Origin of the sequence: Thalassobacillus sp. B23F22_16 (assembly GCF_043496955.1) — a bacterium.
Taxonomy (GTDB): Bacteria; Bacillota; Bacilli; order Bacillales; family Halobacillaceae; genus Thalassobacillus; species Thalassobacillus devorans_A.
Genome location: NZ_JBIEKD010000008.1, coordinates 57672 through 115342, shown reverse-complemented (window position 1 = coordinate 115342; position 57671 = coordinate 57672). Strand labels below are relative to the sequence as shown.

The 57671-nt window shown below is 39.6% G+C and carries 51 protein-coding genes and 1 pseudogene (2 of these 52 cut by a window edge); 13 read left to right on the top strand and 39 right to left on the bottom strand.

Annotated elements, in window-relative coordinates; all coding sequences use genetic code 11:
* From ACGTNI_RS08630 to xylA, 5 genes are all read right to left on the bottom strand, one after another.
* Positions 1–760 carry the 5' portion of an aldose epimerase family protein gene (locus tag ACGTNI_RS08630; RefSeq protein WP_394461606.1) on the bottom strand. The gene continues 296 nt to the left of window position 1, outside the view, so the window shows 760 of its 1056 coding nt (coding positions 1–760); its start codon is at positions 758–760; its stop codon lies beyond the left edge, outside the window.
* 25 nt (positions 761–785) lie between these two features.
* Entirely contained in the window at positions 786–2204 is a 1419-nt protein-coding gene (gene xylE, locus ACGTNI_RS08625) for a D-xylose transporter XylE (protein ID WP_394461604.1), read from the bottom strand.
* A gap of 260 nt (positions 2205–2464) precedes the next feature.
* Positions 2465–3442 (bottom strand): aldo/keto reductase, encoded by a 978-nt coding sequence (locus tag ACGTNI_RS08620; protein WP_394461602.1) that lies wholly within the window; start codon positions 3440–3442, stop codon positions 2465–2467.
* Positions 3443–3457: 15 nt separating this feature from the next.
* Complete coding sequence (xylB, locus tag ACGTNI_RS08615; protein ID WP_394461600.1) at positions 3458–4948, bottom strand: xylulokinase; 1491 nt, start codon at positions 4946–4948, stop codon at positions 3458–3460.
* Positions 4949–4952: 4 nt separating this feature from the next.
* Positions 4953–6278, bottom strand: coding sequence for a xylose isomerase (gene xylA / locus ACGTNI_RS08610; RefSeq protein WP_394461598.1), 1326 nt, complete (start codon positions 6276–6278; stop codon positions 4953–4955).
* A gap of 104 nt (positions 6279–6382) precedes the next feature.
* Between xylA and ACGTNI_RS08605 the strand changes: the two genes are divergently transcribed.
* Positions 6383–6976: a YesL family protein gene (locus ACGTNI_RS08605; RefSeq protein WP_394461596.1), complete on the top strand. Its 594-nt coding sequence runs from the start codon at positions 6383–6385 to the stop codon at positions 6974–6976.
* 2 nt (positions 6977–6978) lie between these two features.
* Here ACGTNI_RS08605 and ACGTNI_RS08600 read toward each other — a convergent pair whose 3' ends face one another.
* Genes ACGTNI_RS08600 through ACGTNI_RS08590 form a run of 3 tightly spaced genes read right to left on the bottom strand, consistent with a single transcriptional unit; the run spans position 6979 to position 10047 of the window.
* A complete protein-coding gene (locus ACGTNI_RS08600) occupies positions 6979–7800 on the bottom strand; it encodes a carbohydrate ABC transporter permease (RefSeq protein ID WP_394461594.1) in 822 nt (273 codons plus the stop codon).
* Positions 7801–7815: 15 nt separating this feature from the next.
* The gene (locus ACGTNI_RS08595) at positions 7816–8694 is read right to left on the bottom strand and encodes a carbohydrate ABC transporter permease (protein ID WP_394461592.1); all 879 of its coding nucleotides are present in this window, start codon (positions 8692–8694) and stop codon (positions 7816–7818) included.
* Between the two features lie 57 nt (positions 8695–8751).
* Positions 8752–10047 (bottom strand): extracellular solute-binding protein, encoded by a 1296-nt coding sequence (locus ACGTNI_RS08590; protein WP_394461590.1) that lies wholly within the window; start codon positions 10045–10047, stop codon positions 8752–8754.
* A gap of 139 nt (positions 10048–10186) precedes the next feature.
* On the opposite strand from ACGTNI_RS08590, the gene ACGTNI_RS08585 reads away from it, so the two are divergent.
* Together ACGTNI_RS08585 and ACGTNI_RS08580 are read left to right on the top strand one after the other, a co-directional pair.
* Positions 10187–11371, top strand: coding sequence for an ROK family transcriptional regulator (locus tag ACGTNI_RS08585; RefSeq protein ID WP_394461588.1), 1185 nt, complete (start codon positions 10187–10189; stop codon positions 11369–11371).
* A gap of 18 nt (positions 11372–11389) precedes the next feature.
* A complete protein-coding gene (locus tag ACGTNI_RS08580; RefSeq protein WP_394461586.1) occupies positions 11390–12988 on the top strand; it encodes a glycoside hydrolase family 43 protein in 1599 nt (532 codons plus the stop codon).
* 453 nt (positions 12989–13441) lie between these two features.
* On the opposite strand, the gene ACGTNI_RS08575 is transcribed toward ACGTNI_RS08580, so the two are convergent.
* The 5 genes from ACGTNI_RS08575 to ACGTNI_RS08555 form a co-directional block, all read right to left on the bottom strand.
* A complete protein-coding gene (locus ACGTNI_RS08575) occupies positions 13442–14977 on the bottom strand; it encodes a YifB family Mg chelatase-like AAA ATPase (protein ID WP_394461584.1) in 1536 nt (511 codons plus the stop codon).
* A complete protein-coding gene (locus ACGTNI_RS08570) occupies positions 14937–15521 on the bottom strand; it encodes a transposase (protein WP_394461582.1) in 585 nt (194 codons plus the stop codon). The genes ACGTNI_RS08575 and ACGTNI_RS08570 overlap by 41 nt, the downstream gene beginning before the upstream one ends.
* Before the next feature lie 94 nt (positions 15522–15615).
* Entirely contained in the window at positions 15616–15765 is a 150-nt protein-coding gene (locus ACGTNI_RS08565; RefSeq protein ID WP_394461580.1) for a hypothetical protein, read from the bottom strand.
* Between the two features lie 133 nt (positions 15766–15898).
* Positions 15899–16180 (bottom strand): hypothetical protein, encoded by a 282-nt coding sequence (locus ACGTNI_RS08560; RefSeq protein ID WP_394461578.1) that lies wholly within the window; start codon positions 16178–16180, stop codon positions 15899–15901.
* Positions 16180–16446 carry a hypothetical protein gene (locus ACGTNI_RS08555; protein ID WP_394461577.1) on the bottom strand — a complete coding sequence of 89 codons (267 nt, stop codon included), beginning with the start codon at positions 16444–16446 and terminating at the stop codon, positions 16180–16182. The genes ACGTNI_RS08560 and ACGTNI_RS08555 overlap by 1 nt, the downstream gene beginning before the upstream one ends.
* 347 nt (positions 16447–16793) lie before the next feature.
* Here ACGTNI_RS08555 and ACGTNI_RS08550 point away from each other — a divergent pair, with 347 nt between their 5' ends.
* Positions 16794–17057 (top strand): AbrB/MazE/SpoVT family DNA-binding domain-containing protein, encoded by a 264-nt coding sequence (locus ACGTNI_RS08550; protein ID WP_394461575.1) that lies wholly within the window; start codon positions 16794–16796, stop codon positions 17055–17057.
* Between the two features lie 139 nt (positions 17058–17196).
* On the opposite strand, the gene istB is transcribed toward ACGTNI_RS08550, so the two are convergent.
* Complete coding sequence (gene istB / locus ACGTNI_RS08545; RefSeq protein ID WP_394461573.1) at positions 17197–17910, bottom strand: IS21-like element helper ATPase IstB; 714 nt, start codon at positions 17908–17910, stop codon at positions 17197–17199.
* Positions 17907–19409 (bottom strand): IS21 family transposase, encoded by a 1503-nt coding sequence (gene istA / locus ACGTNI_RS08540; protein WP_085506163.1) that lies wholly within the window; start codon positions 19407–19409, stop codon positions 17907–17909. The genes istB and istA overlap by 4 nt, the downstream gene beginning before the upstream one ends.
* A gap of 162 nt (positions 19410–19571) precedes the next feature.
* Between istA and ACGTNI_RS08535 the strand changes: the two genes are divergently transcribed.
* The 5 genes from ACGTNI_RS08535 (at position 19572) to ACGTNI_RS08515 (ending at position 21302) form a co-directional block, all read left to right on the top strand.
* Positions 19572–19889, top strand: a complete 318-nt coding sequence (locus ACGTNI_RS08535) for a type II toxin-antitoxin system death-on-curing family toxin (RefSeq protein ID WP_394461651.1) — start codon at positions 19572–19574, stop codon at positions 19887–19889.
* Between the two features lie 376 nt (positions 19890–20265).
* The gene (locus tag ACGTNI_RS08530; RefSeq protein ID WP_394461570.1) at positions 20266–20391 is read left to right on the top strand and encodes a hypothetical protein; all 126 of its coding nucleotides are present in this window, start codon (positions 20266–20268) and stop codon (positions 20389–20391) included.
* Positions 20392–20423: 32 nt separating this feature from the next.
* A complete protein-coding gene (locus ACGTNI_RS08525) occupies positions 20424–20657 on the top strand; it encodes a hypothetical protein (protein WP_394461568.1) in 234 nt (77 codons plus the stop codon).
* A 10-nt stretch (positions 20658–20667) separates the two neighbouring features.
* A complete protein-coding gene (locus ACGTNI_RS08520; RefSeq protein WP_394461566.1) occupies positions 20668–20829 on the top strand; it encodes a hypothetical protein in 162 nt (53 codons plus the stop codon).
* 26 nt (positions 20830–20855) lie between these two features.
* Positions 20856–21302: a hypothetical protein gene (locus ACGTNI_RS08515; RefSeq protein ID WP_394461564.1), complete on the top strand. Its 447-nt coding sequence runs from the start codon at positions 20856–20858 to the stop codon at positions 21300–21302.
* Positions 21303–21817: 515 nt separating this feature from the next.
* On the opposite strand, the gene ACGTNI_RS08510 is transcribed toward ACGTNI_RS08515, so the two are convergent.
* Complete coding sequence (locus tag ACGTNI_RS08510) at positions 21818–23068, bottom strand: GTPase family protein (protein WP_394461562.1); 1251 nt, start codon at positions 23066–23068, stop codon at positions 21818–21820.
* Between the two features lie 601 nt (positions 23069–23669).
* On the opposite strand from ACGTNI_RS08510, the pseudogene ACGTNI_RS08505 reads away from it, so the two are divergent.
* Positions 23670–24227: pseudogene (locus ACGTNI_RS08505) on the top strand (ATP-binding protein); the annotation flags it as partial.
* 40 nt (positions 24228–24267) lie between these two features.
* On the opposite strand, the gene ACGTNI_RS08500 reads toward ACGTNI_RS08505, so the two are convergent.
* From ACGTNI_RS08500 to ACGTNI_RS08415, 18 genes are all read right to left on the bottom strand, one after another.
* Positions 24268–25266 (bottom strand): hypothetical protein, encoded by a 999-nt coding sequence (locus tag ACGTNI_RS08500; protein WP_394461561.1) that lies wholly within the window; start codon positions 25264–25266, stop codon positions 24268–24270.
* 155 nt (positions 25267–25421) lie between these two features.
* A complete protein-coding gene (locus tag ACGTNI_RS08495) occupies positions 25422–26462 on the bottom strand; it encodes a GDP-mannose 4,6-dehydratase (RefSeq protein WP_394461559.1) in 1041 nt (346 codons plus the stop codon).
* Positions 26446–27819 (bottom strand): UDP-glucose dehydrogenase family protein, encoded by a 1374-nt coding sequence (locus ACGTNI_RS08490; protein WP_394461557.1) that lies wholly within the window; start codon positions 27817–27819, stop codon positions 26446–26448. The genes ACGTNI_RS08495 and ACGTNI_RS08490 overlap by 17 nt, the downstream gene beginning before the upstream one ends.
* A 128-nt stretch (positions 27820–27947) precedes the next feature.
* The gene (locus tag ACGTNI_RS08485) at positions 27948–29177 is read right to left on the bottom strand and encodes an O-antigen ligase family protein (protein WP_394461555.1); all 1230 of its coding nucleotides are present in this window, start codon (positions 29175–29177) and stop codon (positions 27948–27950) included.
* 132 nt (positions 29178–29309) lie between these two features.
* Positions 29310–30596, bottom strand: a complete 1287-nt coding sequence (locus ACGTNI_RS08480; RefSeq protein ID WP_394461553.1) for an oligosaccharide flippase family protein — start codon at positions 30594–30596, stop codon at positions 29310–29312.
* 204 nt (positions 30597–30800) lie between these two features.
* Positions 30801–31895, bottom strand: a complete 1095-nt coding sequence (locus tag ACGTNI_RS08475) for a glycosyltransferase (RefSeq protein ID WP_394461551.1) — start codon at positions 31893–31895, stop codon at positions 30801–30803.
* Between the two features lie 89 nt (positions 31896–31984).
* Positions 31985–33112 carry a glycosyltransferase gene (locus ACGTNI_RS08470; protein ID WP_394461549.1) on the bottom strand — a complete coding sequence of 376 codons (1128 nt, stop codon included), beginning with the start codon at positions 33110–33112 and terminating at the stop codon, positions 31985–31987.
* A gap of 104 nt (positions 33113–33216) precedes the next feature.
* A complete protein-coding gene (locus ACGTNI_RS08465; protein ID WP_394461547.1) occupies positions 33217–34536 on the bottom strand; it encodes a nucleotide sugar dehydrogenase in 1320 nt (439 codons plus the stop codon).
* A complete protein-coding gene (locus ACGTNI_RS08460; RefSeq protein ID WP_394461545.1) occupies positions 34511–35803 on the bottom strand; it encodes a glycosyltransferase family 4 protein in 1293 nt (430 codons plus the stop codon). Before ACGTNI_RS08460 ends, ACGTNI_RS08465 begins: the two co-directional genes overlap by 26 nt.
* Before the next feature lie 3 nt (positions 35804–35806).
* A complete protein-coding gene (locus tag ACGTNI_RS08455) occupies positions 35807–36424 on the bottom strand; it encodes an acetyltransferase (RefSeq protein WP_394461543.1) in 618 nt (205 codons plus the stop codon).
* Complete coding sequence (locus tag ACGTNI_RS08450) at positions 36421–37065, bottom strand: sugar transferase (RefSeq protein ID WP_394461541.1); 645 nt, start codon at positions 37063–37065, stop codon at positions 36421–36423. Before ACGTNI_RS08450 ends, ACGTNI_RS08455 begins: the two co-directional genes overlap by 4 nt.
* Entirely contained in the window at positions 37065–38195 is a 1131-nt protein-coding gene (locus tag ACGTNI_RS08445) for a DegT/DnrJ/EryC1/StrS family aminotransferase (protein WP_394461539.1), read from the bottom strand. Before ACGTNI_RS08445 ends, ACGTNI_RS08450 begins: the two co-directional genes overlap by 1 nt.
* A 125-nt stretch (positions 38196–38320) precedes the next feature.
* On the bottom strand, positions 38321–39199 hold the full coding sequence (galU, locus tag ACGTNI_RS08440; protein ID WP_394461537.1) for a UTP--glucose-1-phosphate uridylyltransferase GalU: 879 nt from the start codon (positions 39197–39199) through the stop codon (positions 38321–38323).
* A gap of 18 nt (positions 39200–39217) precedes the next feature.
* Positions 39218–41068, bottom strand: coding sequence for a polysaccharide biosynthesis protein (locus tag ACGTNI_RS08435; RefSeq protein ID WP_394461535.1), 1851 nt, complete (start codon positions 41066–41068; stop codon positions 39218–39220).
* 39 nt (positions 41069–41107) lie between these two features.
* Entirely contained in the window at positions 41108–41881 is a 774-nt protein-coding gene (locus tag ACGTNI_RS08430) for a tyrosine-protein phosphatase (RefSeq protein ID WP_394461533.1), read from the bottom strand.
* Between the two features lie 258 nt (positions 41882–42139).
* On the bottom strand, positions 42140–42946 hold the full coding sequence (locus ACGTNI_RS08425) for a tyrosine-protein phosphatase (protein WP_394461531.1): 807 nt from the start codon (positions 42944–42946) through the stop codon (positions 42140–42142).
* Positions 42947–43091: 145 nt separating this feature from the next.
* Positions 43092–43787 (bottom strand): CpsD/CapB family tyrosine-protein kinase, encoded by a 696-nt coding sequence (locus ACGTNI_RS08420; RefSeq protein ID WP_085506184.1) that lies wholly within the window; start codon positions 43785–43787, stop codon positions 43092–43094.
* Entirely contained in the window at positions 43759–44535 is a 777-nt protein-coding gene (locus ACGTNI_RS08415) for a YveK family protein (protein WP_394461529.1), read from the bottom strand. Before ACGTNI_RS08415 ends, ACGTNI_RS08420 begins: the two co-directional genes overlap by 29 nt.
* A gap of 405 nt (positions 44536–44940) precedes the next feature.
* Here ACGTNI_RS08415 and ACGTNI_RS08410 point away from each other — a divergent pair, with 405 nt between their 5' ends.
* A complete protein-coding gene (locus ACGTNI_RS08410) occupies positions 44941–46500 on the top strand; it encodes a phosphodiester glycosidase family protein (RefSeq protein ID WP_394461527.1) in 1560 nt (519 codons plus the stop codon).
* A 106-nt stretch (positions 46501–46606) separates the two neighbouring features.
* Here the strand turns inward: ACGTNI_RS08410 and ACGTNI_RS08405 are convergent, their stop codons facing one another.
* A complete protein-coding gene (locus ACGTNI_RS08405; RefSeq protein WP_394461525.1) occupies positions 46607–47611 on the bottom strand; it encodes a M14 family metallopeptidase in 1005 nt (334 codons plus the stop codon).
* A gap of 383 nt (positions 47612–47994) precedes the next feature.
* On the opposite strand from ACGTNI_RS08405, the gene ACGTNI_RS08400 reads away from it, so the two are divergent.
* Both ACGTNI_RS08400 and ACGTNI_RS08395 read left to right on the top strand, forming a co-directional pair.
* The gene (locus ACGTNI_RS08400) at positions 47995–49020 is read left to right on the top strand and encodes an LCP family glycopolymer transferase (RefSeq protein WP_394461523.1); all 1026 of its coding nucleotides are present in this window, start codon (positions 47995–47997) and stop codon (positions 49018–49020) included.
* A 247-nt stretch (positions 49021–49267) separates the two neighbouring features.
* A complete protein-coding gene (locus ACGTNI_RS08395) occupies positions 49268–50329 on the top strand; it encodes an LCP family protein (protein ID WP_394461521.1) in 1062 nt (353 codons plus the stop codon).
* A gap of 47 nt (positions 50330–50376) precedes the next feature.
* On the opposite strand, the gene ACGTNI_RS08390 is transcribed toward ACGTNI_RS08395, so the two are convergent.
* From ACGTNI_RS08390 to ACGTNI_RS08375, 4 genes are all read right to left on the bottom strand, one after another.
* On the bottom strand, positions 50377–51660 hold the full coding sequence (locus tag ACGTNI_RS08390; protein WP_394461519.1) for a peptidoglycan-binding protein: 1284 nt from the start codon (positions 51658–51660) through the stop codon (positions 50377–50379).
* Between the two features lie 213 nt (positions 51661–51873).
* Positions 51874–53067 (bottom strand): YheC/YheD family protein, encoded by a 1194-nt coding sequence (locus tag ACGTNI_RS08385; RefSeq protein ID WP_394461517.1) that lies wholly within the window; start codon positions 53065–53067, stop codon positions 51874–51876.
* A 159-nt stretch (positions 53068–53226) separates the two neighbouring features.
* Positions 53227–56835 (bottom strand): peptidoglycan-binding protein, encoded by a 3609-nt coding sequence (locus tag ACGTNI_RS08380; protein WP_394461514.1) that lies wholly within the window; start codon positions 56833–56835, stop codon positions 53227–53229.
* A 340-nt stretch (positions 56836–57175) separates the two neighbouring features.
* Positions 57176–57671 carry the end of a peptidoglycan-binding protein gene (locus ACGTNI_RS08375; RefSeq protein ID WP_394461512.1) on the bottom strand. The gene runs 2471 nt beyond the window's last position, so 496 of the gene's 2967 nt are visible here — the last part of the coding sequence; the start codon falls outside the window, past its right edge; its stop codon occupies positions 57176–57178.

Genomic DNA, 57671 nt, shown 5'->3' with positions numbered 1-57671 from the left:
AATGATCAATTCCGCCATTTACAACAATTTGTTGAGGTGTTTCATAAGAAAGGCTGGAACTGAGCTTTCTCTGATTTTGAAAACCGAATGGCGTCTCTTTTAAGTTGAGCCATTCTCCCGTTGGGATGAGCTCCTCATCCAACTCCGCAAAACGTGCACTGTTTAAACGTAAAGTATGATGATGAACTGTAGTATCCGGATGGCCGCTTAAATTAAAGTAAGAATGATTGGTCAATGTCAGCACCGTGGTCTGAGAGGTTTCTGCGGCATAATCAATAACCAGTTGATTTTTGTTAGTCAACCTGTAGGTTACCTCCACTTTTAATGTCCCTGGATATCCTCCCTCCATCCCTGGACTTAGGCATGATAGCGTGACACCTATCTCTCCATCATTTTCAAAAGAAGAAGCTTGCCAAAGCCGCTGGTGAAATCCCTGGCTCCCGCCGTGAAGATGATGTTCTCCTTCATTCGCTTCGACCTTATACTCTTTTCCATCTATTTGAAAAGAAGCTTGCTTGATACGGCCGGCAACCCGACCGATTAAAGCCCCGAGATACCCTGAATTTTCTAGGTACTCCTCGAAGTTTTTATAGCTAAGCACGACATTTTTATAATCTCCGTTCCGATCGGGTACAGAAATATTGGTGATTATACCGCCAAAGTTTAGAAAATGAACGCTCATCCCCTGGTCATTTTCCAATTGAAACAAAGTCCAGGTTTCATGACCAGGAAGTTGAATCTTTTCTGTCTTGATATTCATAAACCGCTTCCTCCCATTTTTCCAATTAATTTGATTGAGCGTGCGACTTTTGACTCGTATTGGAGGAACGTTCTCTTCTTAATCTCATTTCAAGCTGCTCCAGCGATTTTCCTTTTGTTTCCGGAACAAACTTCCACACAAAAAGGCCGGACAATATACTCATTAACCCATAAAAGCTATATGTCAACCCTCCGCTGAATTCCATCATCATAGGATATGTGGAAGAAATGAAGTAGTTTGCTGCCCATTGAGCTGCAACAGCGATAGCGACTGCTTTTCCTCTGATTTTGTTCGGAAAGATTTCAGATATCAACACCCACACGATCGGCCCCCATGACATCATAAAAGAAGCCGTGTAAATGATGATAAAGACAAGTGTCGCTATGCCGATAGCATTAGCGAAGGCCAATCCGGCAACCCCGAACATCCCGATCGTCATGCCGATCGATCCAATAATCAACAGTGGCTTTCTTCCAAACTTGTCGACAGTCAAGATGGCTATAATTGTAAATATTACATTTACAAGTCCCATGATAATCGTTTGGAACATGGACGCATCCCTGGCCGCCCCCATACTTTCAAAAATACGCGGAGCATAATATAAAGCTACATTTATGCCAACAAATTGCTGAAACACAGATAGAAGAATACCAACAACTACTATTGAAACACCAAAAGAAAACAATTTACCTTTTTTCGTATCAAACGATTGGTTAATTTCATATAACGTTGCCTTTGCCATATTCTGTTCATAAATTCTCTTCAATACTTTCAACGCTTCATCCTGTTTTTTCTGTGAAGCTAAATAACGAGGGGTCTCTGGAACAGTAAATAAAAGCAGTAAGAACAATAAAGCTGGGATTGCTTCAGATGCGAACATGAGTCGCCACCCTATCTCATTGACCCAGGCTTCCGTTTGGCCCCTGGCAATGCCCCAGTTTACAAAATAAACGACAAGCATCCCAAAAATGATAGCGAATTGGTTCAGTGATACCAGCCTTCCTCTGATCTCAGATGGAGCCACCTCGCCGATATACATCGGGGCGACAGCGGACGCAAGGCCTACTCCTATTCCTCCAATGATCCGGTAAAGGTTAAATACTATTAGGAGCCCGTATGTAGGTTCTCCCATAGTAAAAAATAAAAATTCTGGATAAGCAGAACCAAATGCAGAAACCAGGAACAGCGCAGCAGCCAAAATTAATGTTCGTTTTCTTCCTAACATAGATGCAAATAATCCAGACAACAATCCGCCGATGATACATCCTATCAAGGCACTGGAAACCGTTAATCCATGGACAAGAGAACTTAAATTCAATCCATCAGCAAAATAGGTTTGTAGTGGTCCTTCCGCACCTGAAATGACAGCTGTATCATACCCAAATAGCAACCCTCCAAGAGTGGCCACAAGCGTAATTAATACTATATACACGTTCTTATTCATGTATGGCGGAGTAGCAGATTTAACTACTCCTTCCTCCTTTCATGGAAGTAATCGCTTTCATAATAACTTCTGGGAAGTCAACTATGTAGGCAGAATTGTTCTTAACTGTCTAAGTCACACTAATGTTAACTCCCCAGGACAAACGTATTCATTAACATCTATAACCCTATCTGGGCAGCCTTTCTTTCTTCGGGCAAAATGCTGTTCATTTTTCACAACCTCATACCGTTTATCTACATTCTTATATATCCAATAAATCATCAGTATGTCCCTTGAATTTGTGGAACGACCTTCTTCTCATGAAAATTCTGGAGTTTCTCAAGCTCTTCCTTCGTAAAATCAGGAACATCCAGAGCCGCAAGGTTATCTTCCACTTGCCGCACATTACGGAAACCGGGAATAACTGCTGTAATGCCGGGCTGCTGAAGAATCCATTTCAATGCAGCACGTGTTCTGTTTCCACGCCCGTTCTCGATCCATGCGATTTCATTACTAAGTTCGACCCCTTTATTGAATTCAAGGCCAGCAAACGTTTCTCCAATGTTGAACGCCTTTCCTCCTCTATTGAAATGGCGATGATCATCTTCCTGGAAGGAATGATTTTTCTCATATTTTCCGGTCAAAAGGCCACTGGCGAGGGGCACCCGGGCGAGAATACCGACTCCCTTTTCCTCCGCCATCGGAAGCAATTGCTCAAGAGGTTTCTGGCGGAAGATATTGAAAATTATTTGCAGTACGTCAGCCTTCGTATGTTCCATCACGTACAAACCTTCTTCAACTGACTCCACACTTACACCGTAGGAACGAATCAACCCTTCCGCTTTCAGTTTTTCAAGTGTCTCGAATACGTCTCCCTGTTTAATGATAGACAAAGGAGGGCAGTGGATTTGATACAAATCGACGTACTCCCTGCCCAAGCGGTGCAGACTGTCTTCAAGATAGGCTCGTACCTGTTTTTCAGAATAAGTCGCCGGGTCATCGATCTTTCCTTGGCGACAGAACTTGGTAGCGATATAAACATCTCTTCCTTTCGTCACTTTCCCGAGTAACTTCTCACTGTGTCCCATACCGTACACATCGGCCGTGTCGAAAAAATTCACGCCACCTGCCAGCGCTCTTTCAAGACCCGCCAGTGCTTTTTCATCATCCGTGTTTCCCCAGCTGCCGCCAATTGCCCAAGTTCCGAAGCTAAGTTCACTAATTTCTATACCTGTCTTTCCTAATTGACGATACTTCATATCTCTCCTCCTGTTCTACTTCCTGAAATCTTTGAGCTCTTCACTCAGCTCTTCCGTCTGGTGATAAACCTTTTGATAAATGGAGAAAAGTCGTTTGTACGTCTCGACGCGCTCTCTATTCGGTTCAAAGTACTCTGCTTCTTCTAAAAAGGAGTCCGCACAATCTGCTAGCGTATCGTACCAACCACACCCGTAAGCGGCGATCATTGCGGCACCCATTCCTGGTCCCTGCTCACTCTTCAACTTCACGATCGTTGCATTGAAAATATCTGCTTGCATCTGAAGCCATTCTTCATTTTTTGCACCACCACCGATTGAAATAATGGTGTCGATTTTCTTTCCATTCTTACGAAACATTTCAATTGATTCGTTCAGAGAAAAAGTGATGCCTTCCATCACAGCTCGTACGAAATCTTCCCGACGATGAGAGGAGTCCATACCAGTGAACGTCGCTCGTATGGTTGCGTCGGCGTGCGGTGTTCTCTCTCCAGCAATATATGGTGTGAATAAAAGACCACGAGCTCCTGGAGGCACTTCTTCAACATCCTCCAAGAAATCTTCGAATTCCTCTCCAGGAGCGAACACGTCCTTGAACCAGCTCAGACTGTAGCCAGCTGCGAGCGTCACACCCATTGTGTAAAGAGCATCAGGTGCGGCATGGTAAAAGTAGTGCGCTTCTCCTCCAAAATCTTTACCCGCATCCGCTTCATAAGAAAGAACAACTCCAGAGGTTCCGATACTGCATAATGTCTTTCCTTCTCTTAAAATTCCAGTACCAACTGCACCACATGCGTTATCGGCTCCTCCGGCAAACACTTTTGTATTTCGGGACAACCCTGTTTCCGTCAATGTCACAGTCCCAGTCTGATTGGTCGAAGCGACCAGCGGAGGACAAAAGGAGATAGGAAGACCAACAGCCTTACAGACCTCCGTACTCCAGTCTTTATTCTCGATATCAAGCAGCAGAGTGCCAGCAGCATCAGAATACTCCATGCAAAGTTCTCCCGTGAGCCGGTAACGTACATAATCCTTTGGTAGTACAAACGTCATTGCTCGCCTGAAGTTCTCCGGTTCGTATTCTTTCACCCATAAAATCTTTGGCAGAGTAAAACCTTCAAGCGCCGGATTCTTCGTAATGGAAAGAAGTTTCTTTTCTCCTACTTTTTCATAAATCTCCTGACACTGTTCTGTTGTTCTGGTATCGTTCCACAAAATCGCAGGACGTACGACATTGTATTTTTGATCGAGCAGGACGAGACCGTGCATTTGTCCGGAAAAACTCAACCCCTCTATCTCACTTACGTCTTTCTCCAATCTATCTGTTAAAATTTTTAACGCTTCCACAGTCTCTTTAACCCATTCCTCCGGGTCCTGTTCGCTCCAGCCACTCTTCGGTTGTGAAAGCGATAGTGGTCTGGATACTTCATCAATAATCTGTCCTTCCCGGTCGACAACGAGCGCCTTTACCGCGCTCGTCCCGAGATCCACTCCTACTGTGTATGCCACTTTATCACTCTCCTGCATATGCTCTTAACAAGTATTGGTTTATTGTCGATTTAATCAGTTCAAGTCGCCCGGACTGGTGATTGATTTCCTTAAGACCAAGAGCGTGTTTTTCAAGGGAATGGAAATCTGCTTTTCCGTTGACAATATCTTTTCCAATTCCGCTTTGATAGCTGCTGTAGCGCTCGCTGATGATATCTTCAAGTACACGGTCATCATACATTTGCTGTGCAATTTTCAAACCAACAGCAAAGCTGTCCATACCGGCAATATGGGCATATACAAGATCATCCTGTTCGAATGAACCGCGGCGCACTTTGGCATCAAAGTTCAGGCCACCTCTCCCCAGCCCACCGTTTTTGATAATTTCATACATTGCTAATGTCGTGGCATACAGATCTGTCGGAAATTCATCTGTATCCCAGCCGAGCAAAGGATGTCCCTGGTTAGCATCGACCGACCCGAGCACACCGTTAACGCGTGCATAGTGAAGTTCGTGTTCGAATGTGTGGCCGGCCAGGGTCGCATGGTTGGCTTCAATATTAAATTTAAAATGATCCTTTAAATCATACTTCTCCAGGAACGCTAGGCCAGAGGCTACATCGAAATCATACTGGTGAGTTGTCGGCTCTTTCGGTTTTGGTTCAATAAGGAACTGGGCGTCGAAGTCAATTTCTTTGGCATAATCGACTGCCATATGGAAAAACCGGCCTAAGTTATCGAGTTCGATTTTCATATCCGTGTTAAGGAGGGTCTCATACCCTTCACGTCCGCCCCAAAAGACGTAATTCTCTCCTCCAAGCTCCTTGCCGATTTCGAGCTGCTTTTTCACTTTCGCCGCCGCGTAAGCAAACACGTCTGCATTGTTCGAGGAAGCAGCGCCGTGGATAAAACGAGGATGTGTGAAATTATTTGCTGTGTTCCACAAAAGTTTCGTTTTGCTGTCTTTCATATAGTCTTTAATCATCGAAACAATCGTATCAAGATTATTGTTCGTCTCAGCGAGTGTATCTCCTTCTGGAGCGATATCGACGTCATGGAAACAGAAGTATGGCACACCGAGCTTTTCGAAAAATTCAAAAGCCGCCTCTACCCGGGCTTTCGCCAGGTCCATACCATCGTAATGATTCCAATTACGTACTGCAGTACCGACACCAAACGGATCGGACAAATCTTCCGTAAACGTATGCCAGTAGGCGATACCGAATCGGAGATACTCTTCCATCGTATGTCCACCAATTTTTTCTTCGGGATTGTAGAATTTGAATGCATATGGATTTTTCGAAACGGCACCTTCATAGTTAATATTTGGAATGTTTTCAAAGTAAGTCATTTTATTTCCTCCTGTCTTTATAATTATGGATGAACCCCTGGACGATTCAAAAATTTGCGGTACAATAAGTACCACGAAATAAACCGTTTTGGGAGGTCATTATGATGAAAACCTTTTCAAGTAAGCTTTATCAGGCAATGGAATGGATAACAAAATTTGCTTTCCTACAGCTATTATGGGTGCTCGGCACGCTGGCCGGACTCATTGTTCTTGGAATCTATCCTGCCACAGGGGCGGCTTTCAGTGTCACAAGGAAATGGCTGAACGGCAAAACTGATCAAAAAGTCCTATCCATGTTCTATCACTATTACCGTAAGGACTTCGTGAAATTAAATGTCCTTGGTCTTTGGATTAATTTTTTACTGTTGTTAGTTTATCTTGATATATTTTATTTACAGAACAACCAAAGCCTTCTATCCATCCCGTTTTTCGCCTTCATCTTCATCCTGGCACATTATTTATTGTACATTTTCCCGGTTTACGCCCACTTCGAGTACACGGTGGGAGAAGTAATCAAAAATACATTTTTCCTACTTATTGTGAACCCGACAGCGTCGTTTTTCCTTGGTCTTACAACAATTCTTCTGACTATTCTCTATGTGCTGTTTCCAGCTGTCAGCGCCATTTTTGGAATCAGTTTATTTGCATTTTTGATTACATGGAACGCTCGGTTCACATTCCAGAAACTGAAAAATTGACTTTAACCTTTAACCGCGCTTGAAGATATTCCTTCTACAACCTTATTACTAAAGAAAATGAACGCGATAAGAATAGGGAGCAGACTAATGATTAGTGTTGCCCCGATAGCTCCCCAGTCGGTCATATATTGACCAATGAAATTTTGAATACCAACGGTAAGTGTTTTGTATTTATCGGAGCTTATAAATGTGTTGACGAAAACGAACTCATTCCAATTGTAGATCATGTTGATAATGACAATCGTTGATAACACAGGGGTCGTCATCGGCAGAATGATGCGGAAAAACAACCTGTGAATCGAACAGCCATCCATAATTGCTGCTTCTTCGATTTCTTTCGGAAGTGTGTAGTAAAAACCAAGCAGAATCATCATCGTAATAGGCAGGTTATATGCCGTATACGTAAGCACAATTGAAATCGGATTATCAATTAGGTTCACATTCAAAAACATACTGAACAAGGGAATAATTGCAGAATGAATCGGAATCATTAATCCGACCATAAATAACCCAAGTACAAACTTATCGAACTTCCATTGCATCCGAGTAATGGCGAAAGTCGCCATACTGGCAAAAAGGGCAGTGAAAATAATGGCAACGACGGTGATCCATACACTGTTGAAAAAGTAGAGACCAATTCCGCCTTCCCATACTTTCGCGTAATTTTCCCACAGCCACTTTTTCGGAAGAGCAAACGGATTCCCCCCGAATATCTCACTATTGCTTTTCAGGGAAAACAAAAACAGCCATATGATCGGGAGCAGTTGAAAGACAGCGACAATACCGAGACAAATGTATAGCACTACGTACCACAATTTCTTCATAGTCCCTCTCCCCCTTTAATACTGAATGTTTTCTTTATCTTCGGTCAGTTTACGGACAATAACTGTTACAATCAACGTAATCACCAGCAAGAGAAAACCGATAGCGCTGCCGTAACCGAACTCATTGGTGCTGAACGCTAGCTTGTACATATACGATGCCATTACCTCACTGGCTCCGTTCGGTCCTCCATTAGTCATGACATAAATCAGATCAAAATACTTTAAAGATCCAACAATGGCGAGAACGACTGTCACTTTTACGATTCCTTTGATTAAAGGCAGCTTGATATGATATGCAATTTGAATTGGAGTAGCACCATCGATTTTCGCGGCTTCAATTAAGGATTCGGGAATATTTTTAAGTGCAGCGTAATAAATAAGAATGTAAAATCCAGCATACTGCCAAAGAATAGGTACAAAAATGGCAAACAGGACAATGTCTTGGTTTGCCAACCACGCAGGCGGGCTGTCCCATCCAAACCACATAAGCGCACGGTTTAGCATCCCGTTCGCCGGGTTGTATACCTTGATCCACAATTGTGCTATCGCAACAGAAGACAGGAGCATTGGAATCAAGTAAATTTTCCGCAGAAAGTCAGCTCCTTTAATTTTCGATGCCAAGATCATCGAAATCGCAAGATAGATTAATAGACTCAGGCTAGAAAATAAGGCGAGCAGAAAAGAGTGCAAAGCACTATCCCAGAATGCTGCGTCCTTAATGGCCGCTATGTAATTTTCCATACCGATAAAATCCATAGCGCCAATACCGTTCCACTCCATCAGTCCATAGTAAGCACTCAGTACGAGAGGAACGAAAATAAGAATAGCTACCATCAATAAAGCCGGCATGATATAAAAAGCGATCATCCATTTATTGGACATGACTTTGTTCATTGCTAATATCACTCCTTAAAGTAGAGGAAAGGGAGATTTCCCCTTTCTTCTACTGCTTTATTCCTGAGATAAAACTTCCTGATGAGCTTCTGCGAATTCTTCCGGAGAAACATCCCCTCCAAATAATGCCTGAATTTGATTCAGGTGAGCTTCAGCAGCTTCGGGGCTCATTTGCACATCCGCAAATAGAGTCAAGTTTGATGCATTATTTAAGTCACCAAGCACATCCACATACATCTGGGGCAGATCAAGAGATTCTGCATCAACTTTTGTCGCTGGTATAACACCAGCTTCTGTTACGGACTTTTCCCCCCATTTTTGTACAAAGAATTTGACGAAATCTTTCGCTTCTTTTTTGACCTTAGAGTTCTCCGCTACGAACATTCCTACTCCCGGACCACCCACAAAGCTTTCACGGTCTCCTTCTCCATTCATGGTTGGGAATTTGAAATAGTCGACGGAATCCCTGAACTCTTGTGGAACGTCTTTATTAGTTGTATAGTTCGGAAGGTCCCATGTAGCGATCAGATACATCGCCGCTTGTTCGTTCATAAACATACTCTTTGCTTCCTGATCAGACAATCCATTGAACCCATTTACAAAAGCGTCACCTTGTGCTAACTGTTGTACTTTATCAGCAGCTTCTACAAGCGCGGGATCCTCGAATGAAGCCTCCTGGTTAATCGCTTTAGTCAAAAGATCTGAACCGCCGATACGATCAGCCAGATACATATACCACATCGAACCCGTCCACCGGTCTCTATTTCCAAGAGCAATCGGGGCAACACCATTTTCTTTCAAAGTGTCAACAGCATGTTTAAACTCTTCATAGGTTTCTGGTTTTTCAAGACCATACTTATCGAAGATTGCTTTATTATAGAAAACTGTGGCGACGTTCAGCTCTAGAGGAAGACCATATGTACTACCATCCACCTCGTACGCTTCTGTCGTACCAGCTACGAATGAATCTTTGAACTCTCCTTTTAGCAAATCATCAAGCGGAGCAAATTTCCCCGCTTCCACATAAGGCTTGAGGTAACCTGCAGGCCACGTCATTCCGATATCCGGAAGCTCATCGGAAGTCGAGAGAACTTTGATTTTATCCTTGTACTGTTCATTACTCAATACTTCAAGCTCCACACTGACGTCCTCATTCTGACTTTCATAATCATTAACGATTTCCTCAACTATACGGTTATGCTCAGCAGAGCTTCCTTCCGGCCAAAGATGCATGAATTCAATCACTTTCTTCCCATCATTACCTGCTTCACTTTCGCTACTTTCACTACAACCGGCCAAAATCATAGATACAGAAAATAACAGCGCCAATAATGATAGCGCTTTCTTATTCATGTAAATACCCCCCTTAATTTTTCACCCCTTAAGGTGAAGTTGAGTTTAGATTATCAAAATGAACTTAGTTTGTCCAGTGGATGAACAAAGAATATTATGTTAAAATAAAAACAACTTAAATCACGATAGGTTGGTGGGTATGAAAGAACAGACATGGAACCAGTATACGATTAAAAACCAAAACAAATTGTTGGTACTAAATACGATTTTGAAGCATAAGTGCCTATCACGAGCGGACATCGCTGCTAAAACTGGACTTAACAAAGGGACGGTAAGCTCCCAGGTAAGTGAACTACTCCATGAGGAACTGATCTATGAACAGGGCCCCGGGGAATCAAGCGGGGGACGCCGGCCAGTGATGCTTCTTTTCAATCAGACGGCGGGCTACTCTATTGGAATTGATATCGGTGTCAACTATATTCTTGGTGTCCTCACCGATTTAGAAGGGAATGTGCATCTCGAAAAGTCAATCTCCCTTCAACACTTGAACTATGAATATGTCATGGATCACTTGTATGGAGTGATTGATGAACTAATCAGCAATACACCGGAAAGCCGTTACCATATTACCGGCATCGGAATTGGAGTGCCCGGAACTGTCAGCAAAACCGGCAAAATTTTGCTTGCTCCTAACCTTAAATGGAAAAACGTAGCAATCCGGGAACAGCTTGAAGAACGTTACCAATGCCCGATACTTATTGAAAATGAAGCGAACACCGGGGCGTATGGAGAGCTGAAGTTCGGCTACGGCCGCAGTCATGAAGACGTTATCTATGTCAGCGTCGGTATGGGGATCGGGATTGGTATGATTTTAAACGGCAAGCTATACAAGGGTATGAACGGGTTTGCTGGTGAGATGGGGCATATGACCATCCGCTACGATGGTCCTGTCTGCAACTGTGGCAACCGCGGTTGCTGGGAACTGTTTGCCTCCGAACAATTCCTTGAGCGGGAGATGTGCGATGCCGGTCTTTCGGGAGGAAACCTCGAGGATGCACTTGATGCAGCCTCAAGAAACGATGCAGCCAGTATCCAAATGTTCCATATTCTAGGGGAATATCTCGGGACTGGCCTCGTGAATATCATCAATACGTTCAATCCTAACCAGGTTGTTATCGGCAATCGCATCACACTCGCAAAAAAATGGATTGAACAGCCTTTGCTGCAGAAAGTGAAATCAAACACTTTGTGGTTTCAGCAGGAAGATTTAAAAATCAACTTCTCTGATCTCAAATTCCATTCAACCGCCCTTGGGGCGTCAGCATTTGCCTATGAGAAATTTTTGAAAGCAAACATTCATAATTCAGCTTCTAAAGCGAAATAAAAGAAAGGTGGAACTTATATGAAAATAAAAAACCCCATTCTCACGGGATTTAATCCTGATCCTTCCATTTGTCGAGCGGGTGAAGACTATTATATCGCAGTTTCCACATTTGAATGGTTTCCAGGTGTTGGTATCTATCATTCGCGGGATCTCAAAAACTGGCGTCTCGTCTCACGTCCCCTAAACCGGACAAGCCAGCTGGATATGAAAGGAAACCCAGATTCCGGTGGCGTTTGGGCACCGGCCCTTTCCTATAGTGATGGAAAGTTCTGGCTCATTTTCACTGATGTAAAAGTCGTAGATGGACAGTGGAAGGACTCTCATAATTACCTTGTGACATGTGATACGATCGACGGGGATTGGTCCGAGCCTATCTATCTGAACAGTGCCGGATTCGATCCTTCCCTTTTCCATGATGACGATGGGAAAAAGTACCTCCTCAACATGGTTTGGGACCCACGCGTCGGTAATCATCCGTTTCATGGCATCTCTCTTCAAGAATATGACTCAGAAAGCGAACGGCTAATCGGAAATCCTGAAATCATTTTCAAAGGAACGGATATTAAACTGACAGAAGCTCCCCATTTGTACAAAGTCAATGGCTACTACTACCTTATGACAGCAGAAGGCGGGACGAAGTTCGACCACCAGGAGACCATCGCCCGATCTGAATCGTTATATGGTCCCTATGAAGTACACCCGGAAAATCCGCTAATTTCCTCCTGGCATAAGCCGAGAATCGAACTGCAGAAAGCGGGGCATGCTTCGATGGTACATACCCACACAGATGAATGGTTTCTCGTTCACCTGACCGGACGTCCTCTTGAAAACGATACCAAACCACTACTTGACCCGCGCGGTTACTGTCCATTAGGTCGGGAAACAGCAATTCAGCGTCTATATTGGGAAAACAGCTGGCCATATGTCGAAGGAGGTAATTTCCCCTCGGCTGTCATTGAAGGTCCTGAAATGGAAGAAGTACCCTGGGAGAAAGACTTCCCGGTGAAGGATGATTTTAATTCATCTTCTCTTAATCTACATTTCCAGACACTTCGTATTCCTCTTGGAGATGCAATGTCTCTCGAAGAAAAACCAGGACACCTGCGTTTGTACGGACGGGAATCGCTTACCTCTCTGTTTACTCAAAGTCATGTTGCCAGGCGCTGGCAGGATTTCTCTTTCACAGCGGAAACTAAAGTGAATTTTCAGCCAGAGAACTTTATGCAGGCGGCCGGCCTCGTAAATTATTATAATACTAGAAATTGGACTGCCTTGCAGATTACGAGAGATGAACAAAAAGGGAAAGTGCTCGACCTTACAGTGTGTGATCATTTCTCCTTCGCTCAACCTCTGTCCGAAAAGATCAACCTGCCAGAGGATTCGGAATATATTTACCTCCGTTCTGTTGTCAAGGGAACCACCTATCAGTATGCTTACTCGCTTGAGGGTGAAACATGGAAGGATATTCCGATCGATTTTCCTTCCTATAAGCTGTCTGACGATTATGTGGAAGGCGGGGGATTCTTCACTGGAGCGTTTATTGGAATGCAGTGCCAGGACACTTCAGGCAGGGGTGCTTCTGCTGATTTCGATTATTTCATCTATGATAACCGTTAGATCGACTAGGTGGGAGGGGACTAAAGCTGTCCTCTCCTACCACATTATGCATGGTACGTATACGGTGGTTTCAGAAGCGCTTTTATCTTTTTCTTTGAAACATAATCAAGCACACATTGATAAGTGGGCCTGTAAAATTAAAAATTTTACTAGCTGTAATGTGTTTAGCCGTGCGGTGGTTCTTCTTTTTTCCTAAGAATCTGTGTTGATGCTAATAGATTTTAACTGGATCGATTATCAGTAAACAGATTTTTTGCTATGTTCTGGACTTAAATCTAGCTCTCTCCCGATCTAACACTGCCAGGTTCAGACACCAGGCGCATCCCTCTATCAGGGGGTCTGAACCTGGCCCACATATTTCCAACTGAAATCCCCTCCCAGGTACCGATACATCAAAGTCAGAAAGTCTCAATACAGTGGGTCAGACTCCCGTGATTAACAGTAGAATAGATGTTATTCTTTCACCATGCTAATCTTCTTCCCTCCATGAGCAGGAAAGCGATAACCCAGTGCCTCATCGAGGTCGTGTTCCGTTATCATCTCATTCCCCTTCAAGTCTGCAATTGTCCGGGCTACACGGATCAGATTCACCTGAACCCTGTTGCTGAAATGATAAGTCATGCTCCATGTCTGCAGTAACCCACGCAACCTGGACGATAATGGCGACTTTTTCATCAGTGTCTCATAGGGCACGATACTGTTTGTCATATCATCCCCATAGCGAACATATTGACGATTTCGTGCCTCAGATACCTGTGCCTTCATCATTTCCGAATCGACTTGATGTTCCCTGGTGTGGGTGGCCAAAGAAATCGGCTCTAACTGCAAATGGATATCCATCCGATCGAGGATAGGACCGGACAACCGCTGCTGATAACTGTTGATCTGCTTCGGCGTACATGTGCAATATTTATCCTTTGCTCCCTTATAACCGCATGGGCATGGATTAGTCGCTCCTATTAAAATGAATCTGGCAGGGTAGGTAACAGTTCCGCTGACTCTGCTGATAGTGACCTTGCCGGCTTCGATCGGCTGACGGAGCATATCGAGGGTTTTCTTCGGAAACTCGGCCATTTCATCTAAAAAAAGCGCACCGCCATGGGCTAAGGACACTTCTCCAGGACGGGGCGTCGTGCCGCCACCAATGAGAGAAACAGCCGAAGCAGAATGATGTGGATGGCGATAAGGAGGGTTTGAGGATAATGCACGACTTTCATGAGCGAGCTGGTAGAGGCTGAAACTATCAATCATCGTTTTCTCTTTCATTTCAGGGAGAATCGATGGAAAGGCAGATGCAAGCATGCTCTTCCCACAGCCTGGAGGTCCGCTCATCAGTACATTGTGACCTCCTGCGGCCGCTGTTATCAAAGCCCGTTTCGGAATTTCATGGCCTATGATTTCTGAAAAATCAGCTCCCCATGCTTCATTGCTCTGATCCATATCAACGTCAGCTATCAATGGAAAGGTGATCTGTCGGGTGATACCATTCAAATGATCGACCACCTGCTGTAAATTAGAGACTGGTAACAGCATCGATTGGTTGCGTATCGTTTTTAATCCATGAATATTATTCGGGACAAAAATATGCTGAAAACCCAGTTCTTTCGCCTGCATGACTGCTGCCAGCATGCCTTCGGTTTCATGAATCGAACCATCCAGCGAAAGTGCCCCTAGAAAAGCTGTGCTTTCCAGGATATCACCGGTGAGCTGGTTTGTCTCTTTTAATATAGCGATTGCCATCGCTAAATCGGCCATCGGTCCGTTTTTCTTCTGCTCCGTTGGCGAAAGCAGCACGATAATATGGCGACCGGATATATCGGCCGTAACGGAATGAAGGGCACCTTTCAGCCGATCTTTTGATTCCTTGATTGAAGCATCAGGCAGACCGATTACTGAAACCTGCTCGGCACCGGACAAAGACTGGACTTCGACCCCGATGACATACCCTTCAAGCCCCTTCAGGCCGATACTCTTCACAATAGTCGCCATAAGCTTTCCCTCCTTTTTCCTCTATGTAGTTTTTATATCTTTGAATTTTCGGATCGACAAAACAATCCAGCAATGGCTTTCTTGTAAGAAACGAATGCTGCTCCTTCCCTAAATAAGCCGGATAGCTGCTCCAACGATAAGCTTCCGGAACGGCAACCATACCTGCATTCACAGGATTTAAATGAATGTACTTGCTGGCAGCAAGAAAATAGCTCGTCGTCTCGATCAGCTTGCTGTAATAACGCCCCTGGAATAAATGACCGTTAAACTTATGTTGTTTATTAAAGTATTTGGCATAACGGAATTGGATGAACTGCATAATTTCACCGGGAGGATGATTGTAGACTTCCAGAAGAAGATGAATATGATTGGTCATGAGGCAAAAAGCGTGGACTGTGAAAGGGATCTCTTTCTGACACCGAAGTATCAGCTGAAGATACATATCATAATCGTCATCATTAAAAAACACCGCCGCTCCCCTATTTCCACGAGCAGTGATATGGTACCGGGCGCCAGGGTACCATTGACGAGGCTTTCTCGACATAATAGCAACTCCCTAATTTTTATGCTTCTATTGTAATAAACCACAGCAAAAGAAGGAAATTGCTAAAATCTTATTTCCAAACAAAACGTACATCTTAAACCAGATTTATAACAACGCCAAATACAAGATTATCCCCCAGAATGACCGGTGATTCTTTGGTTATAGTCAAATTACCTAACGCCACCAGGGTGTCTGAACCTGGCCCACGCATTTCCAACAGAAAGACACCCACTGGTAAAGCCACATCAAAATCATGCCTTCTTAATGCAGTGGCTCAAACTCCCGTGAGACGAACCGGAGTACATAGAAATCATTCATTCAGAACATGCAGTAATAAAAAAAGACCCCCTTTTATGCACGGGATCAGATTTTGTCCATTATTTATTTTCACCTGGAAATAAAACCGCAATAATAATAACTTTATTGTCTATTAGCTTAAAATAAAATTGAAATTTCCTTACTACAATCCGGGAAATTCCTTTATATTTTCCAAATTCCTCTGTGTAAGTCTTACTAACTACAGGATTTTTCAATAAATCCTCAGTTTCTAATACAACTTGAGAAACAAAATCCAATGTTTCAAGCGGAGTAAACCTTTCACTCCTAAATTCCGTAAGTTTTTCTCTAACAACCGGAGTCCATACAACGGTACGGGACATTACATGAAATCCTTCTCAGATAAGGATTCTAGAAATTCAGAGGTTGAAATACCTAAACCTTTTTTGTATTGCTCTTCACCTTCATTAAACATACGTTCCAAGCTTGGATTTTTCTCAACATCTGATTTTATTGATTGGTCATCCTCTTCTTGTAAAACAAGCGTAAACTTACCCTTACCAGGAATTGAAAATTGAACCACTGAATTTTCACTATTCATGTCATCAATATACTTCATAAGCTCTTCAGGAGATTGAATCTTTCCCATATTAACACCCCATATAAGAATAAGTTATATTTACATCATACCATACACCATAAATCCCAAAAAACTACATCTACCAACAAGGTATCGAGACCTGACTCAAATTCAATGGCGTTTGCTGGTAAAAAAGATGGCAAGGGTGGTAAGATCCCCAGTGACTGTAATCGCTCCCTCACTTTAACGCGTTACACTTTAGCTGAGTGGGGGCAGGCACCGAAATTGTGTATAAGGAACTATACCCTTCTTTCTTTCAAAATAAAAATCACTATGTTAATATGTAAGTACGTTAATACATTATTACGCATAGAATATATAGTAACTAGCTAAGCTAGAGAGGAGAATTATACGAAATGGGTGAAAAACCTTTGCGAAAAAAAGAAACTCGAAAAGTAGTGCAAACAGGAAATAGCCTCGGGGTAGGGTTACCGAAAGCTATCATTGATTCGTTAAATATTGCTCGCGGGGATGAGATTGAATTTGAAGTGAAGGATGACCAAATCATCTTAAATAAAAAGAGGAAATGGGAAGACGAAGTGGATACGGAGTTGGTAAAAATGCTTGCGGAAACGCTTGACGAACATGATCAGGTATTTAAAAACCTCAGGGATCGTTAAATGGCCATTGTTTATTTAAAAGTCAAAGATGTAGCAGTCATCCACTTTATAATTATGAAAAAATATGGAGAATGTATTTGGCAAGTAAAAAATGTAGTAAATGGCAGTTAAAATTGTATGCCACTTGCCACTCCGCGTTTTAGATTAAAGATTCCTTGTATCGAAAGCTTTCCCCGGTAAATAACAGTAGGTGGGAGTGATGAATCAATCGATCAATCACTGCTTCCGTTAATATTGGATCACCGAATACATGGTTCCACTGCCCAAACTGTAAGTTTGTTGTGATGATAATACTTTTAGTTTCATAACACATTGATATCACTTGAAAGAGTAGTTCTGCTCCTTCTTTATTCAATGGTATGTAGCCTAATTCGTCTAACACTAATAAATCAAGCTTTTTAATCTGCTTCATTACTTTCTGAAGTTCCCCTTTTTGATTGGCTTCAATGAGATGATTCACCAAAGATGCCACCGTAAAGAACTTTACTTTACTGCCAAACCTATGTATGGCATTTAAACTAATTAACGTTGCCAAATATGTTTTTCCTGTGCCAACCCCTCCATATAAAATGAGGTTTTCTTTTTCATGGACGAAGTCTCCATTCAACACAGATTCTCGGCTAATCCCTTGTGGGATTTGAATATGCTCCCACTGAAATGGTTGTGTACCTGTCTTGGGTAGTTGAGCCTGACTAAGTAATAGGTTGATTTTTCTTTCTTCCCGATTCTCTACTTCTCGTTTGAATAATTCCAGAAGGAATTCTTCATTCGTATCGGCTTGGACCTCCTGATAATGCTCTCGAATCCAACTTAATTTCAAACGTTTCGCCAACACTTCTATTTGATGATTCATTTCATGTCACCTCTATTCTCCATAAGGGAATCATAGTGAGACAATCCCCTGGTGGCTGCCGGCACTTTAGGAACTTTCATTGTTGGCGTAATTGTTTGATAGCTGCTGTCTCCTTGGATGATCGAATAGAAACAATGCTTAATCTGATCTGCTTTAGGATGACCATGCTTCATTGCTAATTCAAGTGCTTGATTCAATAATTCAAAGTCATTATTCTTCAACAGTTTCCCGAGTAATTGTAAGGCTTCTTTCTGTTCTTGCTCTGTGCAACGGTTTAAGTATTTCGTCCATACTGGCGGAAACTGCTCATACAAGCTTGAATACTTGATTGCTCTTGGACGTCTGGACAATAAATCCAAATAAGGCTGCCAGATCATCGACTTTCTCTTTATTCCATACAATCTATTGTGCTTCACAATCACTTCGTTATGATCATTTAGAATGACAACAGAATTATAAGTGATTTGGACATTTACTTGCTGCTTGGCAAAACGCGGGGAAGTAGAGTATTGTCTTTGGTCTACAGAGACCATTCCATACTTATCTGCGGTTAACGTTTCATGCCTTACGCAATCAAAAGATTTAACGGGGATCATCAACCATTTATCTCTATCTTCTGAGTGAAGGTGTGTTTGTAAAATACCCTTCTCATAATGCATACGATCTCTGTCTTCTTCGGCTAATGCCCATAAAGTCTCGTTGAAGTGATCAAGGTCCAGGATGGTACATTCAGGCAATAGGAAATTATTTCGCACATATTTAACCATGGCTTCCACATGCCCTTTTTCATTTCCTTTCCCTGGATTACAAAACTCATAGTTGAAGCCATAATGTAATACGAACCGTTCAAATGTATTGGTGAGCTCACGCTCCCCCTTAGCTCCAATTTTCTTTACAGCTGGTGAAAGGTTATCAAACCGTATCGTGTGTGGCACGCCTCTCATATAATGAAACATACGTTGAAGACCTTCCAGTAAACACTCTGTATTTTCCGAAGGAAAAACCTGAAAATAAAAGGTATTACTGTAGGGGAAGGACATCACTAAATAAGGAAGATCAATCACTTTCGATTGATAGATGAATGGTGCTTCCCCAAAATCTACTTGGGCAGTCCCAGGGATAGATTCAAGAGGAAGAGCTGCCTCTTCCACATACGCTTTCAATTCTTTCTTTTTCTTTGAAACATAGTCACGAACACTTCTATATGAACCTGTAAAACTATGATTCTTTACTAGCTGTGTGTACATGCGTTTGGCCGTGCGATGGTTCTTCTTTTTCTTCTTAAGATCTTCGTTGATCCACTTCTCAATAATAGGTTTGACTGGATCCATGACCGGTGAACGGCGTGTTTGCTTCTTTCTGGGCCTGAACTCTTCCTGATTGGCATACTTGCTAACCGTACGTGGATCGACCTTCATGCGTCGCCCTATATCTGCGTAGGATTCGCCTTTTTGATTGGCTTCATATCTGATATAATTAATTTCAGTCACTGCTAACATCTCCTAATAGCCTCCTGTCGAACGTTGTTGGTCCAACGAGGAGTTTAAAGTTATTGGGAGTGATTGGCAAGTGACTTTTTTTATGTTCAGATACTACATAAATTAGCTGCCAAACCTTACGTTATTAGATTGCCATAAACAGGAGAAGGTGAACAGGCTGGCATCAAAGACCAGGGGTTATTTGAATCTGCAGTTCACCGTGCTTTCGAAAAAGAAGCTTACATTACTATTTTTGATAAAGCTGCCGCTTTATTTGAGTCGCTAGCTAGAAATTACTGCTTCCACAATGGAAATAAACGAACAGCTTTCGCCTCGCTCGATATTTTTTTGAATAAAAATGGATATAAACTTAGAAAAAACGACCATGAAATTGAGGAATATACGGTTGCAGTCGCTAAAGGAAAAGCAGGAACAATATCTGATATTGCAGGATGGTTAGAAGTAAATTCAGAAAGCGACAGCGGTAGAAAAACGGAATAACCCCCTCACCCACGTCTTTGCTTTCCTATAAAACACCATCTCATCCAAAATTAAATGGTTCAGCTCAGAACCCCCTACTTTTAAAGGATATCAAGGACAAGATCAATAAAACCCCCTGTATAATTTACATGACACAGTATTGGGTCAGTAAATATACAGGGGGTTTTTGTGAAGGGAAAATAAGTGTTACGTTTCGGCGGGAGGCAAACTGGCCATCGAAACACCACCCTCTTACTTTAACGCGTTACACTTTAGCTGAATGGGGGTCAGGCACCGCAATCTGGAACTCGATAACATTGCAAATGCTACCATTCACAAAAGGTCTTTAAAAAGTGCAGGAGTAGGATTTGCAGCAGGTGTTCCTGGTGGAATAGCAATGGCAGGTACAATCCCAGCAGATTTAACTCAATTTTTTGGACACTCAATGATATTAGCCCAAGAATTAGCGTATTTGTATGGCCATGAAAACTTATGGCTTGATGAACACAACGAATGGAAGTAGCTCGTAATGAAATAATTATTTATTAAGGAGTTATGTTTAGTGGCGCCGGGACTTCAAGTGCCTTGAAATTTATTTCTGATGGTTTATCGAAACAATTACTTAAAAAGTTACCGCAAAAAGCTCTTACGAAGACACTTTATTATCCTATCATTAAAAAATCGTTATTATATATTGGAGTTAAAGTAAGTAAAGGTGTATTTGCTAAGGGTGTAACAAAAGTTGTTCCAGCGCTTGGTGGCGTAGTCGGAGGAACATTACCATTCTAGTATGCGTCCAATGGGACATAGACTATATAAAGCATTATTTGAAGCTATCGTTTTATCGGAAGAAGGATTATATGACGAATATCAAGCAATGAAAGATCACTTTCCAGATATTATTGATATCGACTTTAAAAATTCAGATGAGGTTGATGAGGATGAAAATTACGATGATTAAAAAAATGAATAAATTAGAGGTAAGCTATGTTTAATAGATATAAAGAAAAATTTTCTGATTTCACTACTAATGGTGTAGCTCTCAAATTAACAGATGCAATGCTTGAAGAACTTATTAGACACAAATCCGGCGAGGAGAATATTCAAGTGAGTATAACTCCACATCAAATTGTTATAAGTGGCACAAAAGTTTTGAAAAAGCTTTTTATCAAAAAAAATATATCCTTTTCGGTAGTGTTAGAGCCAATAAGAATAGAAAAGAGAATGCTTGTATTTGAGTTGATTAGTGTGAAACCGATAAATCTAAATTTCATTAATAATAAGATTTTCAATAATCCTCCCTTTATCAACTATGATGATCGAGAAGTGAAAATGGACTTTAATAGTTGGGAGATTGTGAGAAGTGTTAGTGTCGGTAATATAAAGTCTTTTTATCTATATAACGATGAAATAGAAATCAGGTTAGGTCTATAATTGTTTGGTAGAAGGAATTTTATGAAAAGGACCTATAGTTATCTATAAAATAGTTAAGTTCACTAAGTGAGGAAGGCAAAGTTTATGTTTAAGAAAAACTCGTTAAATGCGAAAGCAAGCATTGTGTATTAAATACAATATTGTTAAGGTGTTTATGGCATTCTAAAAATGTAAGGTTTAGCAGCTAATTTATGAAGTAGCTGCACATAAAAAATCCCTTGTCAATCACTCCCAATAAATTCAAACTCCACGTTGGACCACACAAAAACCTCCTCCATTATAAAATGGCACCGTTAAGGTGCTTCTTTATTATGGGAGGAGGGTGGTCAGCTTAGTCTTTAGTGGATCAATATTATGGTCATAAGGATGGCACACCTGGCTCATTTCGATTGCTGTATACACATTCACACTTTAATGCGTTACACTTTAGCGGAGTGGGGGGGGGGCAGGCACCGAAATCAACGTTTTACACTTTAGCCGGGTGGGGGTCAGGCAATGAAATTTTTAATTTATTACTACTCGGCAGAGTTATCTTCATTATATTTCCTTTTTCCTTTTTTAAGTAATTCCTTAGATGTTTCGATATCCTCTTCTTCAATAAAATAAGCAATTGCTGCTAAACCTAAACCAAAGGTTACACCACCAGCTACAGTACCAGAAACAATATTCCCTCCACCAGGAATAAATTTCACAGCAGCCCTTACACCTTCTCTAACTAAAAATGCTACCCCTATATTAATGCCTAATGCTGCAATGAACTCAGCAGCAATTTTTGTGTTAATTTCTTTCCCTGCTATGAATGCGATTATCACTACCATAAGTCCTTGTAAAGCAGTTATAAAAGGTAAGTCTGCAACAGGAATTGGTTGCGTTCCTATACCTCCAGAAATGCTAGCAATTATCCCTACTATAGAAAGAGCAAACTTCTTTTTTACTGAAATAACACGAGTTGCCTTTGCAGCTTTTAATTTTGCTTCATTGGGTAAAGATTCTATTAAATAGTTGGCTAATCTATCAATATTCCAACGCATATCATAATCAATATTACCATCTTCATCAAAATCAATATAAGAACAAACTGGAATAGTTGATAATAATGGGATCTCATGTTCTTCAAATCGTTTTTCCATTAAAACAACTGCATCTTGAATATTTTTTGCTTTTTTTACGTTTTTATCTAGTGGTACTTGTTTATAATGCGGAGGATCAACCTCATCCACCTGGGTTACAACACAAATTACGGGAACATCATAGTTAAATTCATCTTTCACATATTCTCTTAAATCTTTTAACTCATTTAAATCTTCTTCAATCCTTGCGTCTGTTTCTTTTGCTTTAATTAAAAAAAGAAATACATCAGGAAGTTCCTCTGATACTGTTCTTTTCATTTCATCCATTGGATTACTTTCGTTAAACTCTTCTGTCGGTTTTTCACTTTCTCCTAATCCTCTTGAGTCTAATAATCTAATTTTCTTGTCATCTTCACTTGGAAACCATAACCACTTACCTCTACCCGTTCCAGATTTAATTGAGCTTACATACTGTTTTTCACTTCCGTATAAAGCATTAATAAGTGAGGACTTTCCAGATCCCCGTCTACCAACTAAAGCTATTCTTGGTTCCCGTGCATCTATAGTCATTTGATGTACCATAAGTAACTTCTCGAGCATCTTATCTTTCTTACTTTGAGTTATTGGAAGTTTATCGATTTGTTCCTTAATATATTGCAGTAGAAAGTTTAAATCTTCCGTCTTAGAATTATCCATAATATCCCTCTATTCAGTTTTTAAAATGGTTTACTCTCTTCCTTAATTTTATACTAAATAATTCCATATAACTAGTAGAATGTATACAGCAAATGTTTATGGCATTCTAAAGTGTAACGTTTGCAGCTAATTTATGTAGTATATAAAACATAAAAAAAGTCACTTGCCTATCATCCCCAATAACTTTAACTGCTGGTTGGACCAACAACGTTCGACAGGTGGCTATTAGGAGATGTGTGCCGTGACTGAAATTAATTAATATAACTGTTTCATTTTACATGTTAAATTCTGTTTAGTCTTATTTGTGGAAAACTGTTAAATCTAGTTTAGCGTTTACAGCTGTAGACATAAGTAATTCATGAGCTTCAAAGGCATATATCTTTTACGCTCGTCTTCATGTAATTATCCCCGTTTAATTATTTGACTGATAATATAATCACGTAAAGAAACTTCTCTTACTTTCAGTAGATAAAAAATAATTGACCTAGGTGATTTTGCCTGAGCTGGCAGGAAGATTAACCCTTTCATAAAAGTAAAATATTCACCAAAACACCACAATACCACTTTAACGCGTTACACTTTAGCTGAGTGGGGGTCAGGCACCGAAACCAAGGCATCCGGCAAGCCTTTCGATTGGAAGGAAGTTCGTATGGGGGCGGACCTTGATCAGGAGACGCTGTACCATGGTAAATTCATTGAAAATCAGGAGAACGTCATCTTTTACGAAGGCGTAGGGGCCGGCAAGACATACCTCTCTACCCTCATAGGCTTGAACGTTATTCAGCATCAAGGGAAACGCGTGAAATTTTACACTGTCGCTTCGTTGGTCAACGAACTTTTAGACGCCAATGAGAAAGGGACATTGAGCAAAGTATTTAAAAAGATCGAGAAACTTGATTTATTGATTTTAGATGAGCTTGGGTATATCCCCTTGCATAAACAGGGAGCTGAGCTATTATTTCAAGTGATTAGTCTTTGTTATGAAAAGAGAAGCATTATTATCACCACGAACCTTCAGTTCGGGGAATGGAATCATGTATTTGGAGATCCGATTTTGACAGAAGCTGTCGTGGATCGTTTGATCCACCATTCTCACCTTGTACTATTCAATGACGATAGTCATCGGCTAAAAGAATCTATGGCTTTTCAGCCGATGTAGGAAATCAGGGAGGCAAGTGGCTACATAAACGTTTTCCGTTTTATGCATTTTTCTCTTGCCAAATACATACAAGGTCTGATTTCCAAGGTCCGTCATGATACCAATAGTTGTTTCTAAGGTCATACAAGCATTTAAATGATAGGATGAAAACTGGGTTTTTCATTTCTACCTCACTTAAGATATACACAGTTTTATTTCCTTCTGAATTCAATGCCTCTAAAAACGTAAAGCGATTATTCGGTTTTTTATCAAACACCGTTACTCCTATTCCATTTATATCTTTTGTCTTATACCCACTTGTACTAGAATCAAGTTGATAAACTCTAATTAAATCTCGTGTAGCTTTCTCGATTCTGTAATCCTTAAACCTGCTTGAAATATTCTCAAAATCTAATTGAGTAAATGACTTCGTTAATTCAAGCACTTCTTTTAGTGGTTCTATAACCGGAGCATCTTTTAAATCTATAGAAGGCTCCTTAAGAGGAGCATTAATTAATTGATGAATTTGGTGTAAACAATAATCGAGGTTGTTTTGTTGTTCCCAAGATGTATAAATGTAATCACAATATAGTATTAATGTTTCTTTCCCTTTTGAGTTTTCGAAAAAGATTTTCGTTCTATAATCTCCCTGCTCTTCTTTATTAACCTCTGCATTCACTAATGCTATAAATGGTATATTGATACTTTCTGCTTTTCTACCATAGGAATTTTCTCCTCCCTTCATAAAAAATTGTTGAGTATCAAATCTAATTTCGAAACTATTCGTTGTGTAATATTTCACTTTTTTTCCTTTGTAGTAGTAGCTATTTACTGGAAATTGTAATTTACCTTTCGGAAGTTCCACCTCTTCTTCTTTTTCTTCATGAAAATTGTTAGATTGCTCCCTGATTTTAGCTTTACCATTTTCGAATCCGACCATGGGATAAAAATAAAAAAAGCCAACTATTGCAGCTACTATTATACCTAATTCAATGCTACCAAAGATAAAACCCAGAAGCCCAATAATTACTACTATTAGTATTTTGACCTTACTACTCATTACTCCCCTTCTCTCCTAAAATCATACTACTTTTGTTTCATGAATTTTTCGTATTACTAAGAATTTTATATAAATCTTTCATCGTCTTTATCACTTTAACTGAGAAAAAAATCAGAGTAATATCTAAAAATACTACTCTGACCTTATACCTACACTCAATGCACGGCTTCATTTTCTTTAACTTTATAATAACTCACATACCAATCAGCAAACTTCTGCAAGCCTTCTTCAATAGAAGTCTCCGGCTTAAACCCCACAGCTTTTTGTAACAAATCAGTAGATGCATAAGTGGCCGGTACATCACCTGGCTTGATAGGTTCATAGACCTTGTTGAATTCTACTTCTTTTCCTAGTGCATTACTTAAAGATTTCTCTAACGTCTCAATAAATACCATCAATTTCTCAGGACTATTGTTCCCGATATTAAACACCTTATGAGGTACGCCTTCTTCATCAACAGGTGGTTTGCCAAGCAAACGTTCAATACCTACAACAATATCGTCAATGTAAGTAAAGTCGCGATATAGATCGTTCTCAAAATCTCCGTTATTAAAGATTTTGATTGGCTCGCCGGCAAAGTACTTATCAGTAAATCCAAAGTACGCCATATCTGGTCGTCCCATTGGTCCATACACAGTAAAGAACCTCAACCCTGTAGCTGGAATGTCATACAGATGACTGTATGTATGAGCCATCAGTTCGTTTGATTTTTTTGTAGACGCATATAGGGAAACCGGATTGTCTACAAAATCTGATTCTTCAAATGGAACTTTTTTGTTAGCTCCATACACCGAGCTGGATGAAGCATATACTAAGTGATCAACTGGATGATACCTGCATGCTTCAAGAATATTATAGAAGCCTATAACATTGCTTTGCATATAAACATCAGGGTTCTCGATAGAATAGCGTACTCCTGCCTGTGCAGCTAAGTTCACTACAATATCTGGTTGATGTTCTTCAAAAACATCGTTGATAAAGCCTTTATCAGATATATCGCCCTTTATAAAAGTAAATTCACCAAAAGGCTTCAAGCCGTCCAAGCGTGTCTGTTTTAGGTTAACATCATAGTAATCATTGAGGTTATCTATGCCTATTACTTGGCAGCCTGCTTCTAATAACTTTTTAGATAAGTAGTAACCGATAAAGCCTGCTGCTCCGGTAATTAAATATGTTTTATTAGTATTTAGTTCCATGGACTTCAACCTTCTCCGCTTTCAGATTTTCCCTCTTAACTGCTTTTCTTCCGATGGAGTGGTATTCTACCCCAGCTTCTTGCATAGCTTTAACATCATATATGTTTCTGCCATCATATACCAATGGAGTTCTCATTAGGAGCTTATAACCTTCAGGTGACAACGCTTTGACTTCTCCCCATTCGGTAAAGATAAAGCAGACATTAGCATCTTCTAATGCATCATTAATATTTTCCACATAGGTGATACTTCCATTTAAGTTCCTACCCTCTGGATAAACCTTAGAGAAATTGTCCGCTCCTACCGGATCATATGCATAGATATCTGCACCTTGCTCCAGTAATAAAGGAACATTCTCTAAAGAAGCAGCTTCTCGTAAATCGTCTGTTCCAGGCTTGAAAGTCAATCCTAATATGGCTACCTTAAGACCATTGAAGGTAATAAGCCTATTGCTGGCTTTTTTGTATAGGATGGTCTTTTGTTCTTTGTTTACATCCACTGCTGCTTTAACCGTTCTTAAGTCATATCCATTTTGTCTTGCAATATATTCAAGAGCTTTTGTATCTTTAGGGAAACAGGAGCCTCCAAAGCCAATCCCAGCGTTCAAGAATTTACTGCCAATGCGATCATCAAAACTCATCCCTCGGGCAACGTCTTGAATATCTGCCCCTACTAATTCACATAGATTAGCAATATCGTTCATGTAAGAGATTTTAAGAGCAAGAAAATCATTGGATGCATACTTTATCATTTCTGCTGACCTTCTATTTACAGAAACGATTGGAATACGGAATGGTTCATAAATGTTCATTAACAGTTCTTCAGCCCATTCACTCTCTGTACCAATAATAATCCTTTCTGCATGAAGGGTGTCATGAACAGCTGAGCCTTGTGCCAAGAATTCAGGGTTTGAGGCTACCTCCACTCGTACATCATTAACTAAAAAGTCATGGATAAACTGCTCCACCTTATCATTTGTACCAACAGGGACAGTAGATTTAACTATTACAAGACAATCTTTCTCAATAGATTCAGCAATCTGTCTGGCAACTGTCGCTATGTATGAAAGATTAGCAGAACCATCTGGTTGTTCAGGTGTTCCTACCCCAATAAAAACGGCGTCTGCATCTTTATAGGCTGATTGATAATCAGTAGTATAGTCAATTGTTCCTTCAGCGTAATTTTTCTGCATCAATTCTTCCAATCCTTCTTCATAGATTGGAGAAACCCCTTGTTTCATGATATTTACTTTTTCTTCATCAATATCTACACAAGTCACTTGATGACCTACTTCAGCAAAACCTACACCAGCTACTAAACCTACGTATCCAGTTCCTGCTACAGCTATTTTATACATATTTATTTACCTTTCTTAAATTATTTATTTTACTTCGATTTAAAGTTACCAATTTACTATAACTCCTATTTTCTTTAGGAAAGTTAAACTCTATTATATCTAGAACTATCAGCCACCAATATATATTATTACTGCATAAGTGGTCTATCAACATTCCATGCGCTTTGAATAGGGATTCTTTTGTTGCCACTTTCTTTCCTGTTCATTGCCGCCCCAAGGCTAAGAAACATTGCAATCATACTTATTTTAAATATCATTACTTCTCCCATAGACATGGTAACAAAAACTATAAACATCATTAGAGGTAAATATTTATACCTATCGTTTATATTGCTTAGCGAGTATTTAGTGGAATAGTAAAGCCCAATAACTAGAAACATGATAAAGCTAATTAAGGAAAACCATCCATATTCCCCTAAAATACTTATAAAAGTATTGTGAGCTCCAATTCCCATATCAGTAAAATAGGTGTTACCATTCCCAAATATACCGGCTTCTTGTATTGTTTTACTCCATATATTATCACGGCTAGATAAAACCCCACCACTTTGGCTACTTCTTAGTTCAAACTTATAAAAGATACTATTATATATCGCTTCATTGAATTCGGTAAATTTTAAAATTAGCAAAAAGAATATTGAAGAGATAACTAAAATGATTCCTCCTCTAAAAATATAGTTTACAAACTTCTTGTTTTTTATAAAATAAACGGACAAATACGTAGTTCCTACTAAAAGGCATAAAATTACTGCTAAAAAGCTTGTTCTACTTGATGATATAGTAATCAGATATAAAGTCCCTATTAATAATAATCCTCGGAAAATTAGATTGACTTTTTCATTTTTCTTACGTCCCGTAATAATATATTCTAAATCACTTAATAATCCTGATAGTAAAATTGCAAAGATAGTGCCTGCAACAGTCCCCATTGAATTTGGATTATAAAATATACCCTTATATGGTATAGTATTAAAACCGTTAGCAATTATCGGAAAAATAATTAAAGGAAGGTGACTTATTAAAACGGTACTTGCTATAATTTTGTTGAAATTAAAATTTAATGAAGGTACAATTATACAACTAACAAGATATAGAATAAATATCATTGAAGCGCCAAATAAAGATTTCAAATCCATATTATTATAAGAGGAAATCGCACTAAATAAAACAAAAAAATACATAGTTATAATAGTAGGTAGATTAACTCTTAATTTTCCCCTTATAAATATAGGTATAACAAAAAAAGATAATAATATTATATAAACAATGAACACACCCGTAATGTTCAATCCTTCAGTTAAATTAAGTGAACTAAATAAAAATATTAAAATAAAAGTTATGTATATTATATTTTTCAAAAATGAATCCCCCCTTTAATTTGTAATTTAAGCGATCTAATTAATCAGAGTAGGGTACATAACTTTATACACATAAACGATTTAGATATTCAATTTGATTGATAAGAGTTATAACACTAGACTCCTTTTCAGCTATCTATCATCATCTATACTCTTAGCTACCCATAGCGTGTAAACAGTTAAAGCTATGTATAAACACATACTAGTAAGCGAGAATAACGCTACTGCATAAATGTCACTTTGAAAGTAATAAAAGCCAAAAACTAAAGCCCCAATTTTAAATATTGAACCTAAAATTTCAAAAAGTAAAAATTGCCTCTGTATCTTTAAAACAGGTACTGATACTATAACTGGCCTAGTAATTAACATGAATAGTGACATTAAGGCAATCCATTGAGCGTATATGCCTGCAACTTCCCATTCACCACCGAAAACAAAACTAAAAATTATTGGTCCTAACGCAATAACAGCTCCAAAAGGGATAATACCTAAAATAGTCAACCCAAGTACCGACTTAATAATAATCTTACTTACGTTTTCTTTCGTATTGAGAGCTTCAGAAACTCTAGGATAGAAAACATCTTGTACAGCCTTTCCTAATATTTGGACTGGGGTACCTAAAGCTTGCCTACCTAACGAATAGAACCCTGCCGCAGCCGGCCCAAAGTAACTAGCTAGTAGTATAGTTGGAAGACCTTGTGATATTGCATTAAAAAATACTTGAGGTGCTCTATATAGTGGAAAGTCTCTGTAATCAAATGCAATATTTTTTAGATCATTATTTTCTTTGAATTTTTCTTTTTTAAAATATAACGAACGGTCAGCCAAAATAAACATCATTATTCCTCTAAAAGCAATTCCGAAAGTTTGTATTAACACTAAGGACATTGCAAAGGGATAGAGTAAGCCTGCACCAATTTTTGAGATATTTACCACTATTGAGTGAAATACTGCTGTTTTTGCAGTAACTTTAAATTGTTTGGTTCTGATTAACCATTGTTCAATAGTTTGTAGAATACCAGAGAATATAACTACTAATGGGATAAGAAATAAAAATGACGCTATAGGCCATAGATTAAATAGAGCAACAATTATATCAAAAGCCAATAAAAGCATTATACTTAAAATTATTCCGAAACTTAAGCAGACTACTAGAGCCAATTTTATTATTTGCTTAGCCTTATTATGACTTTTAGGTAGTACTATAGCAATTGGAAAAGTAAGGGCAGCAATTGGACCTAGTATATTAATTACGGCCATAAAAGTGCCTAATAGTCCAAAAGCATCTGGCCCATAAATACGTGTAATAACCGGTGTTAATCCAAAATTTATAATTTGTGCTGCTATTGTTCCACTAGCAACTATGGCAATATTTTTTATAAATTTACTCTTTATTATTCTTAACTTTATGGTACTCATTATTACTCCGTTCCAAATAATTTTTTACATTAAATTAGGATTCTTTTGCTTAAATAGTTTTAGTTGAAACTCTCTAATTCTAATGTCAATTAAATACCCTTTCTAGAGATAACTGATATATCATATTAACCTACATAATCACAAGAAGCCACTTTTACTTATCGTAAAATAAAAAAAGTTAATCTTCCGTGATAATACTAAATACTATATAAACAGTCTTTCATACATAATTACAATTGTTTTAGCATTAAAATCTTGTGCTCTTTTCTTTCCCAACAATGACAGTTCCTTTCTAGTTTCATCATCGCTTAACACTTCTATTATCTCACAAGCTAATTTTTCTGAATCAGCAACAGGTACTAATCTACCAAATTTATTATCACAGATTATTTCTGCAGGACCTGATTTACAATTGGTTGATACTACAGGTGTGCCCACTGACATTGACTCTACTATTACATGACTAAACCCTTCCCATTTTGAGCTTAATACAAATAGATCTGAATAATTAATATAGTTATATGGGTTATCTTTAAAGCCCATGAATAAAACTCTATCCTTTATCCCTAAACTTTCGCTTAAATCTTTTAGTTGTTTTTCAAAAGGTCCTTTCCCAAGTATAATTAGTCTCGATTTCAAAGTTCTTGATACAATATTGAAGGCATTTATTAATGTATGAAAATCCTTCGGTTCTACTAGTCTTCCCACAGCAATAATTAATTTTTCATCAGGGCTTTTTTTTATATCACCAACCTGTTCTTTACTTAAAGTTTCGATTTGTTTCACTTCTACAGGATTATATATAACCTCAATCTTTCGTGGGTCAATGTTAAAATTCATTTTTAAATCATCTTTAACCCCTTTAGATAAGGCTACGACTTTATTTGCAAAATAGTTATATGTTACAAATGTAAGGAGTTTATTTATCTTAGTAACATTACCAGATTGTGTTCTATTACTAGCCTCTCTTACAATAGTTTTTACATTTCTGAATGATAGCATTTTCGATATTAATAAAAGTATATTGTTCCCGTTTAAAGTGCTAAATAGAATATCCGGTTTTTCTTTAATAATTTCCCTTCTTAATTGAAACAGGCAAAAGTATAATTTTCTACAATTAAGATATTTAATCCTTATATCATTATTGACTAATCTAATATAATCATGGTTTTTATTACTCCCTAAAACCAGTATGACCTCAAATTTATTTTTATTTAAATTATTAATGATATTTACTACAGTTCTCTCAGCTCCTCCTCCTGAGAGGGAAAACATAAAAACAAATATTTTTTTTTTCAATTAATAATCACTCCAGATACAACCTCTAATTTATACAACAGATATCTAATATTATAAATTTATTTTTATATTAAATACTTTTAAAAAAGTCACGAATAAAAACCTTGCTTGTTTAATAATTTTAAATAGTAATGAACTGTATCCAAAGCAACTTTATCCCATGTATATTCCCTAAGAATGAGTTCACGCGCATTATTAGACATCTCATCTACTTTTTCTTTATTTCTTAAAACAGTTTTTATTCCTTCTGCAACGCTCTCTGGTGAAAGCTGAACCTCCCATCCTGCACCTGCACTTGAAACTTCCTGGGAGATATTCGTGCCAGGTGTCAACAAACAAGGTATGCCGTTTGATAGTGCTTCTAACACTGACATTGGGTGGCCCTCAAATCTTGAGGTGTGTACAAAAACATTTGTCTCTTGTAATACCTTTACTTTTTCTTCATCAAAAACTGGAGGTAAGATTTCAACAATTTTTTCCAAGTTATATTTTTTGATTTGTTGTTTTAAAAGCTTAACACTATCTTGTCTATCAGGCCCATAAATTTTAATTTCACAATTTTCAATTTCTAATTCTTTATATACTATCGCACAACCTTCTATTAATATATCCAATCCTTTATGGTAGGGATCTAGTCGACCTATAAACGTAAAAGTGAATTGTTTCTTTTTTTTATAATGTGGCCGAACAATTTTATCAGGCAAGTCCATGCCATTACCCACTACAAAGGTTTCTTTATCCCAATGTGAGGACTCTTGGCTTTCGCCTCTAGTTAAACAGTGAATCGCAATGGAATCTTTTACCATTTTCTTAAAAAAGATATTGTTACCTAACATTTTTTTAATTGGTTTAATATTTTGAGATTTTTTTGTCATTCCACCTCTAGGCACAATTATATACGGTGTACATCTTTTTTTTAGAGTTTTTGCAAATTTTGCGTGTACGGGAATATACGTGCTATGGAAGACAACTAAGTCAGGTTGATTAAAGGGTTTTGGAAGGTCTTCCAATGAAAATTTAAAAAAGTCTTTTTTAAATTGAAATACTGGAATTTCAACCTTCCAGTTTTCAGGCTTCTCCCCTTTACTAATAACAAGTCCTGCTGTAATATTGTATTGCTTATTCTGCGCTGTTACAAGAGCAGGTACTGAGGTTGTTAGACCTGAAGCTTTATTAAAACTTAAGGCTGATATATGTAAAACAATAATATTCCTCATTTTATTCTCCTATATTTATAAGTTTTTCGCTCTCTCAAAATAGACAAAAATCGACTCAAATAATAATAAGAAATGAATTTTAAAACCTAATATACATTTTCAAATTATAGCCGCCAATAACTGTAACCAGCTTTTTCAATTTTCTGTTTATCTAGTATACTCTTAACGTCAATAAGAACCTTCTCATTATTTGGAAAATCACCAAACAATCCATTAATCTGATCAATCGTTAAATCTCTAAATAAATCATGAGCGACTGCAAAAACAATACAATCCGCATCATTTATCAAATCAAAAGGAACTAAGTCCACGCCATATTCATGTTTTGCTTCCACTGGATCCGCATAAGGATCAACTACAATTGGCTCAATTTCATATTCATTAAGGCGCTTTATGATATCCTCTACTTTTGAATTACGTGTATCAGGACAATTCTCCTTAAACGTTATACCTAAAATAACAACTTTTGAGTGCTTTACTACCTTGTTTGCTAGAATTAAATCTTTAATAATTGCATCCGCAACAAATGCGCCCATTCCATCGTTAACCTTTCTACCTGACAAAATGATTTGTGAATGGTAGCCAAGCTTTTCAGCTTCATATAAAAAATAGTAAGGATCAACACCGATACAGTGTCCACCAACCAACCCGGGTGAGAATTTGAGTGCGTTCCACTTAGTATTCATCGCTTCTACAACTTCTTGTGTATCGATACCCATACGGTTAAAAACCATAGCAAGCTCATTCATAAATGCAATATTGATATCACGTTGGCTATTCTCAACTACCTTGGCTGCTTCAGCTACTTTGATAGTACTAGCCCGATGAACCCCAACCTCCACAACAAGCTCATATACTTCAGCAATATCCTCTAAAGATTCCTTATCTATGCCTGATACAATTTTTTTAATATTTTCTAAACGATGCACTTTATCACCAGGGTTAATACGTTCCGGAGAATAACCTACTTTAAAATCCACTCCACATTTAAGACCTGACTCTCTTTCAAGGATAGGAATACAAATATCTTCAGTTACTCCTGGATATACTGTAGATTCATACACTACAATTGATCCTTTTGTAAGATTTTTACCAATTGTTCTACTTACACCTTCTATAGGTGTTAAGTCGGGCGTTTTATCTGCATTTATAGGTGTAGGAACAGCCACAACATGGAATTTTGCCTCCTGTAACTTACTTGGATCTGAAGCAAAATCTACTGTAGTATGTCTTATAGCTTCATCACCAACTTCATTGGTAGGATCTATTCCATTCTTATACTGCTCAATTTTTTTGGTATTAAGGTCGAACCCTATAACATTAACCTTCTTAGCAAAAGCAACTGCTATGGGCATTCCTACATATCCTAATCCAACAACTGCTATTTTTTCTTCTTTATTAACTAGTTTTTCGTACAGACTCATCTGATAATTCCTCTCTTTCATCTACATTCTCAAAAATATCAATCAACTTCTCGGTTAATTTATTAAAATCAAACTGATAAGCAGCTTCACGAGCATTTTTTCCCATTAAACTGTTTTTACTTTCATCACTACTCGCTATAATTATAGCTTTAGCAATTTCTTCTGCGTTTTGTACCGGGGCACAAACTCCACATTTGAATTTTTCACAAATATTATATCCAGTTGTATATGTTTGTACGATACATTTTCCCGCTGCCAAATATTCAAAAAATTTATTCTGGCTTTGACCATACTTATCAAGTGATGTACTTGAATTGTGAAGTATATTAATATAAGACTTTTTAAGAATAGAAGGTACATATTTCTTCTCTACTCGCCCTTTAAATATGACATTATTAATACCTTCCTCTTTACAGCGTTTTTGAAGTGACTCACTCTCATCACCTGAACCATATATTAGGAATCTAATGTCTTTCTTACCTTGATTTTGAATTATTTTCGCAGCATCCAATAGCATTCCAAGGTTATTTACTTTCCTGATAGAACCAGCATATACAACATTTTTATAGTCGTTATTTTCTAAATCTGAATCCAATATTTTATGTTCTTCGCTGTTTTTATCAAATGCATCAATTACTACTCCATTACTTATATGTTTTACTTTTTTTAAATCTATTTGGTTATCCCATTTTTGATCCATAATATATTCTCTGCCTCCCTCCCATGTCATAACGATAGAGTCGGCTTTTTTATATATCCATTTCTCACCTCGGTATAATACTTTCGCAATTACACTATTTCGTTTTAAAGCACCATACGCCACAATACTTTCTGGCCAAAGATCTCTTACTTCACAAATGCATGGCACTCCTAACCTTCTTGCTACTTTTATTCCTGCAACTAAGGTAAGAGGATGCACACTTGAAGCTAATATTACATCCGGCTTACCATATTTTTCTGCATATTCTTTCGATACCGAGAAAAGGTTCTTATAAAATGAAAACATGTTTTTGATCCGTTGTCGTCCATTACCAATATATTGGGGAGTTTTCACAAATACAAAGGGGGTTCCATTATTCAAATCTATGGTATACATATTACTACCAGTATCTATATTTTCATTTGAATTGTGAACTGTAGATGCACAAAAAATAGTCGGTCTATAACCTTGTTTCACTAAGTTTTCTGCAAACCAATAATGTCTTCCCGCTTGGTCCTTATACATATTTGTAGCATAATGATTCCAAATCCAAATATTCTTTTTCATACTCTATACTCTCCTAACCGGAACTCCAACATAAACACCAGGTTCGGTAATATCCTTAACCACAACAGAACCAGCACCCACTTTGCATCCCCTGGTGATGTTTAGGTTATTACTTATTACACTACCAATACCTAACCAAGTACCTTTTCCTACCTTAACTGTTCCTGCTAAATGCACGCCTGGCGATATATGAACAAAATCTTTGATTTTATTATCATGGTCTACTGTAGAACCAGTATTAATAATGCAGCCTTTACCAATGCTTGTACAACAGTTAATAACCACTCCTGCCATAACCACTGTCCCAAATCCTACTTCTACTTGTTCTCCAATCACTGCATTAGGATGAATCAAAACAGGGATACTGGCACCAAATGTTTCAAGCACCTCATGAATCCTTTGTCTCGTAGGGTTATTACCAATTCCAACAAATATTTCATACTCATCTATATGTGCAAAAACATCATCTGAGGTCCCAATGACTTTTAAACCCATTGATGATTTGATGCTTTTGTCATCATCTAAAAAGGCAATACTCTGCCATTTATTCATTTTCAATGCAATGTCAGCAACAACTTTACCGTGGCCACTAGCACCAATTATTAAAAGTTTTTTTTTCATATTTCCCTTTTTTCCTTTTTCGTTCCCTTAAAAGGTTCAATCGTAGCAGCAGTTTCTGAATTAATACCTTCTCTTGCGAACACCTTTTTTATTGTCAAAAAAATAATCTTCAAATCCTCAATGAAACTTACATTGTCCACATACTCAACATCAAGATTAAATTTATCTTCCCAACTAATCGCATTTCTACCACTAACCTGCGCCAAACCAGACAGCCCTGGTCTTACTTCATGTCGCCGTTTTTGATGATTGTTATACAACGATAAATACTGCACCAATAATGGTCTAGGGCCAATAATAGACATATCCCCCTTCAAAATATTAATAAGTTCCGGTAGTTCATCAAGAGATGTAGAACGCAGTAACCTACCAAATTTCGTCATCCTAACACTATCAGGTAATAACTGCCCTTTATCATCTTTTTCATCCGTCATAGTCCTAAACTTATACATCATAAAAATCTCTTCATTAAGTCCAGGTCTCTTTTGCTTGAAAAGAACGGGGCTACCTAATTTTATTCTCACAAGAATTGCAACTACTAGAAGTACCGGACTGAGAACAATAATGGTGATTAATGATAGCATGAAATCCATCGGTCTTTTTACAAAACTTCTATAAATACCGCCTTTGGAATGATTCATTACTTAAACCACAACTCCTTAATAGTCTCAACAACTCTTTCCAAATCATCATCCGTCATCTTCGTATCAGACGGCAAACAAACCCCATTTTCAAATAACTTTTCCGACACACCTTCACCTACAAAATCATATTTCTCAAAGAAAGGCTGCATATGCATCGGTTTCCAAACCGGTCTTGACTCGATATTTTCAGCTTCCAATGCATCAAATATATCAAAAGGTCTTACTTTACCAGACAATGTTATCGAGCTTAACCAATAATTTGGTTCATCCCATTCATTGCTAGGCATAAATTCAATGCCTTCAAGCCCACCAAGCTCTTTTTTATAAAACTCAAAAATGTAGTTCTTCTTAGCAACTCTTTGATTTAACACTTTAAGCTGTCCTCTACCTACCCCAGCAACAACATTACTCATCCGATAATTAAATCCTAATTCACTATGTTGATAATGCCTTGCTTGATCTCGGGATTGAGTGGCCCAAAATCTCGCCTTTTCAATTCTCTCTTCATTATTAGAAACAAGCATACCTCCACCAGAAGTAGTGATAATCTTATTTCCATTAAAAGAGAAGATACCATAATCTCCAAAAGTCCCTGTATGCTTACCTTTATAGTAAGTACCTAAAGACTCAGCAGCATCTTCTATTACCGAAACATTATGTTTCTTGCAAATTTCCATGAGCTTATCCATATCAGAAGATAAGCCATATAAATGTACAACAATGACTGCCTTTACTGCAGGATATTTCTCAAACGCTTCTTCTAACGCTTTTGGGCTCATATTCCAAGTTTCATAATCACTATCGATAAATACAGGAATAGCATTTTGATAGATGATTGGATTTGCAGTAGCTGAAAAAGTAAGTGTTGGGCAAAAAACAATATCTCCTTCTCCAACTCCAGCAGCTTTAAGCGCCAAATGAATGGCAGCTGTTCCTGAAGATAATGCTGCAGCTGACTTTGAGCCAACCATCTCAGCAAGCTCTCTTTCAAATCCATTTACGTTTTTACCAAGGGGTGCAATCCAGTTTGTATCAAAAGCTTCCTTTACGTATTGCATTTCATAACCTTCATCACTCATATGGGGTGATGAAAGAAAAATTCTTTCGTTCGCTTTTGTAGACGACATCTGTAATACTTCCTTCCATCTTTAACTGGTATTTTAGTAAGATAGCACTTAATTGAATCCTGATTTCGTAATTCAACTAACTACTAAACTACTAAATGCAAGAATAAAAAGTTAAACCAGACGGTTTAACTTTTTATCTTTTCGTGCAGCAGTTCCTGGAGCATCTCTTTTACTTGAAGACCAAGTTCCTCATCTTTCAAAGCAAATTCAATTGTCGTACGGATAAAACCTAGCTTTTCGCCAACATCATACCTGTCACCCTCAAAATCATAAGCAAAAACATTCTGCAGTTCATTCAGTTCCTGAATCGCATCGGTCAACTGAATTTCTCCACCTGCACCGATTTTTTGCTGATCAAGGAAGTGAAAAATTTCCGGATTCAGTATGTAACGACCCATGATAGCTAAGTTGGATGGGGCAGTCCCAGGCTCTGGTTTTTCAACAAACTGATTAACTTGGTAACGCCGGCTTTCTTGTGATGACGGATCAATGATTCCGTAACGATGCGTCTGATCATTCCCCACCTGCTGAACACCAATGACAGATGATCCTGTGTGTTCGTATTGATTAATCAACTGCTTCAAACATGGTGTTTCTGACTGGACAATATCATCGCCAAGCAGGACAGCGAACGGTTCATCACCAATGAATTTACGTGCACACCACACAGCATGTCCTAAGCCCTTCGGGTCTTTTTGACGGATATAATGGATATCTACATTAGAAGATTTGTTCACTTTCTCCAGTAATTCGAACTTTTCTTTTTTAATCAGGTTATCTTCCAATTCAAAGTTGTTATCAAAGTGATCCTCAATGGCACGTTTCCCTTTTCCCGTAACAATGATAATATCTTCTATCCCTGATTCAATCGCTTCTTCCACGATGTACTGGATTGTCGGCTTGTCTACGATTGGAAGCATTTCTTTTGGCATCGCTTTGGTTGCTGGCAGGAATCTTGTTCCTAACCCTGCTGCAGGGATGATCGCTTTCGTTACTTTCTTCATAACTCCACTCCTAACTCCTTACCTAGTCACAACATAGTTCTCCACAGGTTTTTCATTCGCTAGCGAAATAGCATAACCACTCAGTTCCCCTTGACTCATGTCATGCTGATTCCTTATCAGGTAATTCACTTTCTGTGCATCAAAATCCACTGAATTTCCAATAAAGATCTTAGGAAAGACGGGTTCTTTATGCACTTCTTTTTCATTCAATAACTCTTCATACATCTTTTCCCCTGGACGGATACCTGAATACTCAATTCCGATTTCATCAATATCATAACCAGAAAGTGTAATCAGGTTTTTGGCAAGATCCACTATCTTAACTGGTTCACCCATATCTAGAACAAAAATCTCTCCACCCCGAGCTAATGCTCCAGCCTGCAATACAAGACGGGAAGCTTCTGGAATCGTCATAAAGTAACGTGTCATCTCCGGATGGGTAACCGTAACCGGGCCGCCAGCGGCAATCTGTTTTTTGAACAGTGGAATTACACTTCCACGGCTGCCAAGCACATTTCCAAACCGTACTGCAACAAAGTTCGTTTTACTAGTTTGCGCTAATTGCTGAATGACCATTTCGGCAATTCGTTTTGTTGACCCCATTACATTTGTCGGGTTGACCGCCTTATCCGACGATACTAATACGAATGTTTTAACACCGGCAGTATCAGCCGCTTCGGCAACATTTTTCGTACCAAGGACGTTATTCTTAACCGCTTCTTTCGGATTGGCTTCCATCAACGGTACGTGCTTATGGGCTGCTGCATGATATATATAAGTAGGCTTATAATCGTTGACGACCTGGAACATCCGGTCGCGATCTTGAATATCGGCGATAACCGGAATAAGTTCCGTGTCGATGTGGAGTTGCTTTAATTCCATATGGATGGAATAAATACTATTTTCTCCATGACCTAATAAAATCAATTTTTCTGGAGCGAACTTAACGAGCTGTCGGCAGATCTCTGAACCAATTGATCCGCCTGCCCCTGTAACCAGCACGGTCTGTCCTTTTATTTCATTGGAAATAGACTCGATATCGAGTTCCACCGGCTCACGGCCAAGCAAATCTTCAATCGAAACATCACGGATTTGACTGACGGAAACATTTCCAAGCGCAATGTCTTCAATCATCGGTAACGTTTGCACACTTGGCACGACTTGTTGTGCTACAGTGATGACGTCTTTGACACGATCCCTTTCCACCGATGGCATCGCAATCACAATATGGTTAGCGGCTTTCTTATCCACAATCTGCGCTAAGTCTTTCGTACTTCCCAATACCGGAATGCCGTTAATGGTAAGGTGGTGAAGGGTGAAATTATCATCCACAAACCCGACGACATTAAAGTTGTGATCACCATTTCCTTTCATTTGGCGGGCCAGCATCTGTCCTGCAGATCCAGCACCGACGATCAATGTCCGCTTTTGATCCGTATTCGCTTGTGCCTGCTTAATCCGTTTACGTCTTGGTGCCAGTGTCAAGCCATAGGTCGTATAATAACGCCAGGCGAACCGGACACCACCGATTAAGATGATATGTAACATCCACGTGACGGTAAGTGCACGTTCATAGACATTACCATAGATAACTTTCTGTTCGACTGCTGTTACGATAATCGAACCAGTCACGGCAATAAAGATACCAATTAATTCTTCCAAACTGGCATAGCGCCACACTTTTTTGTACAAATCAAGTATGTAGGAAAAGACATGATGTGTTAATAATAGCGTAATAGCTGCTACAAGCATCCTTGTATCAAATACCTGGACGTATGGGTTCAAGAAAAAGTGCGACATGAAGATTGAGAACGATACTATAATCGAATCAATCACTATCAACAATGCCAACCGTTTACTATACGTCAAACTTACTCACCCTTTCTGTCCTCGCAACTTCTTTTTTGATTATCCGAATATTCCGAATAGCTTTCTCTTCTTTTTAATCTGCTCCGGTGGTTGGGCGTCCATTATTTGCCCTTCTGCAACAAATTTCGCATTTTCCACAAAATAATAAACCATGGATAGCCCATAGTTTTCCTCGATTTCCTGATATGCATGCTGTACACAGAACCCTCGGGTCGTGGTGTTGTGTGCATCGGATGCAATCAGGTGTGTCAGGTTGGCTTCGATCATTTGCTGCGTGAATTTCTGTATGTTTTTTCCGAACCGGCCTGCCATACTTGCTGCTGTTACTTGCGTGTAGGCTCCGTTTTGGACGAACTGATATAGTAAGTCCGGTTCCTGGATCAGACGCGCATTCCGCTCCGGGTGCACGATGATTGGTTTATAACCTTTCACCTGCAAGTCGAAAAGCATTTGTTTGGTATAGCGCGGTACTTGATCGGAAGGTAATTCTACGAATATATAATTGCTAGATTCATTGAGTGGCAGGATCGTTGCTTCTTCTACTCCTGATAGGAAGTCACCATGAATACGTGTTTCTTGTCCTGGAAGAATGATTAGTGGGATGTCAGCTAGATTTAGTTCTTCGTTTAGATGCTGTACTGCTTTTAAAACCGTTTGTCGATCATTATCATATTTTCCATTTCGATGATGCGGGGTTGCGATGATGGTATCGATTCCTTCATCGACGGCTTGTCTCGCCATCGCCAGGCTGTCTTCGATTGTCTTAGCCCCATCATCCAATCCGGGGAGAATGTGGCAATGGATGTCAATCACGTTATGTATATCTCCCTTCTGAAAACGAATCCTATAAAAATATGTTTCTCTTATACATCTATTCCGTATTATAGCAACTCCTTCCAATAATTTGTAGGGTATTTTACAAGATTTTATATTTTCTTCATTAATTACCCCTATAAAACGCTTACACATGTCGAACTTTCGTTTTTTGTTCATAAAAATAGCTCGCCAGCCTTAAAGTAACTCCCTCGATGGCTAACGAGCTATTTTTATAGGTATAAAATTTTACATCTATTAGAACAAACCAAGAAACTTCTTTTGCTTGATGCGCTCTGGCGGTTCAGCCGCCAATACTTCTCCCTGTGTAACATAGTAGGCATTTTCCATGAAGTAATAATTGGATGACGACCCGTATTTCTTCCGGATCTCTTGATGCGCTTCTTTCATAAAGAAACTTCTTCCTGCTGTATTATGAGCATCGGAAGCAATCAAGTGTGCCTGGTTCGCCTGAATTAACTGATGCGTGAACTTCTGAATATTTTTTCCGAACTTTCCTGCTACACTTCCTGCTGTAACCTGTGTATAAGCGCCGCCCTTTACAAAGTGGTAGAGCAAGTCAGGGTCTTCGATTAATTTTTTGTTACGCTCCGGATGGACAATGATTGGCTTATAACCCGCCCGCTGAATATCAAATAACATCTGCTTTGTATATTGAGGGACTTGATCAGAAGGGAGTTCGACAAAGACATATGTACTGTCCACATTAAGCGGCAGTATTTCTTCTTGTTCCAGCCCGGTAATCATATCACCATTGATTCGAATTTCCTGTCCTGGAAGGATAGTAACTTCTATTCCTGCCTGCTGCAGAGCTTCATTCAATTCTAAAACTTTATGAAGAATAGATAAACGCGGATTCTCATACTTACCATTCAAGTGATGGGGAGTCGCGATAATCGTATCAATCCCTTGATCCAAGGCTTCTTCCGCCATAATAATGCTGTCTTCCATTGTTTGTGCTCCGTCATCTACACCTGGGAGTATGTGGCAATGGATATCGATCATATCTCTCACCTCACCTATCTTTCTCCTAATCTCGCTCACTTCAAACCTTCTTTTACAAAATTAGGCTTGATTTAATACAGTATAGCAGAATAGCAGTTTTTAGAAAGAGGTAAATATTGTCGTTACTTGTCTATTCAAAAAGAAAGACCCCGCTCTTTCGGTTAAAAGAGCAGGGTCTTTCTTTTTATGAACCGTAATAATAATAATAGTTGGAATGCTTTGCTTCTACGTCATTTAAGACGGCGCCTAATAAGTTGGCGTCTACTTGTTTTAGCAAATCGACTGCCTTATTCCCAGCCTCAACTTCTGTTTGCTTACTCCGTGTGACCAATAGAACCCCGTCGCAGATACGCGATAGTATCTGACCATCTGTAACAGCTAAGACTGGGGGCGTATCGAATATGACCATGTCATAAAAGTTTTTCGCGGTAGCAAGGAATTTCTCCATCGCTTTAGATCCTAATAATTCGGACGGATTCGGTGGGATAGGACCAGAAGGGATGAGATGCAAATTATCCAGATCACTTTTCCGGACAACCTGCTCGATGCTTTGGTCTCCTATCAATACACTGCTTAGTCCAAGACTGTTATCTAAGCGGAACGTATAATGAAGGGTAGGTTTTCGCAAATCAGCATCAATCAACAATACCTTTTTCTCCTGCTGGGCGAACGTGACAGCAAGGTTAGCAGTCGTCAATGACTTCCCTTCTGAAGGTCCAGCTGAAGTAACCATCATACTACTTAAATCTTTATCAACAGAAGCAAATTGCAAGTTTGTTCGGATCGTACGATATTGTTCAGAAATCGGAGAACGTGGATTCATCTTTGTAATTAATGTACGTGCTTTGTTGTTAGATAGATTCTTTTTGCTGCGACGCATAGTTGATTCGTCCTCCTTTCGCACGAAGCGAGGTAGCACCTGGACGCTCAGCAGCTCGCTTGATTTCTTCATCTCCGATGTGGGTGACGATACCCATTACTGGAATGCCCAGTTTTTCTTCCAAATCCTTCTCCGTTTTGATTGAGTTATCCATATACTCAAGCAGGAATGCGATACCTACACCTACCATCATTCCCAGCACTAGGGCAATTGCTATATTAAGCATTGGCTTTGGACTTACTTGAGTGGCTTCAGCATTCAATTCCGCTCCTGAAAGGACGTTTACGTTGTCTACATTCATCAGGCTTGGAATTTCATCCTGAAATACTTCAACAGTCGTGTTTGCCAGCATGGCGGCGCGTTCATAATTCTGATCGGTGACGGTTACGGTTACGACCTGTGAATTCTGTTCGCTGGAAACACTCAATTTATTTCTAAGTTCTCCTGCTGTCATGTTAAGGTTCATTTCTTCAATAACTTCATCGAGAATTCTCGGACTCTTAATTACAACATTATATGTATTTATAAGTTCGACATTTGTCCGAATATCATTAACACTGAACTCTTCGCTCCGCTGACTCTCATTCTGATTGACGATAAACTGCGAGGTTGCTTCATAAGTCGGTGTCAGGAAAAAGAAGCTTATAAGAGCAGCAAGTACAACTGCACCTGCTGTAGTAGCAACAATAAGTAAAAAGCGCTTTTTCAGGACTTCAGCAATCTCTTTCAAGGAAATTGTTTCTTCCATCTAACGTGTCCCCCATCTTTCTTGGTGATTTTTTGAAAACAAACTAGCACTATTATATCACAGACTATCGACAAATTTTGTTATTTTTTTCAAAACTTCCAATCTAATTCCTATGACTTATTTGTAACTAGCTTGATTATGTTACTTTCCTTAATTGATATCGTCTGGTTTCTATTAATCTTAAACCCACATAACCAAAAAATAACTTTTAGGAAATATTACTCACCACACCCCAGGTCCTCCAATATCTGGAGGACCTGGGGTGTGCTTCTCTTCCTTAAGGCTTTTTGTCTGATTTTGTTGGTACATTCTTACCTATTTACGATTTTCCATAGGAATCTGTTCTTTAGATATTTAACTAGTTAATGTAGAATTACCAACATTATAAAAAGGGAGCTGTGTAAAGTGAACAGAAAACGTTTGTCTTTATTGACCCTCATCATAGGACTGGTTCTTATGATGATTGGCGGAGATTTCGCCGGGAACTCTACGTCAGCACAGTCATCACTAAACGGAAAGCTGAAGTTAGGTCATGCAGGTCTTGAGGAAACAAGAGAAACGAAAGAAATTGCTCCTGGAGTTACTTACACACATATGGAGCGCGGGCATGAAGCAAAACAGGCCGTATATACTGTCCATGTCGACCTTGTTGAAACCAGGGAAGAGAGCAAAGGACTTGTCGACCAGTTGAAGGCAGATGGTTATAAGCCCAATGTCACCGAAATTAAAGACCACAAGTATAACGATATCGATGAAAACCGGATCGCTTACCTTGTACGTGTCGGAGAATTTGAAACGAGTGAGGAGGCCCATCAATTAGAGACATCGTTAGAAGGGGACGGTTATACAAGCGCAAGCACGCAATTTACTGCTTTTGATGGAACAAAGACAAACGGCCCCTGGGCAGTGAACATTTTGGAAGTCGATCCGGATGTCTTTGACGGTACGATTACCTCTGAACTCTCTCAAGGAGAAGTCGAGGGGAAAGAAAGAGTAACCGAGATTTCCGAACGAACTGGAGCACTGGCCGCTATCAACGGCGGGTACTTTGTCGTCGGTTCCCGTGACGGGACACCGGGAGACCTGGCCGGCGTTTCTGTTGTTGATGGCGAGCTCGTCAGTGAGTCTGTCAGCGACCGCACCAGTCTGATTTTTTCCGAGTCGGGTGCAGATATCGCGGAAGTGGAAACGGAACTGATGGTTAAGTCATCCGACGGAGCATCCACTTATTTAGACGGCATCAACCGGGAACCTGGATTGATCCGCAGTTGCGGCGGTACCGGCGGTGATGAACCAACAGAAGAATCGCGCCATGATGTCACCTGCACCGATGACAGCGAGTTGATTTTGTTCAAGCCTGTATTTGGCAATGAAACACCAGCTGGTGATGGCCTGGAAGTTGTCTTAGACCCGGACGGCGAGGTTTGGGAGATCAGAAAACAAGGCGGACACATCCCGATAGATGGTGCCGTACTTGCTGCAACTGGCTCACACGCCGAGTGGCTTAGAGAACATGCCCAGCCAAGATCCAAGCTGGATGTTGAGGAAAGTTTATTGGTAGATGGAGAAGAATCAACGGATGATGCGATAAATAGTTTTGTAAATGGCGGCCCACGCCTGATTGAAAACGGTGAATTGACGATACCTGCCGCTGATGAGGGATTTTATTGGAGTACAGACTTCCTGTATAACTTTGCTATCAAGCGACACCCTCGGACGCTTGCCGGTATCAAGGAAAACGGCAACCTTTTGTTTGTTACTGTAGACGGTCGTGCTGACAATAGCATCGGCGTAAACTTTTTGGAAAGTGCCGAGCTGATGAAGAGCCTGGGAGCCGTTGAAGCCATGAATCTCGACGGCGGCGGATCGACGGCGATGGCAATTGGGGATGAGCTCGTCAACCAGCCTTCTGATGCTTCCGGAGAAAGACCAGTAGGAGACGCGATTGTAATTCTACCAGAATAATATTGTACTGAAACACCCCAGGTCCTCCAATTTCTGGATGACCTGGGGTATTTCTTGTTTCACCCCGGAGCCCTCCAAAATCTGGAGGGCTCCGGGGTGCATTGTTTTATCTGGCGTTTTCTGCCATTCGTAGTGGTACAATTTTGTTTTTGTTCCATATTTGTTCGAATGCGCTCGTTGGCAGGTGCCGCTCGCCTGGATAAGCACCGATTTCAATCGTCAGCCCGGTTCGCTTGAACTCATCGACGAACCAGTCGGTATAGCCACCACCTGAAGGGTTTGGCTCTGGGCTAACTGGCTGGTAGCCTGTTATCAATCCAATGTTGTCTACAACCTTATTATCCCGGTCGTATTGTTTCCCGTCCTGGTTGAAATACCAGTAAATGATCTCTCCGGCAGAATGATAAGCGATTGTTGAGCGAGGTCCGGTTTCGTAAGTGAAACTGGCAAGGTGTTGGGATTCAACTGCCTGCATTGGATAGTAACCTTTGAAATCTTTATAGTATGGTTTTCCACTGCTATGTTTAATGTTCTCCCAGTCCGCAGGATATTGACGATTCAAGTCCTCCCCTTTGGCATTCGCTTTCCAGCGGGTAAAGTCAGAGCTTCCATCATTCATAGCTTTTAGATCATTATGCACTGAGGAAGGGAACGCTCCTAACCCTTGCTGCTGCAGCGTCACCCCATCCGGGTTCACCATTGGAACAAACCAGATCGCTACATCGTCAAGCAGCGTCCGCACCTGGAATCCATTAATGGTAGTGTTATTCGTATAAGCCTTCGCGTACTCCTCTACCATTTTCATATTTAAAGTTGATGTCAGCCACTCCCTGGCATGATGGGAACCGTTGACGAGTATATTCTGCTCCCCGCTTCCTACTTTCACGGCCCAAATTTCTCTCCCATATGGAGAAGTTCCAATCGATTGATAGGTGATCGCGTTTGGATAACGATCCGCTAGTGCTTGGATGTCTTTTGTCAATACGTCATAGGAATACGCAGTGTCAGGGTTAACCTGCGAAGCGGATGCTGTATCCTCTTTCAACCCCATTCCTCCAGAAAAAACGACTAAAAATGCAAATAGACCGACAAACAGATTCTTGTAAAACAAACGATGATTCCTCCCTGTTTCAAGATTCGACAAACTTCCTTGTTCGTTATCTATTAAACTATCGTACTCTGACAGCCATTTCACCACTATTACAAAATGTTACGAAAAATAAATAAAACGAGCCATTCCGCCCCTACCATAGAATTAGCACGTTTTGACCTGAATAGATACATATTATGGGTGTTAAAGGGTCTGCCTCTTTCAACAATTTATGATACACTTTCTTCCATGTGTCGGCTTTTGTTCTTTTTAGATGAGTAGCCCTAGGTAAAAAGGGGTAAGGATTATTAAGAAAGCACCATTTCTTTGAGCGCTCCCCTATAACCACACTTCAAGCGTACAGTCACTAAAACCCACAACTTTCAACCATGAGGAGATTTATCATGCGTAGAACTCGCCGAAAATCAAAAGGTTCCGTAAAGAAAATATTTTTAACGATTGGGATCGTGTTGCTATTTCTCGCCGGTATTGGTGGAGGTTATGCTTTCTACCTATATAAATCTACTTCCGATATGGTAAGCGGGTCCTACGAAGAAACGGGACGCGATAAGGATCAATCGGATATGAGGGAAAAACCGGTCGATCCGGTGGAAGATAATGTTTCGATTCTATTCATCGGGGTTGATGATAGTGAACACCGTGATGAAGAAGACACGAGATCCGATGCCCTCCTGCTCGCTACATTCAATCAGGAAGAGAACAATGTTAAGTTGCTTAGCATTCCAAGGGATTCGTATGTCTATGTTCCGGAAGTAGGTTACAACACAAAGATAAACCATGCCCATGCCTATGGCGGCGCCCGGGCAGCAATTGAAACCGTCGAAGAATTCTTGCAGGTGCCCGTCGATTATTATGTCCGGATGGATTTCAATGCCTTTGTCGATGTCGTCGATGCTGTCGGTGGTATTAAGTATGATATTCCCTATGAATTCAAAGAATCTAATTCTGACGACGAAAAAGAATCCATTCACTTAACAGAAGGATATCAGCACCTGAACGGTGAAGAAGCACTAGCCCTTGCCAGGACACGGAAACATGACAGCGATGTGGCACGAGGAAAACGCCAGCAGGAACTATTGATGACCATCGCTAAGAAAGCGACGTCCGCTGAATCCGTTTTAAAAATAGATGATGTCTTTGGAGCGGTTGGCGATAATATGAGCACCAATCTTACCTTCCCTGAAATGAGAGGATTCCTTTCTTATGGCTTGGATCAAAACGTGGAAATGGAAACAATCAATTTGGATGGTTCAGGCGGGTACAGCCAAAGTGGTGCCTGGTATTATTACGTTAGAGATGAAAGCAGACAGGAAGTCGCAAGCACCTTAAGGTCACACCTGGAAATAGAGGATAGTCAGGAAATCACCGATTATGCTTCCAAAGAAGAAAACCAACCAGATTCCTATTAAAAAATTCCGGCTTCTCAGTCCGGAATTTTTTTGTGGCATAAGAAGACTATTTCTCTCTTATTTGCATAAAAATATCATGGACTAAATTCCCCAGTTAGTTCACAAATCTCACTATCTAGTTTTTTTCCACTTTATGCCTGAATGTGATTTACTATTATGTCGAATCATAGTAAAATATGGAGTGATGTTTTTTGATAGATTTACCGGCAAACCAAACCGGATGTTATAAATAAAAGGGGTAATCTTAATGACTAAAAAGACTGCTGCACCTTCCCGGATCATGCGCAGAAAAAAACGGAAACTTAGGAAGCGAGCATTTTTTGTCCTCATTCCATTCCTGGCACTTTTCGCTGTCGCTGGATATGCCGGGTACTTGTATTTCAAAGCAGAAACGGTATTTTCTGATTCCTACGTCGAAGAAGAACGGGAAAAATCCCCGTTGCGTGATGCGGAGGTCAATCCCGAGATTGACAATGTGTCCATCTTGATCATGGGTGTCGACTCCAATGACCATCGGGACAACGCCGGCAGTGCCCGTACTGATTCCCTGATGCTTGCCACTTTCAATAAGGATGAGAAAAGTGTCAACCTGCTAAGCATTCCACGTGACTCACTTGTCTACATTCCAGAAATAGGACGCGAAGATAAAATCAACCATGCTCATGCCTATGGCGGCCCGACTGCAACGATTGAAACAGTCGAGAATCTGCTCGATATTCCCGTTGATTACTATGCAAAAGTAAACTTCCACGCTTTCGTCGATGTCGTCGATGCATTGAATGGAATCACAGTTGACGTCCCATACGAATTCAAAGAATCCAATTCCATGGATAAACGGGATGCCATTCATTTATATGAAGGTAACCAAAAAGTGAACGGAGAAGAAGCACTTGCTTTAGCTCGTACCCGAAAGCTCGATAACGATATCGAACGAGGCAAGCGCCAGCAAGAAATCATGAGCGCTGTCATCAAAAAAGCTGCTTCTGTTAATTCCCTTCTTAACTACGATGATGTATTGACAGCTGTCGGTGACAACATGACAACCAATATGACGTTCAGTGATATGAAAACATTCATCTCTTACGGTTCAAAAGGAACGAACCTGGATATCAACACCCACACCCTTCAAGGGTACGATCATCAGCCAGGCAGCACCTATTACTGGGCGCTTGATCAGCAGGCATTGACAGAGACCAAGTCCCTATTGCAGCAACACCTGGAAATCAGTAATCCAGTAGCCGAGAATAGTTCCAATGATGAATACGCAGAACCAGGTAACGAAAACACAGTGGAATCTGCCAGCTATTAAACAAAAAACGTCCAACCTGCTATTTTGCAGGTTGGACGTTTTTTTGTTTATCCACGAATATATTTTTCTACGGGACGATCTTTGAATACAGGTATTTCAAGGTGTAAGGTATAGGAATCCATTGCCTGGTAAGTCTCATAAAGGTCGTCAAGAAGACCGGTAATCCGCTCAGCATCACTGTTTACTTTTTTCTCCATCGCTTGGAAACTATCGGGATTGAAGTAAGCTTTATACAGTGTATTATTTAAGGGACCAAATTCGTCCATCATTTTTTTTGCGATACGGTTAATCGTAATTTTCGGGTCGACTTTTCCTTGAATAAGGCTTTCATGTTTATCACCAATTATACGGGACAACAGAAAAAGTTCATTAATACCCCACTCATTCGCTATATCACTAATTACCTGTCCCTGTCCTTCCAGATTACCTTTACCGACCAGCAGATTATTAAGCTCATTAGCAGACGTTACATTAGGACGAAATAAATCAGTAAAGAGAAATTTCATCTTTTCATCATTAACAAAGTTATTCGGATTAAGCATAATCGGATGATCGCCAATTTCTGCACCATCTATGTGCTGTTCCTCAAGAATCTCGTTAAAAGAGAACTCATACCTGCTGTACGTCACCTTTTCTTTGATTCTTTGCGCAGTATTCAGCTTCTCCATAGTTAGTTCATCGGCAATTCCGCTTACAAGCAACCCATAATCTTGTTGGAATTTCTTCACCATTCGTTCCGTCCGTTTACCGAATTTAGGTGTTAATTTAATCCGTCCATAACCTAAAGAAGTCAACTTACTCTTTAATGAAATGATATCTTGGTGCTCTTCCCCAGCCTGGAAGGAAGTTGAAAGAATTTTATTCATTTTAGAGAAAGTTGCCAAATCCAAAGACCCAGTTACTTTTAGTTGATAGTGTACTTGAAAATCCATCAAACACCTTTTTAGTTGTTCGTTACTTGAAATCTCTCCAAACCCAAGTCTCTCTAGCGCAGATTTGAATCGACGAACTCTTTTAAACTTACTATCAGGGCGAAATGCTATGGAAAATGCTTCACTTATTTTTCTCTTGGTGCGATAATCAACCATTCCAGTACTTGCTAATCCATAATCTTCCTGGAATTTCATCACTTGTTCCTTAAAATAAGGGCCAAATTTAGTAGTTATTTTACTTTGTCCATAACCGAGCCAGTTCAATTTCATTTTCACATCTACCAGGTCCATATGACTCATACCTTCTTTTAAAAGATAGGAAGAGTCTGGGTCTATCACTGCTTCATTAGCTTGATAGGTTGCAGGATTTTGATATAAATATCTGCCTTCCGTCGCCATATTAAACACCTCTTCCACTGAATTCTTCTATATAATTCGACAATTTTCGACATTTTATCACCGTTCAGTGTAAAAGAATTCAATGGGACAGTCAATATGATATGAAGAGTCACCAGAAAATACCAGCTTTAGGAGGTTCCTGAGGATCAAGCAAAACACAATTAACGGAAAACACCCAATTCCCTCCACGGAGATTTGGCTGCCTACTTTAACTTACTTTTTCTTCAACAGTTGACTGACTTTGCGTAGAGGGGCGGTCACTCGCCAGGATGTGCTTTCTTTAATGGCTTGATATTCTTTTTTTAATTTTTGATTTTCCTGCTTCAACTCTGCTATTTCCCGTTCATATTCAGTCTTGGTTTTTACGTATGAATTTGTTGTATTTTTAGCACCCAAAGGCAGCTTATGTTTCCTGACATATTGATAATATTTTGTACTCAATAAAGCTGACTGTGCCAACAGCGCACCTGTTGCAGGAGCACCATTTGTCTCAAATAAATATAAATCTCCGTTTTTATCAATGGCTACGTCTAAACCGAGTGCCATGGTAGGCGCATTTTTTAATTCTTCCATTTTGTAAGGCAGAGTTTTCGCTAGAACATTCAGTTTCTCCTCGATTTCTTTCCAATGCTCACCAAAGTTAGCTTGCAAAAATGGTTTTGTCTCACTGATTCCTCCACCTTGATTGACGTTAGACATTACCTTTTGACCGATTCCTATCCTAATATACTTTTTAGCAATCGACCACTTACCTTTACCATCCTTTTGAACATGGATCCTGCAATCGAAAGGATCTCCATTTATCGTTCGGGAACTGATATACTTCTGAATAATATATTTCTTCTGTCCAACTATAGAATAATAACGAGTTTCTAACTCTGCCCGATTAAACTTTTCCTCTTTCTTCTGATAACCGAGTATATAGTCTTCTCCTTCTCTCTTTAAAATGTAAACTCCTTTTCCCTTTTCTCCGTGAATGGGCTTCATTACAATCGTTGTATATTTCTTTAGGAAATTTTCCACGTCTTCGAATGTTTTCGCTTTGGCAGTCGGGATGACCAGATGTGCGAATTCCTTATCTTTAACCAGTTCTCTTTGCAGTCTTTCTTTATTCAAAGCATTTTTCCGGTCGTATGTCAGGAACGTATGCTCTCTCAGATAGTTCAATATAGTCCTGTTTTTTCTTTTAAAACAGTAGGCTGAAATATCAATGATAGGAGGGAGTTCTTTCTCCACATTGACCCACCTGTTCTTGATGTACATTTTTCCTTTGACCGTTTGATTATCCATGTCGACATCTTCCGGCTTGATATAAATAAGTTCCATGTCATAATAACGGCACATGATAGCAATTATCCTGGCCATAATTGCAGGGTTCTTGGCATTTCGCATAAAACCAACAAGCATATAAAATTACCTCTTTTTTTATTATTTTTTTACGAAGTGATGTAATTATACCACCAGTTTGTTATCGTTCAACTTATGTAAATGAATTGTCGTGAATTTTTAATTACAGTAGAAAATATATACAAAAAATCCAGCCCCTGGCAAAGGGGCTGGATTTTTTTACTTGTATTCAACTATATTGAATTTTAGCAATGGGTTATTGAGAAGACTGTACATGTCCTTGATTTTTGCCACTTGTTTGGTTGCCCAAGCTATATCTGTAGCATATTGCGGGTATCCAGGATTAGCTGGATTCCAACGCATTTTATAAAGAGTGTCCTGTTTAAAGTCATTATGAACATAACGGCTGCCAATGAATTTGGCTCCTCCGATGATTGCGTCTCCAGGAGTAAACCACTCTTCCTCATAAGCCCTGACAGCTCCTGCACGGTGTGCATCACCATCAATAGCTCCGACACCAAACATGTTGTACACGGTTTCGATGCCGGAAAGGCTATCCCGATTGCTTGTTGTCACCAATACTGCATTATCATTCTCATCAATCCCTACTTCAATTCCAGTAGCTAGAGCTGAAGTTCCGTGACCTGTTTCGAGCAAGGCATGGGAAATAAGGTAAATTTCATTAATTCTGTGTCTGTCTCCAGCTTCAATGAACGCTAGTCCTTGTCCTGATAGAATGCCTTTGCCATCAAGAACGTTATTTAACTGTGACGCGTCCACTGAGACACTTGTTGAAAGCTCGAGATGCTGGAACATATCGTTATTATTTGGATTCAAATAAAACTCGACTTCACTACTGGTAGGATTTCTCCAAGTACCGTATGTGATTTCGTACCAGTTCTCATCTGTATTGACAATATTGACTGTTTCGCCATCCTTTAATACACCATAAATGTGGCTGGAAGAACTCTTAGCAGCTCTTACATTCAAGGCTGCCGTTGTCTTAGCGATTGTAAGATCCTCGTCTACTAAGGAGGTATGCGCGTATAACGTTTCACCCTTATATGTCAGCTCATACCATGTAGTATCGCCATCGACCGCATCACCCTCGACTTCACGTTTAATTTCTACGATAGTTCCCTGAGTAAGCATATAGGCGATCGTAGAGGAATCAAGCTCAGGTGCTGTTCTTACATTTACTCTACTTCCAGAAATGGCGTCAAATTCTGTGACATCTACATAATCAGCATGGATATAAGCGGGATCATTCCGATACTTATCGGTCTGCTGCAACTGGTTCATCTGAACTTCCAGAGCTTCTTCCATCGTTACATCAAACGTTGTGTGCGTAATAATTTCGCGATCCTCTAAGGCTGTAGCAATTGCTTCTAGTGTCGTCTCTTCTGCTATACCGCTTACAGGCAAGCTATTATCACGCTGGAAAGCACGGACTTGATCTTCTGTTGAAGGGCCGAAGTAGTTTGTAGGATTATTCGACACCTTATACCCTAACTTGGCTAAATCTTCCTTCAGTTCAACTGCATCTTCGTGATAACTACCGACCTGTAAAGGACTTGCGAGGATATCCTCAATTTTACTTTGGGTCGGTTCATCTGCGATACCATTGACTACTAATCCATAATATTTCTGAAAGTCTTTTACTTTCTCTTCGGTTAATTCACCATAGTGTTCTGTGACCTGAATGTTACCAAATCCAAGTCGGTTCAGATTTTCTTTCAGGATGATCGTTTCGCTGCTGCTTTCCCCTACACGGAAAGGACTTGATAGAATCTGATCAATTTGTTTCAGTGTAGCATCTCCGGCTACTCCTGAGCTGTCTTCTTCCACTCCATAATAAGCCTGAAAATCTTTCACCACTTTTTCAGTGGAGGGGCCGAAGTAATTGGTTGGATTATTAGACACATGGAAACCCAGCTTTTCCAAGTTGATTTTCAAATCAATAACATCTTCCCGATAGAGTCCGTTATACATAGGACCGTTAGCGAGTTCTTCCAATTTACTCCACGTAACCGGATCTGCAATTCCATTTACAACGAGGTCATGTGCAGCTTGAAAATCTTTCACCGCCTGCTCTGTCGATGAGCCATAGTAAGTGGTCGGGTTATTGGAAACCTGAATGCCAACTTTAGCAAGATCTTCTTTCAATGTGATTGTTCTTTCATGACGCTTGCCTGATTGAAATGGACTTGCTAAAAGTTCCTCTATCTTACCAAGTGTAGCCTCACCTGCTACTCCTGCTGTATCGCCACTTACTCCGTAATAATTTTGAAAGTCTATTACAACCTTTTCAGTTGAAGGGCCGAAATAGGTAGTTGGATTACTAGATACATGGAATCCGAGACGGTCCAACTTGACTTTCAAATCAATAACATCATCCCGGTAAACTCCATTATATAAGTCACCATACGCTAAAGATTCCAACTTGTTCCATGTAACGGGGTCAGCAATACCATTCACCACCAGACCATTTTCATTCTGGAATTCTCTGACTGACTGGGTCGTTGAATCACCATAGTAGGTCGTTGGATTGCTAGAAACAACATAACCGAGTTTAGCCAGATCTTCCTTCAATTTGATTGTCTGTTCATGATAATAACCTGATTGGAATGGGCTTGCTAAAAGTTCATCAATATAAGAAAGTGTAGCTTCACCAGCTACTCCTGCCTCATCTCCACTTACTCCATAATATTCCTGGAATTCCTTTACTTTTTGTGCAGTAGAAGGACCAAAGTAAGTGGTTGGGTTGTTAGAAACGTGAAACCCTAATTTATCCAAGTTAACCTTCAAATCGATGACTTCATCACTATATACTCCATTATGTAAAGTCGGATCTGTATGTTGGATCACTAGCTCTTCCAGCTTGTTCCTTGTTATGGGATCAGCAATGCCATTAACTACAAGATTATTATCCGCCTGAAATTCTCTCACTGTAGCTTCAGTGGATGTCCCGTAATAAGTAGTCGGATTATTGGATACTGAGTATCCCACCGTCTCCAGATCTTCTTTCAATGTAATATTGCGTTCATCATAACCACCGACCTGGAATGGACTAGCAAGTATCTCTTCAATCAATGTCAACGTGTTAGGGCCGGCAATGCCATCTACAGTCAGTCCATAATAGCGTTGAAAATCCTTGACTACACCTTCCGTTACATCCCCATAATATATTGTCGGCTCTGGCGGAAACTTACCAAACCCTAATTTGGTCAGGTTTTTTTTAAGTTCCACTACGTGTTCTCCGTTGTCACCATACTGATAAACTGCATTGATAGACATCAAACCCATTTTTTGCGTCTCGGGCTGGAGGTCGTCCTTGTACTCACCGGACTCTATCAATTTCTTTGTAGCTTCATCGACTGTATCTTCTTCAGTGTCTGATTGCTCTTCTACTTTCTCAGGTTCTTCCACTTCTTCAGATTCAGAAGGTTCTTTTGTTGCTTCTTCCTCTTCTCCAGATTCAGAAGGTTCTTCTGTTGCTTCTTCCCCTTCTCCAGATTCAGAAGGTTCTTCTGTCGCTTCCTCCTCTTTTAAAACTTCATTCTCCGTAGTTTCATCACTTTCAGCGGACTGCTCTGTTTTTTCTTCTTTTGAAGCATCCTCTGTATCTATCTGTTCTTCAGTGACTTCTTCAGTATCCGAAGGCTCCTCTTCCGCCTCATCAGCAGATTCAGTTTCCTCTACCTCTGATTCTACTTCTTCTCTTTCTGCATCCTCAGAGTTTTCACCTACGGTTGCTGTTGCTACGAGTGGACTAAAGTGGAACAGAGAAAATAATAGTACTAATAATAGTAGATTTCTGATCTTCACTTTAGTTTCACCTCCTTAAATTTATTTAAATACTTTATTAGTATCGGTCAAAATGTGTCATTTTTCAAGATAATATTGCATATTATTACAAAATTTACCGCAATTTTTTACTTTCATTTACAATTAATAATGAATTTCTATCAGATTTAAAGTAAGGCTTTTTTCTTTCGACTCTATTGCCGAGCGCACTGCCAATCTCTGTATTTGCTCTACTAACCTATAGCCATCACCAAGGGTCTTGCTGAAAATAATAGTAATATAAAAAGTTATCATTCGTGAAAACTGAAGAAAGCAACCTGTTCCAATTTTGGAATACAAGCTGCTTTCTCTCTTTGTTAAATCATCTTTTTTTCAAATTATAAGATTGTGCGATAGCTTCTGCAGTGATTTGACCGAGCCATTGACGGTTATAAGACTTCTGTAAAAAATCATTCTCAAATTTATTATCAATGAACATATATTCGAGAAGAATAGCTGACATCTTAGTGTTCCGCAGAACGCTGAAATCCGCTGACTTTTTCCCTCTTTCATTTACATTCAATCGATTTATCAAGTAACTATGAATTTCAGATTGTCTTTTAACTGTTTCATTGGAAACATTTCCATTATGGATGAAAGTTTCAAAGCCTCCGGTTTTACCGTTAAAAGCGTTCGTATGGAAGCTCACAAAATAGTCTGCATTCCAATTATTGGCCAATCGAGCCCTTTCTTCCAGCTGAATAAATTTGTCAGTCGTCCGTGAAAGATTGACATCCACGCCTTGATAGTTATTCTGCAAATGGTTTGCTGTTGCAAGGGCTATCTCAAGAACCACATCTTTTTCTTTCAGACCATAT

Bases quoted from the DNA above. Each gene is read 5' to 3' on its own strand.
- ACGTNI_RS08590 (WP_394461590.1), bottom strand. From the start codon at position 10,047: ATGAATAAGAAAGCGCTATCATTATTGGCGCTGTTATTTTCTGTATCT.
- ACGTNI_RS08555 (WP_394461577.1), bottom strand. From the start codon at position 16,446: ATGGGAAAGATTCAATCTCCTGAAGAGCTTATGAAGTATATTGATGAC.
- ACGTNI_RS08470 (WP_394461549.1), bottom strand. From the start codon at position 33,112: ATGAGGAATATTATTGTTTTACATATATCAGCCTTAAGTTTTAATAAA.
- ACGTNI_RS08465 (WP_394461547.1), bottom strand. From the start codon at position 34,536: ATGAGTCTGTACGAAAAACTAGTTAATAAAGAAGAAAAAATAGCAGTT.
- ACGTNI_RS08455 (WP_394461543.1), bottom strand. From the start codon at position 36,424: ATGAAAAAAAAACTTTTAATAATTGGTGCTAGTGGCCACGGTAAAGTT.
- ACGTNI_RS08480 (WP_394461553.1), bottom strand. From the start codon at position 30,596: ATGAGTACCATAAAGTTAAGAATAATAAAGAGTAAATTTATAAAAAAT.
- ACGTNI_RS08585 (WP_394461588.1), top strand. From the start codon at position 10,187: ATGAAAGAACAGACATGGAACCAGTATACGATTAAAAACCAAAACAAA.
- ACGTNI_RS08560 (WP_394461578.1), bottom strand. From the start codon at position 16,180: ATGTCCCGTACCGTTGTATGGACTCCGGTTGTTAGAGAAAAACTTACG.
- ACGTNI_RS08400 (WP_394461523.1), top strand. From the start codon at position 47,995: ATGCGTAGAACTCGCCGAAAATCAAAAGGTTCCGTAAAGAAAATATTT.
- istA (WP_085506163.1), bottom strand. From the start codon at position 19,409: ATGTTAGCAGTGACTGAAATTAATTATATCAGATATGAAGCCAATCAA.
- ACGTNI_RS08495 (WP_394461559.1), bottom strand. From the start codon at position 26,462: ATGGAACTAAATACTAATAAAACATATTTAATTACCGGAGCAGCAGGC.
- ACGTNI_RS08595 (WP_394461592.1), bottom strand. From the start codon at position 8,694: ATGAACAAAGTCATGTCCAATAAATGGATGATCGCTTTTTATATCATG.
- ACGTNI_RS08415 (WP_394461529.1), bottom strand. From the start codon at position 44,535: ATGGAAGAAACAATTTCCTTGAAAGAGATTGCTGAAGTCCTGAAAAAG.
- ACGTNI_RS08530 (WP_394461570.1), top strand. From the start codon at position 20,266: ATGGCAGGTACAATCCCAGCAGATTTAACTCAATTTTTTGGACACTCA.
- istB (WP_394461573.1), bottom strand. From the start codon at position 17,910: ATGAATCATCAAATAGAAGTGTTGGCGAAACGTTTGAAATTAAGTTGG.
- ACGTNI_RS08550 (WP_394461575.1), top strand. From the start codon at position 16,794: ATGGGTGAAAAACCTTTGCGAAAAAAAGAAACTCGAAAAGTAGTGCAA.
- ACGTNI_RS08450 (WP_394461541.1), bottom strand. From the start codon at position 37,065: ATGAATCATTCCAAAGGCGGTATTTATAGAAGTTTTGTAAAAAGACCG.
- ACGTNI_RS08605 (WP_394461596.1), top strand. From the start codon at position 6,383: ATGAAAACCTTTTCAAGTAAGCTTTATCAGGCAATGGAATGGATAACA.
- galU (WP_394461537.1), bottom strand. From the start codon at position 39,199: ATGAAGAAAGTAACGAAAGCGATCATCCCTGCAGCAGGGTTAGGAACA.
- ACGTNI_RS08510 (WP_394461562.1), bottom strand. From the start codon at position 23,068: ATGGATAATTCTAAGACGGAAGATTTAAACTTTCTACTGCAATATATT.
- ACGTNI_RS08420 (WP_085506184.1), bottom strand. From the start codon at position 43,787: ATGCGTCGCAGCAAAAAGAATCTATCTAACAACAAAGCACGTACATTA.
- ACGTNI_RS08460 (WP_394461545.1), bottom strand. From the start codon at position 35,803: ATGAAAAAGAATATTTGGATTTGGAATCATTATGCTACAAATATGTAT.
- ACGTNI_RS08575 (WP_394461584.1), bottom strand. From the start codon at position 14,977: ATGGCGACTATTGTGAAGAGTATCGGCCTGAAGGGGCTTGAAGGGTAT.
- ACGTNI_RS08520 (WP_394461566.1), top strand. From the start codon at position 20,668: ATGGGACATAGACTATATAAAGCATTATTTGAAGCTATCGTTTTATCG.
- ACGTNI_RS08445 (WP_394461539.1), bottom strand. From the start codon at position 38,195: ATGTCGTCTACAAAAGCGAACGAAAGAATTTTTCTTTCATCACCCCAT.
- ACGTNI_RS08570 (WP_394461582.1), bottom strand. From the start codon at position 15,521: ATGTCGAGAAAGCCTCGTCAATGGTACCCTGGCGCCCGGTACCATATC.
- ACGTNI_RS08515 (WP_394461564.1), top strand. From the start codon at position 20,856: ATGTTTAATAGATATAAAGAAAAATTTTCTGATTTCACTACTAATGGT.
- xylE (WP_394461604.1), bottom strand. From the start codon at position 2,204: ATGAATAAGAACGTGTATATAGTATTAATTACGCTTGTGGCCACTCTT.
- ACGTNI_RS08600 (WP_394461594.1), bottom strand. From the start codon at position 7,800: ATGAAGAAATTGTGGTACGTAGTGCTATACATTTGTCTCGGTATTGTC.
- ACGTNI_RS08620 (WP_394461602.1), bottom strand. From the start codon at position 3,442: ATGAAGTATCGTCAATTAGGAAAGACAGGTATAGAAATTAGTGAACTT.
- ACGTNI_RS08580 (WP_394461586.1), top strand. From the start codon at position 11,390: ATGAAAATAAAAAACCCCATTCTCACGGGATTTAATCCTGATCCTTCC.
- ACGTNI_RS08525 (WP_394461568.1), top strand. From the start codon at position 20,424: ATGTTTAGTGGCGCCGGGACTTCAAGTGCCTTGAAATTTATTTCTGAT.
- xylA (WP_394461598.1), bottom strand. From the start codon at position 6,278: ATGACTTACTTTGAAAACATTCCAAATATTAACTATGAAGGTGCCGTT.
- ACGTNI_RS08390 (WP_394461519.1), bottom strand. From the start codon at position 51,660: ATGGCGACGGAAGGCAGATATTTATATCAAAATCCTGCAACCTATCAA.
- ACGTNI_RS08385 (WP_394461517.1), bottom strand. From the start codon at position 53,067: ATGCTTGTTGGTTTTATGCGAAATGCCAAGAACCCTGCAATTATGGCC.
- ACGTNI_RS08395 (WP_394461521.1), top strand. From the start codon at position 49,268: ATGACTAAAAAGACTGCTGCACCTTCCCGGATCATGCGCAGAAAAAAA.
- ACGTNI_RS08490 (WP_394461557.1), bottom strand. From the start codon at position 27,819: ATGTATAAAATAGCTGTAGCAGGAACTGGATACGTAGGTTTAGTAGCT.
- ACGTNI_RS08500 (WP_394461561.1), bottom strand. From the start codon at position 25,266: ATGAGTAGTAAGGTCAAAATACTAATAGTAGTAATTATTGGGCTTCTG.